This window comes from Algoriphagus oliviformis (assembly GCF_017254915.1).
GTDB lineage: Bacteria > Bacteroidota > Bacteroidia > Cytophagales > Cyclobacteriaceae > Algoriphagus > Algoriphagus oliviformis.
The window spans coordinates 171,208-227,774 of record NZ_JAFKCT010000003.1 but is presented as its reverse complement, the minus strand read 5'-3'; the positions used below and the strand labels follow the sequence as shown (position 1 = coordinate 227,774).

At 53.5% G+C, this 56,567-nt stretch carries 50 protein-coding genes (2 of these 50 only partly in view); 17 read left to right on the top strand and 33 right to left on the bottom strand.

Features of this window, described 5'->3' with window-relative positions:
• The 4 genes from J0A68_RS09160 to J0A68_RS09145 all read right to left on the bottom strand — a co-directional run.
• A protein-coding gene (locus tag J0A68_RS09160) for a 2Fe-2S iron-sulfur cluster-binding protein (RefSeq protein WP_206577907.1) crosses the window boundary here: on the bottom strand, positions 1-284 show its 5' portion. 40 nt of this gene lie to the left of the window's left edge; only the first 284 of its 324 coding nucleotides appear in the window; its start codon is at positions 282-284; its stop codon lies off the left edge, out of view.
• A 15-nt stretch (positions 285-299) separates the two neighbouring features.
• Positions 300-1,316, bottom strand: a complete 1,017-nt coding sequence (locus J0A68_RS09155) for an NAD(P)/FAD-dependent oxidoreductase (protein WP_206577906.1) — start codon at positions 1,314-1,316, stop codon at positions 300-302.
• A 72-nt stretch (positions 1,317-1,388) separates the two neighbouring features.
• On the bottom strand, positions 1,389-1,838 hold the full coding sequence (locus J0A68_RS09150) for a MarR family winged helix-turn-helix transcriptional regulator (protein ID WP_206577905.1): 450 nt from the start codon (positions 1,836-1,838) through the stop codon (positions 1,389-1,391).
• 172 nt (positions 1,839-2,010) lie between these two features.
• Positions 2,011-3,417, bottom strand: a complete 1,407-nt coding sequence (locus tag J0A68_RS09145) for an ATP-binding protein (protein ID WP_206577904.1) — start codon at positions 3,415-3,417, stop codon at positions 2,011-2,013.
• 232 nt (positions 3,418-3,649) lie between these two features.
• On the opposite strand from J0A68_RS09145, the gene J0A68_RS09140 reads away from it, so the two are divergent.
• On the top strand, positions 3,650-3,916 hold the full coding sequence (locus tag J0A68_RS09140; RefSeq protein ID WP_206577903.1) for a hypothetical protein: 267 nt from the start codon (positions 3,650-3,652) through the stop codon (positions 3,914-3,916).
• 119 nt (positions 3,917-4,035) lie between these two features.
• Entirely contained in the window at positions 4,036-5,142 is a 1,107-nt protein-coding gene (locus J0A68_RS09135; RefSeq protein WP_206577902.1) for a Gfo/Idh/MocA family protein, read from the top strand.
• 81 nt (positions 5,143-5,223) lie between these two features.
• Here J0A68_RS09135 and J0A68_RS09130 read toward each other — a convergent pair whose 3' ends face one another.
• Entirely contained in the window at positions 5,224-5,994 is a 771-nt protein-coding gene (locus J0A68_RS09130) for a hypothetical protein (protein ID WP_236021435.1), read from the bottom strand.
• A 361-nt stretch (positions 5,995-6,355) separates the two neighbouring features.
• Between J0A68_RS09130 and J0A68_RS09125 the strand changes: the two genes are divergently transcribed.
• Together J0A68_RS09125 and J0A68_RS09120 are read left to right on the top strand one after the other, a co-directional pair.
• Positions 6,356-7,489 carry a serine hydrolase domain-containing protein gene (locus J0A68_RS09125; RefSeq protein WP_206577901.1) on the top strand — a complete coding sequence of 378 codons (1,134 nt, stop codon included), beginning with the start codon at positions 6,356-6,358 and terminating at the stop codon, positions 7,487-7,489.
• Positions 7,490-7,505: 16 nt separating this feature from the next.
• Positions 7,506-7,958, top strand: coding sequence for a DUF4440 domain-containing protein (locus J0A68_RS09120; protein WP_206577900.1), 453 nt, complete (start codon positions 7,506-7,508; stop codon positions 7,956-7,958).
• Between the two features lie 15 nt (positions 7,959-7,973).
• On the opposite strand, the gene J0A68_RS09115 is transcribed toward J0A68_RS09120, so the two are convergent.
• Positions 7,974-8,192 carry a DUF3820 family protein gene (locus J0A68_RS09115; protein ID WP_206577899.1) on the bottom strand — a complete coding sequence of 73 codons (219 nt, stop codon included), beginning with the start codon at positions 8,190-8,192 and terminating at the stop codon, positions 7,974-7,976.
• 103 nt (positions 8,193-8,295) lie between these two features.
• Between J0A68_RS09115 and J0A68_RS09110 the strand changes: the two genes are divergently transcribed.
• The 5 genes from J0A68_RS09110 to J0A68_RS09090 all read left to right on the top strand — a co-directional run bounded on the left by J0A68_RS09110 (position 8,296) and on the right by J0A68_RS09090 (position 16,608).
• Positions 8,296-9,324, top strand: a complete 1,029-nt coding sequence (locus J0A68_RS09110) for an LLM class flavin-dependent oxidoreductase (protein ID WP_206577898.1) — start codon at positions 8,296-8,298, stop codon at positions 9,322-9,324.
• 372 nt (positions 9,325-9,696) lie between these two features.
• Positions 9,697-10,299, top strand: coding sequence for an RNA polymerase sigma factor (locus J0A68_RS09105; protein WP_206577897.1), 603 nt, complete (start codon positions 9,697-9,699; stop codon positions 10,297-10,299).
• Between the two features lie 93 nt (positions 10,300-10,392).
• Complete coding sequence (locus J0A68_RS09100) at positions 10,393-11,484, top strand: FecR family protein (protein ID WP_206577896.1); 1,092 nt, start codon at positions 10,393-10,395, stop codon at positions 11,482-11,484.
• A gap of 180 nt (positions 11,485-11,664) precedes the next feature.
• Positions 11,665-15,003: a SusC/RagA family TonB-linked outer membrane protein gene (locus J0A68_RS09095; protein WP_206577895.1), complete on the top strand. Its 3,339-nt coding sequence runs from the start codon at positions 11,665-11,667 to the stop codon at positions 15,001-15,003.
• Between the two features lie 18 nt (positions 15,004-15,021).
• The gene (locus tag J0A68_RS09090; RefSeq protein WP_206577894.1) at positions 15,022-16,608 is read left to right on the top strand and encodes a RagB/SusD family nutrient uptake outer membrane protein; all 1,587 of its coding nucleotides are present in this window, start codon (positions 15,022-15,024) and stop codon (positions 16,606-16,608) included.
• A gap of 156 nt (positions 16,609-16,764) precedes the next feature.
• Here J0A68_RS09090 and J0A68_RS09085 read toward each other — a convergent pair whose 3' ends face one another.
• From J0A68_RS09085 to J0A68_RS09040, 10 genes are all read right to left on the bottom strand, one after another.
• On the bottom strand, positions 16,765-18,114 hold the full coding sequence (locus J0A68_RS09085) for a DUF6600 domain-containing protein (RefSeq protein WP_206577893.1): 1,350 nt from the start codon (positions 18,112-18,114) through the stop codon (positions 16,765-16,767).
• Between the two features lie 548 nt (positions 18,115-18,662).
• Complete coding sequence (locus J0A68_RS09080) at positions 18,663-19,334, bottom strand: DUF3823 domain-containing protein (protein ID WP_206577892.1); 672 nt, start codon at positions 19,332-19,334, stop codon at positions 18,663-18,665.
• Positions 19,335-19,347: 13 nt separating this feature from the next.
• Positions 19,348-21,198: a RagB/SusD family nutrient uptake outer membrane protein gene (locus tag J0A68_RS09075; RefSeq protein ID WP_206577891.1), complete on the bottom strand. Its 1,851-nt coding sequence runs from the start codon at positions 21,196-21,198 to the stop codon at positions 19,348-19,350.
• A gap of 11 nt (positions 21,199-21,209) precedes the next feature.
• A complete protein-coding gene (locus tag J0A68_RS09070; RefSeq protein WP_236021433.1) occupies positions 21,210-24,344 on the bottom strand; it encodes a SusC/RagA family TonB-linked outer membrane protein in 3,135 nt (1,044 codons plus the stop codon).
• 773 nt (positions 24,345-25,117) lie between these two features.
• Positions 25,118-26,011, bottom strand: coding sequence for a hypothetical protein (locus J0A68_RS09065; protein ID WP_206577889.1), 894 nt, complete (start codon positions 26,009-26,011; stop codon positions 25,118-25,120).
• A gap of 87 nt (positions 26,012-26,098) precedes the next feature.
• Complete coding sequence (locus tag J0A68_RS09060) at positions 26,099-27,298, bottom strand: cation:proton antiporter (protein ID WP_206577888.1); 1,200 nt, start codon at positions 27,296-27,298, stop codon at positions 26,099-26,101.
• 94 nt (positions 27,299-27,392) lie between these two features.
• Entirely contained in the window at positions 27,393-28,397 is a 1,005-nt protein-coding gene (locus J0A68_RS09055) for a Gfo/Idh/MocA family protein (protein ID WP_206577887.1), read from the bottom strand.
• Between the two features lie 83 nt (positions 28,398-28,480).
• Positions 28,481-28,990: a heme-binding domain-containing protein gene (locus tag J0A68_RS09050; protein ID WP_206577886.1), complete on the bottom strand. Its 510-nt coding sequence runs from the start codon at positions 28,988-28,990 to the stop codon at positions 28,481-28,483.
• Positions 28,991-29,076: 86 nt separating this feature from the next.
• Complete coding sequence (locus J0A68_RS09045) at positions 29,077-29,418, bottom strand: zinc-binding dehydrogenase (protein WP_206577885.1); 342 nt, start codon at positions 29,416-29,418, stop codon at positions 29,077-29,079.
• Entirely contained in the window at positions 29,402-29,974 is a 573-nt protein-coding gene (locus J0A68_RS09040; RefSeq protein ID WP_206577884.1) for an alcohol dehydrogenase catalytic domain-containing protein, read from the bottom strand. The genes J0A68_RS09045 and J0A68_RS09040 overlap by 17 nt, the downstream gene beginning before the upstream one ends.
• A 202-nt stretch (positions 29,975-30,176) precedes the next feature.
• On the opposite strand from J0A68_RS09040, the gene J0A68_RS09035 reads away from it, so the two are divergent.
• Positions 30,177-31,478: a DUF3472 domain-containing protein gene (locus J0A68_RS09035; RefSeq protein WP_236021432.1), complete on the top strand. Its 1,302-nt coding sequence runs from the start codon at positions 30,177-30,179 to the stop codon at positions 31,476-31,478.
• A 97-nt stretch (positions 31,479-31,575) separates the two neighbouring features.
• Here J0A68_RS09035 and J0A68_RS09030 read toward each other — a convergent pair whose 3' ends face one another.
• Complete coding sequence (locus J0A68_RS09030; RefSeq protein WP_206577882.1) at positions 31,576-33,042, bottom strand: Gfo/Idh/MocA family protein; 1,467 nt, start codon at positions 33,040-33,042, stop codon at positions 31,576-31,578.
• 391 nt (positions 33,043-33,433) lie between these two features.
• Here J0A68_RS09030 and J0A68_RS09025 point away from each other — a divergent pair, with 391 nt between their 5' ends.
• The 4 genes from J0A68_RS09025 (at position 33,434) to J0A68_RS09010 (ending at position 36,906) form a co-directional block, all read left to right on the top strand.
• Positions 33,434-34,558 carry a Re/Si-specific NAD(P)(+) transhydrogenase subunit alpha gene (locus J0A68_RS09025; protein ID WP_206577881.1) on the top strand — a complete coding sequence of 375 codons (1,125 nt, stop codon included), beginning with the start codon at positions 33,434-33,436 and terminating at the stop codon, positions 34,556-34,558.
• Positions 34,559-34,569: 11 nt separating this feature from the next.
• Positions 34,570-34,857: an NAD(P) transhydrogenase subunit alpha part 2 gene (locus tag J0A68_RS09020; RefSeq protein WP_206577880.1), complete on the top strand. Its 288-nt coding sequence runs from the start codon at positions 34,570-34,572 to the stop codon at positions 34,855-34,857.
• A complete protein-coding gene (locus tag J0A68_RS09015; protein ID WP_206577879.1) occupies positions 34,854-36,242 on the top strand; it encodes an NAD(P)(+) transhydrogenase (Re/Si-specific) subunit beta in 1,389 nt (462 codons plus the stop codon). Before J0A68_RS09020 ends, J0A68_RS09015 begins: the two co-directional genes overlap by 4 nt.
• Before the next feature lie 226 nt (positions 36,243-36,468).
• Positions 36,469-36,906: a hypothetical protein gene (locus tag J0A68_RS09010; protein ID WP_206577878.1), complete on the top strand. Its 438-nt coding sequence runs from the start codon at positions 36,469-36,471 to the stop codon at positions 36,904-36,906.
• Between the two features lie 58 nt (positions 36,907-36,964).
• Here the strand turns inward: J0A68_RS09010 and rnhB are convergent, their stop codons facing one another.
• Together rnhB and J0A68_RS09000 are read right to left on the bottom strand one after the other, a co-directional pair.
• A complete protein-coding gene (gene rnhB / locus J0A68_RS09005; RefSeq protein ID WP_206577877.1) occupies positions 36,965-37,570 on the bottom strand; it encodes a ribonuclease HII in 606 nt (201 codons plus the stop codon).
• The gene (locus J0A68_RS09000; protein WP_206577876.1) at positions 37,542-40,214 is read right to left on the bottom strand and encodes an MGH1-like glycoside hydrolase domain-containing protein; all 2,673 of its coding nucleotides are present in this window, start codon (positions 40,212-40,214) and stop codon (positions 37,542-37,544) included. Before J0A68_RS09000 ends, rnhB begins: the two co-directional genes overlap by 29 nt.
• Before the next feature lie 870 nt (positions 40,215-41,084).
• Between J0A68_RS09000 and J0A68_RS08995 the strand changes: the two genes are divergently transcribed.
• The gene (locus tag J0A68_RS08995) at positions 41,085-41,453 is read left to right on the top strand and encodes a BlaI/MecI/CopY family transcriptional regulator (RefSeq protein WP_206577875.1); all 369 of its coding nucleotides are present in this window, start codon (positions 41,085-41,087) and stop codon (positions 41,451-41,453) included.
• The gene (locus J0A68_RS08990; protein WP_206577874.1) at positions 41,453-43,735 is read left to right on the top strand and encodes a M56 family metallopeptidase; all 2,283 of its coding nucleotides are present in this window, start codon (positions 41,453-41,455) and stop codon (positions 43,733-43,735) included. The genes J0A68_RS08995 and J0A68_RS08990 overlap by 1 nt, the downstream gene beginning before the upstream one ends.
• A gap of 1 nt (position 43,736) precedes the next feature.
• On the opposite strand, the gene J0A68_RS08985 is transcribed toward J0A68_RS08990, so the two are convergent.
• The 4 genes from J0A68_RS08985 to J0A68_RS08970 all read right to left on the bottom strand — a co-directional run bounded on the left by J0A68_RS08985 (position 43,737) and on the right by J0A68_RS08970 (position 46,826).
• Complete coding sequence (locus J0A68_RS08985; protein ID WP_206577873.1) at positions 43,737-44,873, bottom strand: glycosyltransferase family protein; 1,137 nt, start codon at positions 44,871-44,873, stop codon at positions 43,737-43,739.
• Complete coding sequence (locus J0A68_RS08980) at positions 44,873-45,742, bottom strand: UDP-2,3-diacylglucosamine diphosphatase (protein ID WP_206577872.1); 870 nt, start codon at positions 45,740-45,742, stop codon at positions 44,873-44,875. The genes J0A68_RS08985 and J0A68_RS08980 overlap by 1 nt, the downstream gene beginning before the upstream one ends.
• 438 nt (positions 45,743-46,180) lie before the next feature.
• Complete coding sequence (locus tag J0A68_RS08975) at positions 46,181-46,618, bottom strand: putative toxin-antitoxin system toxin component, PIN family (RefSeq protein WP_206577871.1); 438 nt, start codon at positions 46,616-46,618, stop codon at positions 46,181-46,183.
• Positions 46,602-46,826: a hypothetical protein gene (locus tag J0A68_RS08970; RefSeq protein WP_206577870.1), complete on the bottom strand. Its 225-nt coding sequence runs from the start codon at positions 46,824-46,826 to the stop codon at positions 46,602-46,604. Before J0A68_RS08970 ends, J0A68_RS08975 begins: the two co-directional genes overlap by 17 nt.
• Positions 46,827-47,157: 331 nt before the next feature.
• On the opposite strand from J0A68_RS08970, the gene J0A68_RS08965 reads away from it, so the two are divergent.
• Positions 47,158-49,632: a S9 family peptidase gene (locus J0A68_RS08965; RefSeq protein ID WP_206577869.1), complete on the top strand. Its 2,475-nt coding sequence runs from the start codon at positions 47,158-47,160 to the stop codon at positions 49,630-49,632.
• Between the two features lie 249 nt (positions 49,633-49,881).
• On the opposite strand, the gene J0A68_RS08960 is transcribed toward J0A68_RS08965, so the two are convergent.
• From J0A68_RS08960 to J0A68_RS08915, 10 genes are all read right to left on the bottom strand, one after another.
• The gene (locus J0A68_RS08960; protein WP_206577868.1) at positions 49,882-50,232 is read right to left on the bottom strand and encodes a hypothetical protein; all 351 of its coding nucleotides are present in this window, start codon (positions 50,230-50,232) and stop codon (positions 49,882-49,884) included.
• A gap of 15 nt (positions 50,233-50,247) precedes the next feature.
• Complete coding sequence (locus J0A68_RS08955) at positions 50,248-50,544, bottom strand: type II toxin-antitoxin system RelE/ParE family toxin (protein WP_206577867.1); 297 nt, start codon at positions 50,542-50,544, stop codon at positions 50,248-50,250.
• The gene (locus tag J0A68_RS08950; RefSeq protein WP_206577866.1) at positions 50,526-50,765 is read right to left on the bottom strand and encodes a hypothetical protein; all 240 of its coding nucleotides are present in this window, start codon (positions 50,763-50,765) and stop codon (positions 50,526-50,528) included. Before J0A68_RS08950 ends, J0A68_RS08955 begins: the two co-directional genes overlap by 19 nt.
• A gap of 91 nt (positions 50,766-50,856) precedes the next feature.
• A complete protein-coding gene (locus tag J0A68_RS08945; RefSeq protein WP_206577865.1) occupies positions 50,857-51,621 on the bottom strand; it encodes a DUF2490 domain-containing protein in 765 nt (254 codons plus the stop codon).
• A gap of 132 nt (positions 51,622-51,753) precedes the next feature.
• Positions 51,754-53,286: a glycosyltransferase family 39 protein gene (locus J0A68_RS08940; protein ID WP_206577864.1), complete on the bottom strand. Its 1,533-nt coding sequence runs from the start codon at positions 53,284-53,286 to the stop codon at positions 51,754-51,756.
• 132 nt (positions 53,287-53,418) lie between these two features.
• The gene (locus tag J0A68_RS08935) at positions 53,419-53,859 is read right to left on the bottom strand and encodes a carboxymuconolactone decarboxylase family protein (RefSeq protein ID WP_206577863.1); all 441 of its coding nucleotides are present in this window, start codon (positions 53,857-53,859) and stop codon (positions 53,419-53,421) included.
• A gap of 70 nt (positions 53,860-53,929) precedes the next feature.
• Positions 53,930-54,505 carry a Crp/Fnr family transcriptional regulator gene (locus J0A68_RS08930; RefSeq protein WP_206577862.1) on the bottom strand — a complete coding sequence of 192 codons (576 nt, stop codon included), beginning with the start codon at positions 54,503-54,505 and terminating at the stop codon, positions 53,930-53,932.
• 183 nt (positions 54,506-54,688) lie between these two features.
• Positions 54,689-55,732, bottom strand: a complete 1,044-nt coding sequence (locus J0A68_RS08925; protein WP_206577861.1) for an NAD(P)-dependent alcohol dehydrogenase — start codon at positions 55,730-55,732, stop codon at positions 54,689-54,691.
• Between the two features lie 68 nt (positions 55,733-55,800).
• The gene (locus J0A68_RS08920) at positions 55,801-56,406 is read right to left on the bottom strand and encodes a sugar O-acetyltransferase (protein ID WP_236021431.1); all 606 of its coding nucleotides are present in this window, start codon (positions 56,404-56,406) and stop codon (positions 55,801-55,803) included.
• 114 nt (positions 56,407-56,520) lie between these two features.
• Positions 56,521-56,567, bottom strand: partial view of a helix-turn-helix domain-containing protein gene (locus J0A68_RS08915; RefSeq protein WP_206577860.1) — the 3' portion only. The gene runs 844 nt beyond the window's last position; only the last 47 of its 891 coding nucleotides appear in the window; the start codon falls outside the window, past its right edge; the stop codon is at positions 56,521-56,523.

Sequence of the window (56,567 nt, the reverse complement as noted above, 5' to 3'; positions counted from 1 at the left end):
TCCAGTATTTCGCTGACGCGGATTTGGCAGGAGAGGCGTGAGGTCGGATAGTATTCAGGAAGGTTTTCCAGCTGGTCCAGTTCGGGGTCAGTGGCGTCACCCAGTCCGTCTTTTCCCTCCAGTACCTCGATGTGGCAGGTGCCGCAGAGCGCCATGCCGCCGCAGGTGGCCAGTACCGGGTACTCGGATGCCTTCAGGATTTCCATGAGGTTAAACCCCATGTCTACGGGCGCTTCGACTTCCTGGCGATTGCCGTCGTGATCTTCTACAGTGAATGTTACCATGGCGCAAAGATAGGATTAGAAGGAGTTAACTCCGTTGACGGTGGTGTATTTGAAGCTGAGTTTTTGGTCTGGGTACACGTATTTGAAGGCGGAGTGCATCATGATCGCCGCCTCGTGGAATCCGCAGAGGATCAGCTTCAGCTTACCCGGATAGGTGTTGATGTCACCGATGGCGTAGATGCGCTCGACTCCGGTGGAGTAGTCGCGGGTGTCTACCTCGATGGCGTTTTTGTCGATGGTCAGTCCCCAGTCGGCGATAGGGCCGAGTTTTGGGCTGAGCCCAAATAGCGGGATCAGGTAGTCCGCTTCGATGTTCATGTCCTGCTTGGCTTTGTCCTCAAGGACCACTTTTTCCAGCTTTCCGTTTCCGTTGACCTGCTTCAGGTTGGCGGAGAGGATCAGGTCGATCTTGCCGACGTTTGCCAAGTCAAACACCTTGGAGGCGGAGTCTGGAGCACCGCGGAAGGTCTCGTTGCGGTGTACCAAAGTCACCTTTTTGGCCACTTTGGAAAGGAAAATAGTCCAGTCCAGCGCAGAGTCGCCACCACCTGCGATCACGACGTTCTTGTCTCGGAAGGTTTCCGGGTTTTTCACCATGTAGTGGATTCCTTTGCCTTCGTAGATTTCGAGGTTTTCGATCACGGGTTTTCTGGGCTCGAAGCAACCCAAACCGCCAGCGATCACCACTACCTGCGCATGTACGTGCGTCTTGTCGCTTGTGGTGATGACGTAGCTGCCATCCGTCTGCTTGTCCAAGTGGTCCACACGCTCACCCAAGGTGAAGGTAGGCTGGAAAGGCTTGGCCTGCTCCATCAGGTTGTCCACCAAAACCTGGGCATTCACCTCCGGATATCCTGGGATGTCGTAGATCGGCTTTTGGGGATAGATCTCCGAAAGCTGACCCCCCACCTGTGGCAGGGCATCTATCAGGTGGCAGCGCATCTTGAGCAGTCCAGCTTCGAAGATGGCGAAAAGTCCTACGGGTCCTGCTCCGATGATGCAGATGTCGGTGTGGATGGTGTTTGTATTCATGGCTTTGGGAGTTTAAACTCCGTTAGATTCCAAAATGTTCGTACAAATATAATTAGTATGCTAAATACTTTTTCAAGTTTCGATCACCTGTCCGTCCAGATTTTGGTAGATCGTGTTGAGGATTCGCTTGAATTCGTCAAAATCCCTCTCGTTCAGGTTTTCCCAGGCTTTCTCCCGGATTTCCAGGATTTTGGGGCGTAGCTCATTGACCTTGGCCAGGCCCGATTCGGTGAGGTGGAGCTGGAAGCTTCTCCTGTCCTGGGGATGCGGCACCCGGTCCACGTAGCCCTTTTTGCAGAGCAGATCGATGATCCGGGTGAGGGTGGGGTTGTCCTTGAAGACCAGGCCCGCCAGCTCGGTTTGGCTCAGCAGTTCGTTTTCCGAAAGGTTTTTCAACACAAGCCATTGGTCGACGGTCACGTCAAACTCTCCCGTCTTGAACTGCTGCTGGGCATATTGCTTCACTTTTCTGGCCGTACGGTCAAGAAGAAAGGAGTACCGCGCAAATAGTTCTTGTGTCATACCAATAGTTAGTGTGACAAATATATGCAAAGAAAGGCAATCTCAAAGCTTAAAGCCTACAAAAATTATAGGGAAAGTTGATTTTGGGTTTGCCGTTTCTGCAAGCTGTTGGAAATGAGGCTGGTTTTGGTCTTTTTTTCTTCTCGGAAAATATCCCAAAAACTGAAAAAAATCAGCTCAGGGGAAGCTGTATTTCAAAGGTTGTCTCTCCGGGTCGGGAGTCCAGGCTGATTGCCCCGCCATGCCTCTCCACGATTTGCCGGATCAGATCCAGGCCCATGCCGGTGCCGACTCCTGCGGCTTTGGTGGTGAAGAAAGGCTGGAAAATCCGGGACTGGAGTTCGCTCGGGATGCCGGGGCCATTGTCGGAGATTTTCACGGCTGTATGTGCCTTGCCTTGCAGGATCTCGATTCGTAGGCGGGGGGAGGGACTTTTTTCTATGGCGTCGAGTGCGTTGACGATCAGGTTAGTCCATACCTGGCTGAGCTCGCCGGCGATCCCCTCGACCAGAGCCGGAGAGTCCGGGTGGGAGAGGGCCACCTCGACGCCGGATGCTTTGATGCGGTGCTGGAGCAGCGCCAGCGAGTCTTCTATCCCAGAGAGCAGGTCGAGTTTGGTGCGGACAGGTGCTCTGTCGAAGTGGGAGAAGGTCTTGACTCTCCGGATCAGCCCCGACACCCGCGAGACGGCCCGGTCAATATTGGAAGCCAGTGCCCGCGCCTGCAGGATGCAAGCCAAGACGTCCAGCCAGGAGTCCAGTTTGTCCCGGTCTATTTTTTCGACCCATTGCCTCATTTCCTCTGGATCTATGCTATGATCGGTAAAGGCCTCTGCCGCGTCTTCGCTTGTTTTTGCTCCCCAGTCGGCGAGTTGTCTGCTCCAGGTCTTTTCCGTTTTTTGGATTTCGGAGGCGGTCATGGAGGATGGTCTGGCGGACTGGCTCCAGCGCGCGATCGCTTCCTCCAGCTTTGTTTTCTCTCCTTCGCCCAAGTCAGCCTCGATTACCAATAGTTTGACCAGATTGTCTTTCAACAGGATTCTTCCCAGCTCGGCATTGTCGCGCTGGATGGCGGTGATGGGGTGGTTGAGTTCGTGGGTCAGCCCCGCGGTCAGTTTGCCGAGGGTAGCCATTTTGTCGGCAAGCAGGGAGTTTGGGGAAAAAGTCCGGCTTCGGGTCACCATCAGCTGCACCAAGGCCTCGGTCAGCTGTGGACATTGTGAGGTCAGGCTAGGGAACAGGCTTCGGGGAAAAGCCAGCAGCTTTGCCGCAGAAGAGGCTTGCAGCCTTGGTGGGGTGGAATCTTCTTTGGAAAAGGGAAGGCGTCCCAAAATGTCCCCTTTTCCGTAGTTTTTTAAGCTTTTGTAGTTTCCGGCAGCGGCTTCAGCCTCCTCCAAAGTTCCGTCCAACACGAAAATCAGGTGGTCATTTGGCGAAAACGACTCGGGTAGCGCTTGTCCTATTTCCAGTTTGCCGCTCTGGGAATTTTCAAGCAGCCAATTCAATTCCTCATCTGGTACGTCCCGCAAATCTGGGTTTTCCCGAAGCACCCCAAAATCTCTTTTCACTTCACTACCCATAAAGAATCGTATCGGTTTTAAAATAGTCCCGCACTTAAAAATGCGCTTTTCATCACTCAATAAAAGTCGTTCAAATTAACAAAAAACTCTTTTACAATCTCGCTTTGGTATCACTATAATCTTTCTAAATATGCCAATCGTGAGATAGTTTACCTTCTCTATTAGGTTAGTATTTGGGTTTTGATTTTCGGTGTTGGTTCTTAATTTTACCCCGATCACCCGACCCTAAGAAATGAAGTGGAATACCATAATAGACAAGGCCTTAGAGGTTTTGCGAAGCTCTGACCGCGGCTATGTGCTGATGGACATGTACAACAATATCCTGACGCCCGAAGAAGCCGCATTCAACAAGGTCAGCGTCACCCCTTACAACGCGATGACCTTCATCCAGACGCAGTTTTCGGCCATGGGGCTGGATATTTCTGACAAGCACGTTCGGATCAAGCTGATTGCGCTGCTGGAGGAGTTTGAGAGGCTGCAGAAGGAGCGGGTCAAGTAGCTTGCCCCAAATCAGGTTTTTTCTAGATGATTTGATGGGAAAGATAGACTTAAGCGGTCCCTCGCCAATCCCTTTTTCGAAAAGTCCAAAAATCCGGACATTCTGGTTTAATTTCCAGAATGAAAAAAGCTACCCTGTTTTTGTTTTTACTGATCGGCATGCTGCCGGTCTCGTTTTCCCAAGCACAAGTCTTGAAGATCGGCGTGGCCGGACTGCACCATGGCCATGTGGGCTGGGTGCTGGAGGCCCACAAACGGCCGGATTTGGAGATAGTGGGCATTGCCGAGCCCAATCGGGCCTTGGCCGAGCGCTATGCTCGACAGCATGGCTTGTCCATGGACATCGTCTTTGACACTGTGGAAGAAATGGTCGAAAAGACCAACCCCGAGGCGGTGACCGGCTTTGGGGCGACGTTTCACCATTTGGAGATCGTGAAGGCCTGTGCGCCCAGGGGCATCCACGTGATGGTGGAAAAGCCTTTGGCAGTCAGCCTAGCCCATGCCACCGAGATGGCCGGCCTCGCGAAAAAGCACGGAATACACCTCCTGACCAACTACGAGACCAGCTGGTACGCCAGCAACGAGAAAGCCAAAGCGCTACTCCAATCCGGAAAGGTGGGCGAGGCCCGAAAGATCGTCGTCAGGGACGGACACCGCGGCCCAAAGAAGATTGGCGTGGGCCCGGAATTCCTGGATTGGCTCACCGATCCGGAACTCAACGGAGCCGGGGCGCTGATGGACTTTGGCTGCTATGGGGCAAATCTGAGCACTTGGCTCCTGGAGGGGCAGCGGCCCATCTCCGTCACCGCGGTCACCCAGCAGCTGAATCAGGGAGACAATCCCAAGGTGGACGACGAAGCGACGATCATCTTGGCTTATCCCAATTCCCAGACTATTATTGAAGCCTCCTGGAACTGGCCCATAGGCCGGAAGGATATGGAGGTTTACGGGCTCACGGGGGCGATTTTTGCCGATGACGGTAGCCACCTTAGGGTGAGAATGGCAGAGGGGTACAGTGGGTTTTCGGAGGAAAAAATAGAGCTGCCCGACAGGGCGCAGCCTTTTGACGATCCCTTTTCCGTGTTGATCGCCGTGGTAAGAGGGGAGACAAAGCTCGATCCTTTTGACCCCTACTCGCTGGAAAACAACCTGGTGGTGATGGAGATTCTCCAAGCGGCAAAGGAAAGCGCCGAAAACGGCAAAACTGTCTTTTTGCCAAGCAGATAGAACTGGACGCCCGGTTTTACCCTGGGCTGTAAAGCAAAAAGGGCCGAATTCGTTCGGCCCTTTCTTTTTGGATTGGATTGCTTAGCGCTTGTTGAGGCTGACAGCAGTTTCCAGGTTGCTTTCGATCTTGGCGAGGATGGCCGCATTGCCATCTGGGCTGTTGGGGCCGATCTCGATCCGTCCGTCGCCGTTTGCGTCAAGTGCCGTGCCCATGTTTACTCCGGCAAACAGTTTGTCCAGTTCAAACTGCAGCACCATCTCCGTGTTTTCGCTCACGTCCACTCCCGTGGAGCTTTTTGAGCTGGCACGGATGCTTTTTTCGCTCTCTGTCCAGACCTGCGCCAGCTTGCCGTTGATTTCCCCGGTGATCAGCAGGGATTTTTGGTACATCGGGTCGTTGGCATTTGATTCGGTTGATTTGTAGAGCTTGAAGGCCACCTCGGTGTAGTTTCCTTCCGGTGTGCCTCCCTCTCCGATGACGCCAAATTTGCTCTCGCCGTTAGAAATCAGCACCACAGACTTTTTGGAAGAGGAAGAGCTCTGAAGGCCGGCGTTCACGGCAGACTTCAGCTGCAGGTCTCCCAGACTGATGCCGGCTGTCAAGTCCGCCTCGGCGTAGTATTTCATGTCCACGTCTTGCGTACCGACGGAAAACTGGCTGACCGCAAAGCCGCTTACTTCCACCCGAGCGCTGGAAGACGAAGAGGATCCTGACTCTACCGCTACCGCACTGAGTTTCGCCTGGGTTTGGGGATCGGTAGGCATGCCGTCGTCGTCTTTGGAGCAAGAGGCGATTCCTAGTAGAAGTGGAGCTGCAAGCGCTACCCATAGATTGGATTTGGATTTTACCATCATTGTAGATTAGTGTTTGGTTTCCCCCTCGATTCCAATGAAGGTGCCAATCGGCGCTTGCCAGGCACTGGGGTTTGTTTTTGCGTTCGGATGCCTGTGGAAAAGGAAGGGAAAGGGTAAAAGCCTTTTCCGACGATCACGCTAGCTTTCAGCGGGGTTAGACACTTTTTTGTCAAAAAATCTCCAATGAGGCCTGCCCAAAGCGATAGCCAACCGCTGCGCTAAATGGGAGTGCCGGCTTTTGCTGCTGGTCTGTTGCCCTTCGGGACAAACTGTTGAATGGATGCCCATCAGAGGCTACACTGCTTGTGTTGGGCGAGTTGGGCTGGTATTTAGGACAAAATGCCGTAATTTCCCCAATATGAAGAAAATGCTGCTTACCTCTCTTCTGTGCATTGCCGTGGCCGCAGCGGGCCTCTGTCAGGACAGATTCCAGTCTCGGATAGAAGCCCTGATGGACGCTAGGCCCGTGATGGGGCTTTCCGTAGCGGTGGTGAAGGACGGGGAGCTGGTCTATCAGAAGGCCTTTGGCTGGAAAGAGGAGGGCGTCGAGCAGCTCGAGAGCTCGGATATCTTTCGCATCGCTTCGATCTCCAAGTCCTTTTCGGCGACTTCGGTGATGCAGCTGGTCGAAAGCAAGGCCTTGGGTTTGGATGACGATGTCAGCGGGCTAATGGGCTTCGAAGTGAGAAACCCCAAGTTTCCCGACCGGGTGATCACCCTGCGCATGCTGCTTTCCCATACCTCCAGCATAAGCGACTCCGAGGGATACTTTACCCTCGATGCGATCAATCCATCCAAAAATCCGAATTGGCAAAAGGCCTACAATGACTACGCTCCCGGAGAAGGCTATCAATACTGCAATCTCGCCTACAACATGACCGGGGCCATCATCGAGAAGTATTCGGGAGAACGTTTTGACCAGTATGTGCGCGGGCATGTCTTGGCACCGCTGGGGCTGTATGGAGGCTACAACGTCAACGAGCTCGATGCCATGAGTTTTGCCTCGATCTATGTCTATGATCCTGATTCTGCCAAATTCACCCTTTCTCCCGCCGCCTATGCGCCACGGATCGAGGAGATCGCAAACTACCAGTTTGGATACAGCACGCCTATTTTTTCACCGACCGGTGGCATGAAGATCTCCGCACCTGACCTGGCGAGGTACATGATCATGCACATGAACTATGGGAAGGGAGAAACGGCCAGAATCATCAGTAAAAAGAACGCGCAGACCATGCAGACGCCTATTTCCCCGGAGGAAAGTTACGGCCTAGCGCTTTGGAAAACGGACAAGCTGATCGCCGGACGAGAGCTCGTTGGCCATACGGGCTCGGCCTATGGCCTGTTCAGTGCGATGTTTTTTGACCCGAAGGAAAAATTTGGCGTCGTCGTGATCAGCAACGGCTGCGACCCGACCTATGAAAATGGCTTCAACGCCGTGATCCGCCAGACGGTGAATATCCTGTACGAAGAATTGATCAAACCTAACTAAAACCGGTCCTCCCACTATGCTTAAGCAAGGCCTTCTGTTTCTGTTTTTCGGTATATCCCTCTTTGCCCAAGCCCAGCAGCAAACCGACGAGGAGCAAGTCCAACAGCTGATCCAGGGTTCCTTTGACGTGCTTTTTTCCGGCTTCGAAGCTGATCGGGTAGGGGAGTTTTACACCGAGGATTTCATCCTGCTGGAAGATGGGGAGGTATGGGACATGCCGAAGATTCTGGACTATTTCGTCAAGGCAAGGCAAAATACCAACCCCACGACGCGGGTAAACCGCTTTGAGTTTATCAAGACAAGCATCTCGGGCAATCGGGCCTGGATCGCCTATCACAACTTTGCGACGATCAGCCGAGGGGCCGAGGTGGTCCGGGAAGTGGAGTGGCTGGAGAGCGCCACTGCCGTGAAGACGGCCGAAGGATGGAGGCTGGATATGTTGCATTCCACCAGGCAGGAAAGCAAATGAACTGCGAAAGGAACGCTACCTGTAATTTCTTTTGAGTTCGGCCAGGATTCCCTCCAGTCCGTTGAGTTTGATCTCGTACAGCGTGTGGAGCCACATGCCGAGCTTGCCTTCGGGAAAGCCTTTTCCTTTCATCCAAACCAGGTAGTGCTCAGGCACATCGCAGAGCAGCCAGCCTTTGTACTTGCCAAAGGGCATTTTTTTGGTCACCAGATCGATGAGAATTTGTTGGTCCATGGGGTAAAAGTATGTGTTTTAGGCATTGCCAGCGATGGTGTGGGAAATGAATCTTTTGGGTATCCTTTGGGTTTTGTTTTCAAAAAAAAAGAAAGGAAAATCGATGGAAATCGGAATAGACAGTTTTGCCGCTTTTGTCACGGATCGGGATGGAAACCCCGTTGGAACGGCTGAAAACGCCATGCAGGAGCTCCTGGAGCGGATCAAGCTGGCAGACGAAAAGGGGCTGGACGTGTTCTCTATCGGGGAGCATCACCGCAAGGAATTTCTCGACTCGGCGACTTCAGTCATTTTGGCCGCCGCCGCTGGGATGACCCAAAACATCCGGCTGAGCAGTGCGGTCACCGTGCTGAGCGCGGCGGATCCGGTCCGCGTCTTCCAACAGTTTGCTACGCTGGATCTGGTGTCCAAGGGGCGAGCGGAAATGGTGGTCGGTCGGGGTTCTTTCACGGAGGCCTTCCCGCTTTTCGGGCTTAGGCTGGAAGACTACGATAAGCTTTTTGCCGAAAAGCTGGGGCTGCTGCTCCAAATCAACGAACAGGAGACTGTCACCTGGTCCGGCAAGTTTCGTCCGGCGCTGGACAAGCAGCCCATCTATCCGCGTCCGGTACAGAAGACGTTGCCGATCTGGCTCGGAGTCGGCGGCACACCGGGCTCGTTTGTCCGGGCGGGTTCGCTGGGACTGCCCCTGATGGTCGCCGTGATCGGTGGCGAGACGCATCGCTTCCGGTCCTTGGTGGATCTTTATCGGGAAGCGGGGGACAAGGCCGGTTTTTCCCAAGACCAGCTCAAAGTCGGACTTCACTCCCTTGGCTACGTGGGCCGATCCCATGAGGAGGCCGTGGAGGCGTACTATCCAGGCTATGCGGAGACCTTCACCCGGATCGGCCGAGAGCGGGGATGGCCGCCGGTGACTCGTGGACATTTCGAGGCCCAAAATGCCAAACGGGGCGCTTACCTCATCGGCGAGCCGGAGGAAGTGGCTGAAAAGATCCTTCGCCACAGCGAGTCGCTGGGAGGGATCGACCGCTTTACCTTCCAGATGGACAATGCCGGGCTAAGCCACCAGCAGCTTTCGGACAGCATCGCACTGATCGGGGAGGAAGTGATTCCCATGGTGAAAAAAGGCTAGGTCAAGGATTCTCATAAGTCATCAGGCACAGGCTAGCAAGCTTGTGCCTTTTTTTGGCTATCAAAAAGGTGATGCGTCTGCGGAAAACATGCTCGCTTTTGAAGGCTGTATTCCTGAAATGGAGGGGCTTAGCCTCGACGGAGGGGTGCTCTGTAGCCGATGCGGATCAAAGGAAGGTTTGCCGTTCATATAAAAAATGGCCTCGCAAGATCGCTGCGTTTATGGTCGAGAAAGGCCGTTGGGGGAGTCGAATCGGGGAAAGGTGATTTTAAGTGGCCGCCCGGCGTAGTCGCAGCTATGATAGATGTTTTGAAAATTTTTCGATTATGTTTTGCTTACGGCTGAATCCAATTAACTAACCCAATTATCATAATGAACCCAAAACTCCAAGTCGCCGAGGAGGAGTCTGCCTATTGGCTGCGCTTGAAAGATGGCGATCAGTCTGCACTTCGGTTTTTTTATGAGCTCTATGTCGACGAACTTTTTGGCTTTGGGATGACCCTGACTGGCAGTGAAAGCCAAGTAAAGGACGCTGTTCAGGATGTTTTTTTGGAACTTTGGAGGTATCATTCCAGTGTGAATTCTTCGGTAAACGTGAAGTTTTACCTGTACAAGTGCTTGGCAAACCGTATTTTCAGGGAAGGTCGGGAGAGTAAAAAGAGCGAAGCCGTCCACCAAAAGTACATGGAAGAACATGGCGCAATCGTGGAAAGTGCCGAGTCCAAGCTTGCCAATTTCCAGGTGGAAGCGCACTTGAAAGTGAAGCTGAGCGAGGCAATCGAGGATCTGCCCAAACGGCAAAAGGCGGTGATCGACTGCCTCTACTTTCAGGATTTTTCCTACGAGGAGACCTCCCAAATCATGAACATCAACCTCCGGTCTACCTATACCCTGGCTTGGAAGGCGGTTTCGAACCTCAAGAAGCATCTGCTGAAAGTGGTCAACTTGCTGGTGTTCTGGGTTTTTGTAGGCTAGTGCTCCGACCTGCTGACTTTTTTCTTAAAAAATCTGAAAAAATAAAGGATAACTTTTTGCCCGGATGCTCTCTTAAAGAAGAACACAGCACCTATGAGCAAAGCCGAGTATTCTGTTGAGGACTTTATCCTAGACCCTGAATTCAGGGGATGGATATTGGACAATAGCAAGGAGGGAAAAGCCTATTGGGAGAATTTTTTGAAAGAGCATCCCGAGAAAATCGCCGACATCATGTTGGCGCGCAAGTTTTTGATCCACCTGTCCAAGAAGAAGTCTGGGCTGGCCAGCACGGCAAAAGAGGAGATCTGGACGGCTATCGCCGGCAAAATCGAGTCAGAATCCCAGTCCGAAAGGGAGCCCAAGATTATCAGTTTGGATTCCTGGGCGGCCATCCAGCAGCACAACCAAGAAGCGGCCAAAAAGAAAAGAACCGCCTGGCGCAGAAAGGCCGCGGCAGTCCTCGCTTTGGTGGGGACATTGGGCTATTTCTTGGCCAAGACCCTCACCGCGACCCAGGAGCAGGCCGCTCCGGTGCTGGCGGAGACGGAAGTGCTGCAGGCTCCCCTTGGCGTCAAGTCCACGATCACGCTGGAGGACGGCTCTGTGGTCTTTCTGAACTCGGGGAGCAAGATCAGCTACACCAAAGGTTTTACGGATTCCCTGCGCCTGTTGACCCTGGAAGGGGAGGCGTACTTTGAGGTGGCGCACGATCCTTCGCGGCCTTTTATCGTGAAGACAGGCTCGGTCTCCACCAGAGCCCTGGGCACGGAGTTCAATGTCTTTTCTTTCCCGGGTGAGGATGTTTCCATTTCGTTGGTGAAAGGGGAGGTCTTGGTGAGTCGCGAGGACGCGGACCTAGCGCAGCGCCTGGCTCCTGGAGAAGGTATTCTGACTTCGCTGGAAAGCGGAAAGTGGGAAAAGACGGAGTTTGACGCGGAGAGGGCCCTCGCTTGGATGAACAAGACCTTGATTTTTGACCAAACCCACTTTGGCGCAGCCAGCAAAAAACTGGAAGCCTGGTTTGGGGTGGAGGTCCTTTTTGAAAACAAAGTCCCACAAAGCCTCCATGTGTCGGGCAGGTTTGTGGACGAGAGTCTCGAAAACATCCTGGAAGGGCTCAGCTATTCTTCCCGCTTCAAGTATCGCATCGAAGGCAAAAAAGTATATATCCAATTTAACCCTTAACCCAAAAGCCCATGCAACAAACCCACGAAAAGTAAAAGGCCGAAGGTGATGGATCACCCCGGCCAGTTGCGGTTTTGATCGGTCTTGGCGGATAATCAAAACCCTAGTTCAAACCATTCTCAAATAGTCTAAACATGAAGTAAAGTTATGAAAAAAAGCATACTGTTAAGCTTATTGGCTATGTCCAAAACTATCCTTTACAGCTTTGTGATTCAGTGCTTTTCGATGAGTTTTCTTTTTGCCTATTCTGGCGTAGCCCAGATCAAGGCCATCGATGAAGTACCGGTCAAGATAGAGCTGCAAGACGCCTCCGTGCAGGAAGCGTTTTCGAAGATCGAAGTAGCTACGGGCTACAACTTCGTCTTCAACCATCGTGAACTGCGAGACCTTCCCTCGGTTTCGATCTCCAAGTCCGGCAGTCTGTACGACTTGCTGGTGGATTTTTCCCAGCAGACTGGGCTGAATTTCCGTCAGGTCAACAAAAACATCCACGTGCGCGTGGAGCCCAACGGGGCACCTGAGGCGGTGAGCATCGAGCTCGTGCCGCAAGAGACGGTGACCGGTACCATCGTGGACGAGACGGGAATGTCCCTTCCCGGCGTTTCCATCATCGAAAAAGGCACCTCCAACGGAACCGTGACCGACGTTGACGGGAAGTTTACACTGAACGTGGCTTCTTCGGAGTCTGTCCTGGTTTTTAGCTTTATCGGGATGCAAACGATTGAGATGCCGGTCGGCGAGCGTCGCGTATTTGACCTGACGATGATGACCGATACCCAAGGCCTGGACGAAGTGGTCGTGGTGGGGTATGGTACGGTGAAAAAGTCCGACCTGACCGGTTCGGTAGGCGTGGTGGGCGCAGAGGAGCTCCTGAAAGCTCCCGTGGCCAACGCGCTGCAAGGCCTGAAAGGAAAAGTGGCCGGTGTGAACGTGTTCCTGAACTCAGGTTCGCCATCCTCCAGCCCAAGAGTCCTGATCCGAGGCCTCGGCACGATCAATTCCTCCTCCCAGCCGCTCTATGTGGTGGATGGTGTGGTGATGGAAAACATCGAGTTTCTCAACCCGAACGACATCGAAAGCATGGAAGTGCTCAAAGACGCTTCCTCTACCGCGATCTACGGAGCCCGCGGTGCCAATGGGGTCGTGATGGTCTCCACCAAGCGCGGAGCCAAAACCACCGGCGAGATCGTGTCCTACGACGGCTACGTCAGCATAGGCGTATTGCCCAAGAAAATGGACGTCCTCAATGCGGCGGAGTTTATGGAAGTGTTGGAAAGAGGCTTTGCCAACCACAGCAAATACAGCGACTCTCCGATCCCGCCATTTACCGCCAATGACCCGAACCTATTCGATGCCAACGGCAATCCGCTCTACGATACCGATTGGCAGGAAGAGGCCACCAGAACGGCCATTTCCAACAACCACCAGCTCTCCTTCCAGTCCAAGGCGGACAAGTCCTCTTTCGGAGCCTTCCTCAACTATTCCAATCTGGAAGGGATCATGCTCAACAACTACCTGGAGCGTGTGAATGGTAAGTTCGCCTATGACGCGACGCCGAAAAAATGGCTTTCCGTAGGTCTGAACCTGTTGGCAAACAGTACCAAGGAAAACGTCTTTGAGGAAAGCGGCGGACACCAGATGCCGAGAAGATCCATGATCGAGATGCCTGCGATCTTCCCGGTGAAGTTCCCCGACGGTACTTGGAGCAACACTTCCATGGTGTCCGATCCGTATGGGTTTGAGGCTATCCCCAACCCGGTCCATGTCTTGACCACTCAGGATAGATTGAGAAAAAGAACCAAGCTCTTTGGTAACCTCTATACCACTTTCCACATCCTTCCGGGATTGGATTTGAGGACCCAGTTTGGTTTTGACAAAAACGACTACAACGAGCAGACCTATAGCCCGACCGATCTGATCAACATCAGCTCGCCTAACGGCTATGCGTACTTGGGCACCTCCCGATCGCTGTACTGGCAGCAGGAAAACTATCTGACCTACACCAAGGAGTTTGGAGAGCACTCCATCAATGCCATGGCCGGTCTGAGCTGGCAGAAAAGAACCGACGAGTTCTTCAACGTGAGCGCGACTGGCTTTTCGGATGACACCTTCACTTTCAACCGGATCCAAGCCGCTTCCCAGCCAGGAACGCCAAACTCCGGATACGACGAGTGGAGCATGAACTCCTACTTCCTGAGAGGTAACTACAACTACATGAGCAAGTACCTCGTGACCTTCACCGGTCGTGTGGACGGTTCTTCCAGATTTGGGGACAACAACAAATATGGCGTGTTCCCATCCGTCGGCCTGGGCTACGTGATCTCCAACGAACCGTTCATGCAGGGCATGGGCAATACCATCAGCGAGCTGAAGCTGCGTACCAGCTGGGGTATCACTGGCAACACGGAGATCCCGACCTACCAGTCTTTGGGAACCATCTCCACAGCCACCACTCTGATCAATGGCACTCGTGCTCCGATCAGCTATGTGAACCGTCTTCCAAACCCGGATTTGGAATGGGAAAAGACCCGTCAGTTCGACATCGGGTTTGACCTTTCTGTCCTGGACAGAGCGCTAACCTTCAGCTTCGACTATTACCACAAGCTGACCACGGATTTGCTGCTGGATAGACCCGTTCCTTCCTCTTCCGGATTCTCCGCGGTGAGGGATAATATCGGTTCGGTCTCTAACCGAGGCGTAGAAGTCTTGGTGAAAGCCTTCCCTGTTTCCACCTCCAACCTGAACTGGGATACCAACCTGAACTTCTCCTACAACATCAACGAAATCGAGAAGCTGGGCGAAAACAACGAGGATATCTTCCCTGGTCCAAACTGGGTGTCTGGTAGCCAGACCATCCTGAGAGTGGGCGAGCCGCTGAGCTCCTTCTGGGGTTTTGAGCGATTGGGAACTTGGGGAACCGACGAGGCGGCGGCAGCTGCTGAGGTAGGAGCCATCCCGGGTGAGGCCAAGCGCAGCGCGGATAGAAGAATCATCGGAAACGGGCTGCCCAAGTGGACCGGTTCATTCATCAACAATGTGTTCTACAAAAACTTCGACTTCACGCTGGATATCCAGTTTGTAGCGGATGTGGATATCCTTCAGCAGTTTTTCCACTCCACCGAAGACCGTACCGGTTTGGCTAGCGGCTTGGCGTCCACGCTTTACGATGCCTGGACTGAGGACAACCAAAACACGATGGTTCAGCAGATCAGAAACGGGGTCTATTCAGGCCAAAACTCTGAGGTGGACAGCCACTGGGTGACCGACGGCTCGTACATCCGAGGCAACCTGATTTCCCTGGGCTACACGTTCAACGACGTGATGGCCAAGAGCAAGGGCTTGAGAAACCTGCGGGTATATGGCAATGTGCAAAATGCCTTTTTGATCCACTCCAAGGACTTCAAGGGATACGATCCGGAGGCTTCCTCCTGGGAAGGCAACCAGTGGGGGCAGAACATCTTCTTCTTCCAGTATCCTAGACCGAGGACTTTCACCCTTGGCCTGAGCCTTCAATTCTAACCCAAAAAGAACTAACACATGAAAAAGATAAATTTTCTATTTCTTGGACTGAGCTTGTTGACTGCCTCCTGTGAGGGTTTTTTGGAAGAAAAGCCCGTGGACGAGGTAGCCTCAAACCAATATTTCCAGCGACCTGAGCACGCCCGGGACGCGGTCAATGCGCTTTATAGAAGAGGTGCGATGCAGATGTACGAGACCGGGGTGTACTCGGGAGCTCGGATCATGTTTGGACCTTATGTCTCCGGCTTTGTGGACAATGACTACAAAGGCCAGGAATTCCACGTGCAGCGTGGACAAAACATCGTCTTTGACGGGCTAAACCTGTCTGACTACTTCAATTCCATGTGGTCGGACATCTATGTAGGGATCTCCAGAGCCAACAATGCGATCAAATACATCCCGACCACTCCAGGATTGGGTGAGGCGGATGCCAATCGCTATCTGGCAGAGGCCAGGTATTTCCGCGCTTACAACTACTACTTCCTGGCGCGAATGTTTGGCGATGTGCCTTTGGTGACCGAGCCGTACGAAAGTCTGGAAAACCTCTTCCTCGAGCGTACTCCCGTTGCGCAGGTCTATGACTTGATCCTGGAAGATCTGGAATTCGCCATCAACTCCGGCGCTTTGCCGCAGGCTACCATGGTCGGCAATGCCGGACGAATCACCAGAGGCGTGGCGCAGACGCTTTTGGCAGAGGTCAACCTCACCATGAGCGGTGCCGCGGTGAATGCCAACCGGTATGCCGAGGCAGCCCAAGCTGCGAGAGAGGTCATCAACTCGGGGATTTATTCCCTGGTGCAGCACACCCGCACCGGCAGCGGAGACCTCGCTCCCAACGGCTCTGCCTACAACAAAATCAAGGACAGCGAGCAGATCCCAAGCGAGTTCATTTACTTCTATGAGTTTGACGCGGCGATTGCCAACAACGGCTATCCCGCTCTCAGCTTCCCGGTAAGTATGGCTCCTTTGGTTTCCTACGCGATCACCAACAATGCCTACGGCCCAACCGCCGACCTCTTGAATTCCTACGATGCGGCAAATGACCTGCGGGTTCAGGAAAAGCAGTATTTCCACTCCTCCATCGTGATCGATGGGGAGAACGTGGAGTTCAATACTTCGCCCTACATGTGGATGGATGAGACGGCCATCTTTGGCTCCGCGCAGTCTAGCCGAGAGATTCCGGTCTCCACCTATGCAGATGTGCTCCTGATTGCGGCCGAGGCGATTGCCAAGTCGGAGGGCGTGACCCAGGAGGCGGTGGACTACCTGGCTCAAATCCGGGCGCGGGCGTATTGGAAGCAAGATCCCCAAGTAATCCGAAGCGAGCTTTCCGCACTTTCCGCAGAGCAGTTTGTCGAAGAAGTATGGAAGGAAAGACTTCGCGAGTTGGTGTTTGAGTATCCGATTTGGTTTGACGTGATGCGTACCCGCAAGTTTCCCCAGCCTGCCGAGGATGGATCAGGCGATATCCAGTTTGTGGATGCCGTAGGGGCGGTCAACTTCTTTGGTGCTGCGGTGAAGGAATCCACGATGCTGTTCCCGCTGCCAGAGCAGGAGCTGCAGCGAAATCCTTCGCTGACACAAAACCCCGGTTACGCCAACTAATCAAAAAGAAATGCCTTCCCGGTTTTCCGGATGGCTTTGGATCAATTGGTCGCCCTGCGCTACGCGGGGCGACCTTTTTTTGTCTAGTGCTGGACATAGAAAAAGCCTGACGCTTGCTGCGCCAGGCTTTTCACTTAGATCAATCGGTTACTGTTTTCAGTTGTTTCGTTCCTTGTTGGAGGATCTGCTAGCCGTCGATCCCGAGGTTCTCGCTCCGCTGGAGCTCGAGCTTTTCCTTTCAGGAGAGCTGCTTTTCACCTCCGAACTGGGCCTGCTTGACTGGCTCCTCGCCGGGGCGGAACTTCTGACCTGGGGCGATTGCGCCCTTGCTGGAGCCTGAGTTGGTCTGGATTGTTCCACTGTGCCTCGCGCCGGAGCTTGTTGGGTTTGGGTGGACTCTCTTCGTACTTCAGATGATCTGGAAGGAGCCACTTCACGACTACCGCTGCTTTGGCTGCGAGAAGGGGTGGAGGTTCGGCTTCGATTGGAGGGATTGTCCGGCATAGGCGTGATTACCGGCTTGTTGCTTCCCTCCTTGACACTGGGACTCGCAGAGCGGCTAGGGGTGGAGCTGTTCCGGGTGGCACCGGGGCTCTGGATCGATCTCGGGCTGGATTCCACGGATCTGCCGCCCGAGTTGACGCTTGGTGCGCTGCTTCTGGACGGTGTGGAGGAATTGAGCTCTCTGCTGGATCGGGCGGTTTTGGCCTGCTGTGCGTCCAGTACACGGGAAGGTCTCACGTCAGTGGTTCTTCCTCTGGATTCCTCTACTTCGGGACGGTACAGTGTGACGGAGCCTCTGGATACAGCCGCTCTTCCGGGGGCATTGCCACCCTGCACATTATACACCGGCACGGAGGTCCGGGTCACCCGCTCCAGTTCTCGCCTTTGGGGACCGCCCACGTAGGTGCGGTTATTGTACACTACGGTATTGTTGATGATCGTGGTGTTGTTGTAGATTTTCACTTTCGTCTTGTGAGGGGCGTAGTATCTGTATGCGTAGTGGTGGTGGATGCGGTGGTTGGGTATGAATACCCAGTGGAACGCAGGGATAGCCATGCTCACCTGGATAGACAGGCCGGGACCGAGTGGCGCCCATCCGTAATAGCCTCCGCCGGTTCGCCAGTTGACCCAAGCAGGGCCCCATTCGTATCCGGGGATCCACGCCCAGCTCTGGAAATAGTCGTCGTAGTACCATCGTCCGTAATGGAAGGGGGCCCAGCCCCAGTCATAGTAGGAGACCCAGGTGTTGCCGTATTCGGTCATCACCCAGTGGCCCTCGGTACCGTAAGGATGGAAGTCGCCCCGGACTGCGGGAAGCCAGATGTAGCCATGGCGGGCATCCTTGACCCAGTCGCCATAAGGGGTGAGTTCGTCGTAAAAGACCTGGAAGCCTATCGCCGGGAGTTTTTTTGCTTCGGATTCCGACGGGACAAACATGGCCGCCAAAAGGACGAGTCCCAGCAGGAGAGAGCCGAAGAAGCGAGTGATAAAGTGTGTGTTCATGGTGTTTTGTGGTTTAGTGTAGAGTAATTATCCTGACGGTTGGGGCGTTTGGACTTGGGGTGTGTGTAGTTTTGGTTTAGGTCATACGCTTTTGGTTTTATAGATGACGGAAGGGACTGAAAGGTTGCTTCTCCTTATTCGAAAATCGAGCCAGTTTTTTAAAAATATCCCAAATGAACGCTGGGTAGAATTTGCATTTTTCTAAAAAGTAGAAGTATTTAAAGTTACTTTTATTAAAAAATCACTTAATCAGATGGTTTTAAGTTTAAATCTTGGGTAAGCTGTCCTGTCGATCCTTCAATAAAGTCGGGTGCGTCCCGGGGCTTTTGCCAATTTTTTCGTCTGCCAGCGCAGCGTTTTTTTTGGATAGGCCTCAGTTTTTGTCGCTGGACTCGGGACAGAGTCTTGTTGTTTCGGATAAAATGGAGTGCCCAAGGCACAAAAAAAAGAGCCTGGGACAAAATGCCCCGGCTCTTAGATATTAACCCGTTCTGCTTTCTTAGGATTAATAGGTTTTGCGTTGTCGCTTTTGCCAAGCGAAAGAAAGGTCAGTAGGCCTCGGACTGCGTGTAGATGAGTTCTGGCACGCCCACCGTTTTTGCTCCAATCCTCACGAAAACCTCCTGTCTTCCGGCCAAGGAGGCTGGAATGGGAATCTGCACGGTTACTGGCGTTCCCAGCGTGATGTTTTGGGCGGTGAGGAGGTGTCGGCCTTCGTTTCTCACCGCATCGGTGATGATGGTTCTGCCCATGTAGATCGCGGCAAATTCCAGGGCTCTAGAGGTGTTGACTCCATTGACCGTGAAGGTGACGTTGAGGTTGTTGCCACTACGGCTCACCGAGGAGTTGGTGATGTGGTAGTAGGGGGAGACTTCCACGTCGAGCATCTTGGAGCCCCGCACCTGGACGTCGATCGAATCAGTCTTGTCCAGCCAAGGGCCATTGCCCCGGATCAGGGTCATCTTGTAGTCCCCGTCAAACAGCACTGCAGAGAAGCTGCCGTCCTGATCCACGTACACCGGGATTTTCTGGAAGAGGTCATAGCCGCGCTGCCAGAGCTCCACCTGTACTCCGGTGCTTCTCAGCCCCAAGGTCTCGCCATTGTAGACGATCCTGCCGGATAGCGTGGACTTGGGCGCTTCGAAGTTGTCAAACTCGCAGCTGGCGGCCAGCAGCCCCAACAGGAGAATGAGAATTGGTTTAAACGATATCAATTTCATGGCAATGGCTTTATTAGTGGAATGGGTTTCTTACGATTTTCGGGTTGGCATCGATGATGTTTTGGCCGATCAGGGAGTAGTAGTTCGCCATTTGGAAAAACCTCGGGGCGCGGAATCTTGGCGCGACGGATTTGACGAACACATACTTGCCGTCACGCTCATCGCCAGGCCGTACCACCCGATAGGGATAGAGGCTGTAGATCATGCTTTCCGGATTGTTGGGGTTGCCTGACCACTTTTCATGGGCGATTCTCCATCGCTTGTAGTCCCACACGACATGGTCTTCAAAGGCCAGCTCCACCCGGCGCTCGTGTCGGATGTCGGTGATGTCGAGGTCGGAGAGGCTGTTGGTACCGAAGCCAGCGCGCTCCCGGAGTGCATTGACATAGGTGAGGGCAAGGCCGTTTTGCCCCAGCTCAAAGGCTGCTTCTGCCGCATTGAGGTAGATTTCTCCCAGTCGAAACCTTACCCACCATACTTCGCTTCGGATACCTCGGGTGCTGGATCCGACTGCGTTGTCCACGTATTTTCTCAGATAAAACCCCGTGTTGGACACCTCCTGGATAGATCGGTGCGGACCGGCTGCGGAGGTGAGGACTCCACCGTCGCTGTATTCGGTCGCCAGTCCGTTGGACTCTACCAGGTCGTAGGTCGAGCCATTCCACACGGCCACGCCTGCCTGCATGAAGATCTCCTGCCCGCGGAAAGAAGCCCCAGGGTAGATGATCGTGCCGTACATCCGCGCATCCTTATTGGCGAAGAGGTCAGAGACCTTCTCGTAGTAGAGGTAGTCAGAGCCATCGGCGGTGCGGGTCTTCAGGATGCCAGGCGTCCCGTCCAGGTATTGAAACTCCTCGACCAAGTTGAGCCCCGGCGTAATGGCGGAGCTGCCGAGGTTGTCTTCCCGTGCTGAGCGGGCCACATTGTCGTAGGTAAAGCCGTGCCTTTTGTCGGCTGACAGCAGAAAATCCTGCGCCCAAATGACTTCGGAGTTTCCGTTTTTGCTGATGACTGCCTCGTAAAAGTTTTCTCCCAAGTTGGGATTGGAGCGGTAGAGTGCATAGCCGCCTTCCTTCAGGATAGTCTCGGACGCCGCCAAGGCTTTGGTGAAATAAGCTGCGGCTCTGGCAGCCGGAATGCCTACTTCGCCGCCCGGCAGCGAGATAGGGGCACTCATGGCGGAATTGTATTTGGCCAGCGACCCGGCATACAGTGCCGCTCGGCTGACTACGGCCAAGGCGGTAAACCGATTTGCCCTTGTCTTGCTGCCTGCATTGCCCAGCGTGCCTGCGATGTCTTCCATCTCACTGATGACAAAGTCATAGACCTCTGCCTCGGTATTGCGGGGATATTGGAGGTAGCTGGGATCACCTCCGAAATCGTAGATCAGCTCCTCGGTGATCAGAGGCACTCCACCCATACGCTTCACATGGTCGAAGTAAACCCACGCACGGATGAATCGAAGCTCGCTGATAAACTGTGTCCTTTGCTCGGCCGGGAGGGTGGAGAGCGTGTTGAGCTTGTCGATAGCCAGATTGATGTCGCGGATCAGGCCATAGTCCCAGAGGCCCCAGCGGCCGTAGTCGTAGGTGACTAGGTTGTTGAGCCAGTCGTTGCCCGAGTAGCCAGACCACATGGCTTCGTCGTAGGCGGCGAAGTCCACCCATCCCCCGGTCAGGGAGGTATGGGCAGGCAGCCGGTCATAGTAGTTGGAGAGGACGCCGGTCACTAGCTTGGTGTCGTTCCACACCTGGTCGTCCACCAGGATATTGGGCGGCTCGCGGTCGAGCCATTCCGAGTCGCAGGAGGTACTGAGCACGCCGAGTAGCGTGATGCCAAGGATATATTTTTTGTAGAATTTCATGGTAGTTGGGTTTATAGGGTGACGCTAAAACCGAAGTTGAACATGCGCTGCTGAGGATACACCAGGCCATTGGCGGAGGTGATTTCCGGATCGATGCCGAAGTCGTCCACATTGTCAAATGAGAACAGGTTGGTGCCGTTGAAGTAGACGCGCAGGGACTGGAGGCCGATCTTCTCCAGTGCGGCCGGGCTGAGTCGGTACCCAAGTTCCAGGTTGCGGAGACGCATGTACTTCACGTTGGTAAGCCAAAAGGTATTGTGGCGGTAGAGGTGGTCGGCGCCAAATCGGCGGATAGCCGGATAGTGGCCAGGTATCCACTCACTGTCTGAGTTGTACAGGTCGGCCCGATGCCAACGGTCTTCAAACATGAAGTCTGGCGAAGTCCCGTTGTTTTGGAAGGGGTAGCGCAGCTCCCAGTTTCGGGTGAAAGTCTGCATCGACGCGCCGGCAAAGCCCAAGAAGAGGTCGAAGCCCTTGTAGTTGAAGCTGGAATTGAAGCCAAAGCTCATGTAGGGATTGGCTCCTTCGGAGTAGCCGATCGGGCGCTCGTCCATGCCGTTGATGAGCCCATCGCCGTTGACGTCGTTGTAGATGAAGTCTCCCGGAAGCAGGTTGCGGTTGCCCTGTCCGTCCACATTCACCGGATAGTTGTCGATGTGCTCTTGGCTTTCAAAGCGGCCGATGACCTCATAGCCCCAGTTGATGTTGGCCCAGCGGCCTTCCTGGTCGGTGCGGTATTCGTGCCAGGAGTTGCCAAAGCGTGGTTTGTAGCGCTCGGTGATTTTGAGGCGGGAAACAGTGGCGTTGGCGCTGAGGGAATAGCTGAGATCGCCGACTTTTCCCGTATAGGTGAGTATCCCTTCGATACCTCGATGTGCGTCGGATTCGAGGTTTTCCGCAGGCAAGCCATAGCCGACCTCGAGCGGTAGGAGTACGTCGTAGCGTCCGGCCGGAAGCCCGGTTCTTCTGCGCTCGAAAATATCCCCTTGGAGAAAGAGCTTGTTGTCAAAGAAGTAGGCATCCAGTCCGAAGTTGATGTTGGTGTTGGTAATCCAGGACAGGTTGGTCACCGGAAGCCCCCGCGGATCTACTCCTGGCACAAAGTTGCCGTCCAAAACTGCGCTGCCTCCGGCTGTAGGGATAAAGGTGTAGCCTGCATAGTAGCTGAATGGCGCGACGATGAAGGAATTGTTCGGGTTTCGGTCATTTCCGGTCTGTCCCCAGGATCCCCGCAGCTTCAGCCCAGAAAACAATTTTCCTTTCAGAGGATCCATGAAGGACTCGTCGGAGATTTGCCATCCCGCCGAGATGCCGGGGAAAAAGCCATACCGGTTGCTTTCGTCAAACAGGAAGGACCCGTCATAGCGCCCAAAGGCCTCCAAGAGGTATTTTTCCTTGTAGTTGTAGTTGATCTTGGCCAAATACCCCTCTCGGGCCTCCTGATAGATCTCGTCGATCAGGAGATCTTGGTCTGCGAAAGACATGATGGGGATGTAGTTGTTTGGCGGTACGGTGTGGACGACCATGTAGTGGGAGTTTTGGTCCCATCGCTCGAAGGCCGCCAAGGCGGAAAGGCTGTGGTCGCCCCAGTTTTTTCCATAGTTGAGCTGAAACTGGGTCACACGGTCGACGGTATTCCGTTTTCTGCGCTCCCTCCAAGGATTTTGGTTGCCCCATTCGGGTCGGGTCTCGTATTCCCCCGTGGTCTCGTTGTAGATATAGCCGTCGTAGGTATACTCGAATCCGTCGAAGTCCAGGTTGGTGAAGTTGTAGGAGTAGGTGCCTTTCATCGACAGGCCAAATCCAAATTCATACTGCGCGTAGAAGTTGCTTTTGAAAGCTCTCCATACCTCATCGATGTAGCCGGTCACCTCCTTGGTGTAGGTGGCTGGGTTTACGTTGATGTTGTGCACGTCTCCGTTCACGTAGTTGGGGTTGTCATTGGCGTAGGGACGCTCCGTCGGCCACATGGTGAAGATTGAGAGAAAGGGGTTGAAGTAGTCATCCAGCCCCGGGACACCTACCTGCTCCCGGTTTTCCAGTCTGCCGCTGATCTGCGTGCCCACGGTGAGGCCGTCGGCTAGGGTCATATCGATGTTGGACTGGAAGTTGGTCCGCTGGAAGAGGTAGTCGTCAATCGTCGCGTCCTGGTTCAGGTGCGAGAGGGAAAAGAAGTATTTGGTGTTTTCGGATCCTCCGATGGCGCTCGCGTTGAGAGAGTACTGGGGCACGTTGGGCTTCATGATGAAGTCGTAGTAGTCAAAGCTTTGGTAGCCCTTTTCGGTCCCCTGTTGCCATTTGGCCAACTCATCGGCACTGATGGAGGGTCTGCCGCCCAGGTTTACTTCAGATTCCGCATTGGCGCGCAGGTGCTGATAGGCATTGGCAGGCTGGGGATACCGGGTGAAGTTTTGTAGCCCGTAGTAGCCGGACAGGCTGATCTCCGCCTTCTGGTTGGCACGGCCCTTTTTGGTGGTGACGAGCACCACGCCGTTGGCCGCCCGCATCCCGTAGATGGCCGCGGAGGCATCCTTCAGCACGGTGATGCTTTCGATGTCCGACTGCCCGAGGTTGTTGAATTGGCCGGCATCCGAGGGGATTCCGTCAATTACAAAAAGCGGTTGTCCCATGTTTCGGATCTGGATGGAGGTGCTCGCTCCGGGGCGGGCATCGCCTTGCCGGGCGGTGATGCCCTGCATTTTTCCCACCAGCGCTCCGGAGGTGGTCACGGCAGGAGTGCGGAGAAGCTCCTCCGCCTTTACTTCGCCGATGGCACCGGTGATGGTGCCTTTTTTCTGCACTCCATAGCCTACGACCAGAACTTCCTCCAGATTGGCGAGGTTTTCGGTCAGGGTTATATTGATTGTGCTTTGGTTGCCCACCGTGATCTCCTGCGTGTTGTAGCCGATAAAGGAGAATAAAAGAACGGTTTCGGCTCCCGGTACGGTGATCGAGTAGCGTCCGTCGAGGTCTGTGGCCACTCCGGTGCTGGTGCCTTTGACGATCACCGACACTCCCGGTAGCGGCAATCCTTGGGAATCAAACACGACTCCACTGACCTCTGTCTCACGGCTTTTGGCACCGGCGGAAGCCGTGGCGCCAAAAGTGGAGGCAAATGACTGGGGATCCGCGATCAATAACACCATACAGCTAAAAAAAACAATCTTATATAAAGACTTGTATTTCATGATTTATAATGGTTTTTTGATTGATGTTGAATGATGAAAAACGTACATACCTATCCCGTCCTATGTAAAATAGGTTGGTGCCATAGCGTAGCTACATATAGTGATATGTAGTGCCTGCTGCCTAGAGTCGATGTAGGATAATTTTCAGTTTAGAAAATAGTTTTCCATCTGTCAATCAAATGATTACAGTCTCTAGTTTGCCTGAAGTAAAAGTGGGGGTTAGCTTTCGGTGAAAACGAAATAGAAATTTTTCAAGGGAAGTAAGGGTTTAATTGTTATTGTTAGATGTATTGTGAAGGCTATACAGTGTGTATAAACTGCCTTTCTTATATGCTGCGTCAATACGGTTGGCTATCTAAAAATACCGCAGGGTTTTCTTCTCAATAGCCATGGACTAATTTCTCTACTTAGCTTTTTAAAAACCAACTGTATTATGGCTAATAGTCCCTGTTTTCTATCAAAAAACCTTTGAAATACCTCTGTTTTGTCTAGGATAGTGTCGCTATGACTAAAAGTGTCTTGCAATTTCCCCAGCCTTTACCTGGCGGGCAGGAGCTGTGTCCTACCGTGTCGGCTGAATCCAAGGCCTCCCAGCCCGCTGGCCTAGAAGGGAAAAAAATATCCCCTGCTGCCAGAGGCAAAAAAAGCCGCAGTACCGGAAAGCAAATTGCCGGGGCAAAGGATTGTGGAGGCAAAGCAGCCTAAAAAAAAGAGGCCTTGCGGCCTCAGGTTTAATTACATTTCTCGGACTGGCTGGCGTAGTGCCTTTCATCGTTGACGTAGAGCTCCTCGTTCACAAATTTGAGGTTGGCCACAAAAGGCGCCAGCTTTTCCTTGTCGAAAGTGAGCGTGAGTGTCGCCTTGGAGTTCATCCCGTCCACGGCCCAGCTTCCCTTCATTCCTCCTTTGTAGTCTGGGTTGGAGTCTTTCATCATGCCTTTTTTGGAGATCTGGGCGCTGAAGCTTCCGTCCGCGCAGAGCGTGACTTTGGTCTGTTGCTTGCCGCCGGTGAAGCCTTCGAAGGCGATGAGAAGCTTGCCGGAGAGAAATTCCTGCCAGTCAAAGCCCTCGTAAGGATCGATTTCCCTTGGGGTGGAGAGCGAGGCGGTTTTCAGCATTGCCAGTGCTGCTTGCGCGGTGGATTCGGCGTTGCTTTCCTCGGAGATCGCCAGCACCGTGATGCAGGCCTCACCACATCGGGTGGCGGCAAAGGCACGGTAGTTTTTCGGTGGAAGGTAGTTACCCACCGCCTGGGCGTGGGAGTAGAGCAGGTCGCCTTCCAGGATGGGGTCGATTGCCTGTAGCCTGATCGTTTCGGATACGTTGACACCCGCCTTCCAGGAGTCGGAGAGCTGCTGGAGGTCGATTTTTTCCCTTCCAAAAACAAAGATTTCACCGAAGGTGCCCGAGGATGAATTGAGCAGGAAGACTTCCGTCTCCCGGGGAAGGACGCCGACCCAGCCTTGTGGGATTTTGGCGCTGAGTCCATATCGGGGGGCGTAGATGGAGTCTCCAGCGTTGTACATTTTGCCGGGCTGGACTCGGTTTTTGAGATTTTGGGCAAAAAGCGTTTGGGAAAAGCTCAGCATCCCAAGGAAAAAAGCGAGCGCGAACGTCCTTTTCATAGAGTTCAGATTTTAGGTCGACTTTAAGTTAGCAGAAAGTAGCGTGGGGAAAAACCGCGGCCATGATTGTTTTGGACAGCTTGGAGCTCAATATTTTCTTTTGAAAATGCCCGAAAGCGGCACGGCAGTGATTCCGTGCAGGAAAATGCTCAAAACCACCGTCAGCGTGATGATGCTGACGATCTCCTCATACCCCTCGGTGCCGAGCTGGATGATTGCCATCAGCATGTATAGGACAGAGGCTATCCCCCTCGGGCCAAACCAACCGATGAACCATATCGTCTTGGTGTCCAAGCCGGATCGATAGAGGCTGATCGCAGCGGGAACCATGCGGATCACGGTGAGGCTCAGCAGAGCGTAGGCCAGGGTTTTCCAAGTCCAGAGAGGATAGGAGATGGGTACGAGGATCATGCCCACCAGCAGGAAGATGAAGAGAATCATGATCTGGCTGCCCGCCTCTCCAAACTCCTTCATGCGCTCGCGGAGGTGGTCGGTCTGCGCTCCGAGAAGCATCCCAGCCACGTAGGCGGCAATGAAGCCGTTTCCTCCCAGATGTTCGGCCCCAGCGAAGGCCAAAACCGCGATGGATACCGAGGCCAGCATCTGGTACACCGGAGTGATCATGCCTTTGCGATAGGCCTGCTCCACCAGTTTGCCGCCCAGCCAGCCGATCAGGCCGCCGATGAGTGGGCCATACACAAACTGCTTGGCAACGAAGGCCAGCCAATATTGCCCGTCAAAACCCTCTCCAGCAGAGCCGGAAAGCAGGGCGATGCACACGAGGATGGGCGGAAGGCCGATGCCGTCGTTCAGGCCGCTTTCCACGTTGATCGTCTGTCGGATGCGGCGGGGCACCTGCTCGCCCGTCACCACCGCCTGGCCTAGAGCTGCATCGGTGGGAGATAGGATAAAAGCCATCAGGATCAGCGGGAGGGGCCGGATCTCCGGAAACATCACGATGGCCAATAATGCCCCCAAGGCCATGGTCAGCGGCAGTCCGATAGAGAGCAGGCGAAAGGGCAGTGCTCGATCCTGTCTGAGGCTCGTCAAGTCTATGGTCGAGCCGTCGATGAAGAGCACCAGAAGCAGCGTGAATTCCATCAAAGGCTTCACAAAGCCGGCTTTGGGTCCTTCACTCAGCAGCTCCAGGTCAAAAAAGCTGACCAACAGCCCGATGACCAAAAAGATCATCGGAGCGGTAATGATGGAGTTTTCTGCTTTTCGGGAAAAAAGGCCGTAGCCTAGGATCAAAAGTGCCATGAAGACTACTATCGGGTGATCGTGCATGGGGTCCGGAGTTGATAAAGGTTAAATTTTAAGTTATAAAAAATTGTGGGAAAAATGGGTTTGGCGATTGATTGTTTGGGGAAAAGAAAGGAGTTCAGGAGACGCGCTCCTTGACCAGCTCGCCCAAAACCCAGTTGGCTCTGGCGCCGGAGATGCCTGTGCTGGGACAGAGGCCCCGGCCGAGGAGCTCGTCGACGATGCTGTGGATGAGGGGCTGCTGGATGTGCTTGGGAAGCTCAAACTGCAAGAGTTGTGGCTCCTTGCCGTCTTGGATCAGGGTAAATTCCCCCTTTCCAAAGGTCGCGTAGCGGATCTGTCCCGTGCTGCCCTCGATGACCGTCTCGTCTATCTCCGCCGACTCGGAAGAGGTGAAGCACCAGTTGCCGGTGCCCAAGACGCCGTTTTCGAAGACGAAGCTGCCCGCGACGATATCTTCCACGGTGTAGGCTTTGGCCTGATTGCCCGAAAAGCCCGCCGCGTGGGTCACTTTTCCAAAGAAGAAATCCAGCAGGTCCAGCTGATGGGAGGCCAGGTCGTAGAAGTATCCGCCACCGGCTATCTCAGGATCTACCCGCCAGTTGTTTTCCAGCTTGGTGATGATCTCCGGCTCCAGCACCTGCCGCATGTTGACATGGATGCTGCGGATCTCGCCGATGGCACCGGCTTCCATGAGTTCCTTGATTTTGACAAAATGGGGCAGGGCTCGGCGATAGTAGGCCACAAAGAGCGGTACCTGGGCTTGGTGGCAGACATCGATCATCTGGAGGCATTCCCCGTGGGTGCGGGCCATGGGTTTTTCCACATAGACCGGTTTGCCAGCCGCCGCCGCCATGCGGGTGAGCTCCAGGTGGGCATTGGGAGGGGTGGCGATGTAGATCGCGTTGACCTCGGGGTCGTCGATCAGCTGCTGCGCATCGGTGTACCACTTGCCGACCACGTGGCGGAGGGCATAGTCTTTTACTTTGGCTTCGTCCCGGCGCATCACTGCCACCAGGCGGCTGTTGGGAACGAGGTTCATGGCTGGGGCCGACTTGACTTCGCAGACGTTTCCCACGCCCAAAATGCCCCATCGGACTTCTTTGTCGGAAAAATTTTTCATTTCGGAAAATAGGGAAAGATTTTGGGGTTTGGCCAGTTGAAAAAGAAAAAGCCCCAAGGGTTTTGGGGCTCAAAAACGTTGTGCTATTGGGCTGGAGGAGGAGATCTCCTTTTCATGACCAAGCTGTCAGCCGGATAGTTGGATGCGAGCATGGCCATTTGATCTTTTGCCCATGAGATCAAGGTGGCTTTTTCCGCTTCGCTGAGATTTGCCTCGGGATGAAGGCCTAGGTAGGTATAGGAGGCTAAGGGCATTTCGCCGCTTTCCACCGTTTCCACCACTTCTTCGAATTTGTGGTTTTGTACTGCCAAAGGACGGCTGGTAAATTCGGAGAAATTCAAGTGGCCTTTTCCTTCGGTCACGTGGTGATTTAGCCACAATCCCACCGGTTGGATGTTTGAATACCAGGGGTACTTGGTGGTATTGGAGTGACAGTCATTACAGGCTCCCTGGAGGATGATCGATACCTGTTCGGGAACCTGATAGGCAGTAGTTACATCGTATTCCGTGGGTCCGGATTCGTTTTTGTCGATGGGGATGAGTTGGATAGCGATCAGAAGGATGACTAGTCCGATTGTTATTTTTTTAGCCATAGTTGTTGGGGTTATGAGGTTTGGATCGCCGTTTCGGTAGTTGGTTTAATTTTGGTGTCCAGTAAATGGGAAAGGCCGAGGACTTACTAGAACCTGTCAATCATCAGCATTCCATTTTCCTGAAACCTGTCCATGGAAACGAGTGCCTCTACAGCCTCATCGAGGTGGATTTGTCGCCCGATCAGTTTTTCGGGAGCAAGTTTTCCTTCCAAAATCATCTGCATCATCTCCTGATAGGCAAAAGCCTGCATGCCGTGGCTGCCGATGATTTCCAGTTCTTTGGCTATGACCAAATGCATCGGAACGCTTGGATTGCTTTCGCTTCCAGCCATCAAGCCCACTTGGATGTGCTTGCCTCTTTTTCGCAGGCAGGAGATGGAATGGTAGCAGGTGGCTTTGCTCCCCAGCGCATCAATCGAGGTATGCACACCTCCTCCTGAAATTTCCACAATAGCCTCCGCCACATCCGTGTACAGCCACCCACTGTCCTCCCGAGATCTTTCCCTGGGCGACCACTGCTCTGAAGAAAGTCGCAAACCTACAACCCAAGCTCGCTGCGGTCTCAAAACTCACCGAATCCGGCAGGCGAACCAAGTTGGTGTCGGCACGATATACCGCGACATACTCGGCAAAGGAGCCCCAATGGGTAAATCCGGGTTGGAATTGATCGTCACAAATCTGCTGATTTCCGCTTTGGCAGGTGGGACATATTCCGCAGGCACAGACGAACGGCAGGGTGACCCGGTCTCCGGCTTTCCAGTTTTTCACCCCTTTCCCCACTTCCTGGATGACTCCCGCAAACTCATGTCCCGGTACGTGTGGAAGCCGGATGTCGGAGTCATGTCCCATCCAGCCGTGCCAATCACTTCTGCAGATCCCCGTTGCTTTGACCTCGATGACCACGCCATGGTCGGGTGGAGTCGGGTCAGGAACGGTTTGGATAGATGGTTTTTCCTGAAAAGATTCGATTACCAAAGCTTTCATACGAAGTGTTTTAGGCGAAAAGGGATTTTTGGAAGTGTAGGCGGGTATTTTTCTGGTTGATAAATGCAAGCTAGTGATCCTGGGCTATAAATGGGCCGAGGCTGTTTGCTTTTCCAAACCATGGAAGGTGTTTAATCCAAGATGCCCGTGTGTGCAATTTTTCTGTTTTCTATCTTTCGGCTCAATTTTCATCTCCATGTATATGTTTATCAGATTCACCTGTGCCGTTTTTTTGGCGGTCTTTAGTATCGTAGGCCTGAGCTTTTCGGCAAATGGGCAAGAAGACAATTTCTTTGAAATTCCCTTGGGAGGAAATGCCTACCAAACCGCAGGAGAGGCCGACGAGGTTGTCAACGCAGCCGGGATACAGACTTGGGCGGAAAGGGGAAGCGAGTTTGGTGTTTACTTCCGGGCCGATGCCGCAGCGGAGGTCCTGGTCGATCTGGAAATCTTGCCCCAGGCAGGAGATAGCCGGATTTCCGTACTGCTGAACGGAAGGGCCTTGGAGCTCAGTCTGGCCCAGGGGGACGAGGGGATCTACGAAGTGGGAAAGTTTCCCCTGCGGCCCGGCTACAACGAAGTCCAGCTGCGTGGCCTAGCCAAGACTGGAGCTGACTTTGCCCAGCTCAAAAGCCTTTGGCTGCGCTCGGATAGTCCGCTACGGCTAGACTTCGTGCGGGACAACGTCGACAGCCGCTTCTACTGGGGAAGGCGAGGGCCCTCGGTTCACCTGAGCTATACTTTGCCGGAAAACCAGAATTTCAAATGGTTTTACAACGAACTGACCGTGCCTGTGGGAGAAGATCCTATAGGCTCCTACTTCATGGCCAATGGGTTTAAGGAGGGGTATTTTGGGATTCAGGTCAATTCGGATACGGAACGTAGGGTGTTGTTTTCGGTGTGGAGTCCCTTTGCTACCGACAATCCCAAGGATATCCCTGCCGACCAGCAGATCAAGCTCCTGAAGAAGGGAGAGGGTGTCTATACCGGTGAGTTTGGCAATGAGGGCTCGGGAGGACAAAGCTACCTGCGCTACGATTGGGTGGCGGGAAATACCTACAGGTTTCTGAATTCGGTGGAGCCTGACGGCAAAGGAAACACCGTTTATACCGCTTATTTTTTTGCACCGGAGCGAGGAGAGTGGATGCTGATCGCGAGTTTTCTCCGGCCGCAGACCGACACTTGGTACAAGCGTCCGCATTCTTTTTTGGAAAACTTTATACCCGAGTCCGGCCATCTGGAGCGGCGGGTGTTTTTTGACAAGCAATGGGTGGCGGATGCCGAGGGCAATTGGACGGAGCTGACAGAAGCCAAGTTTACCGGAGACGACATTGCCCGGAGGGGCTATCGCAAAGATCTGGCTGGTGGATCGGACTCTGGGAGGTTCTACTTGAAAAATGGAGGCTTTTTCGATGCCGCCGTCCCGCTGCAAAGCATGCACGAAAGGCCAGGGACAGGGGAACACCCGGAGGTAGATTTGGCTAGGCTGGAAGCTGGGAAGTAAGAAGTCGGGAGGTCAGAAAAAAACCGCGGACTGGGATGTCCGCGGTTTCGTTGTTTTGGCTTTTTGCCTGCTGATCACAGCCTACTGTGGACTGAGATCAGACTTCAAAGCCTTTTCTGTATTCTCTGCCGACGAATTGGTTGGCTTCTTCCAGGTTGGTGATGCGCATGTTTTCCCCATCCCAGAGGAGCTTGCGTCGGCCGAAGAACTCGTCTCTTCCGTTTGCGTCTTGGCGCTTGAGCAGGTAGCTGCGGATCGCCAGGTTGCCCATGAGCACGGTCTCGGTCATTGGTCCGGCATAGTCGAAGGAGGAGGTCAGGCCTTTGTGTTCCGTGGAGCCAAAGCCCGCCTTGCAGGCCTCTACCCACAGTCTCTGATGGCCGTACTCCCGCTCGAAGCCTTCCTCGGTCTGAGGGCCGATTTCCACGGTGCCGTCGTTCAGATAGAGTTTTGGCATCAGCGGCGAGGAGTCGTTGATGTTGGTGGTGATGATGCCTTTGGAGCCTACGATGAAGACACCGTTGGCGGAGCCGGAGCCGCCGATCTCGTGGTCAGCCGGGATGATGTCCGGGTGGGCAGGCTTGATGCCGCCGTCCATCCAGGTCATCTCGATGGGGGATCTGCTTTTTGCGGTAGCGGCAAAATGCAGGGTGATGAACGAAGACGCTGGGCAGCCATCTGGATGGTAGTTGGCATTCCACATCTGGGAATATACCGAGGCCACGGAGCACTCCGCATCGGTAGGATACATGAGGCCCAGGGTACGGAATGGAATATCGATCAGGTGGCATCCCACGTCACCGAGTGCGCCGGTGCCGTAGTTCCACCAGCCTCTCCAGCTGAAGGGGTGTAGCTCCGGGGTATATGGGATCTCAGGGGCAGGGCCGAGCCACAGGTCCCAGCTGAGCGCATCCGGTTTTTTGCTTGGATCTGGAGATGGGAATGGGCCCCCTTGAGGCCACACTGGCCGGTTGGTCCAGATTTGTACCTTGGATACGGGACCGATGCGGTCTTCATCCACCCATTGCTGCACGAGTTTCAGCAGCGGGTTGGAGCCGCCTTGGTTACCCATCTGGGTGACCACTTTTTTCTCACGGGCGAGATGGGTGAGCATCCTGGCTTCACGGATATTATGGGTCATGGGCTTTTGCACGTACACGTGCTTGCCGCGATCCATGGCGTATTTGGCAGCCGGGCCGTGCACGTGGTCCGGCGTGGAGATGGTCAAGGCGTCGATGTCTTTTTCCTTGTCGAGCATCTCGCGATAGTCTGCGTATAGCTTTGCCTTGGGGAATCTTTCGACGGATCTTTTGGCCGAGCCGGAAAAATCCACATCACACAGCGCGACCACATTTTCCCTGCCTCCTACTGAAGCCAGCTCGATGTCGCTTGCGCCCTTGCCCCCGGCACCGATCGCTGCCAAATTGAGCTGGTCAGAAGGGGCCGTGAAACCAGTGCCGCCCAGTACATGCCTGGGGACGATAAAAAATGACGATGCTATCGCCGCATTCTTGATGAAATCTCTCCGGGATTGTCCCGAAGAGGCTTGCTCGGGTTTTTTCATGGGTTATAGTAATTGTGAGGTTTAATAGTAAGACAAAATAGGGATTAAAGTGTCCTTTGGGCAGGGATTTTATAAGAGGACTTGATTTTGGTGATAAAAGACTATTTTCCTCCATAGGTTTTTGCCCGATAGGCAAGGATGGTCGGAGCCGGAGGGGGTGCATTTTTGCGAAAGCTTTGAAAAAAAGCGAAAAAAAGGAGGGAAATTATGAAATCGATTGCGCATATATGGCTACCTGTTTTCGGCCTTTTTGAGTTCGGATTTGCCTAATTTCAGCGCGGAAAATGTTGGTTTGGCACGGTTGGAATTTCTTCCAAGTCAAACCTTTCCTTTACTTTGAATAATATTTGTCGAAAATAAATTTTGTCCTAGCCCAGAACAACCCTATAAAATGATAGTCGGAGTCATCAAAGAGACCAAGGAATTTGAGAAAAGAGTAGCGCTCAGTCCGGATGTGGTAAAGCTGCTCATCAAGAAAGGGTTTGAGGTGGTCATCGAGTCGGGAGCCGGATCGGGTTCCTATTTTTCGGATCAGGACTATGTGGATGCGGGAGCCAAAGTGCCCGGCACAGCGGAGGTTTTTGCCGCAGATATCCTCCTCAAGGTAAACCTGTTTACCCTGGAGGAGGTCGCCCAGATGAAGAGCGGCGGAGCCTGCATCTCCTACATGTACGCCTACCAGCACCCCGAGGTCTTGGAGGCCATGAATGCCAAGTCCATCTCCTCCTTTTCCATGGATGCGGTGCCGAGGATTTCCCGGGCCCAAAAGATGGATGCCCTCTCCTCCCAAGCCAACCTTGCCGGCTACAAGTCGGTGATCCTCGGAGCCAACCATCTCGGAAAGATCTTTCCCCTGATGATGACTGCCTCGGGCACGATCACTCCTGCGAAGGTTTTGATCTTCGGAGCCGGTGTGGCGGGCCTCCAGGCCATCGCGACCGCCAAGCGCCTCGGTGCCATCGTCGAATGTACCGATGTGCGGCCCGAGACCAAGGAGCAGGTGGAGTCGCTGGGGGGACGCTTCCTCACTGTGGAAGGTGCCGAAGGCGTAAAGATCGAAGGCGGCTACGCCAAAGAGGTGTCTGCCGAATTCCTTGAAAAGCAGCAACAGCTCATCCGCGACAAGATCAAGGACGCTGACCTGGTCATCACCACCGCACTCGTGATGGGCAAAAAGTCCCCGATCCTGGTGACCGAAGAGATGGTGAAAAGCATGAAAAACGGTTCCGTGATCGTCGATATGGCGGTGGAGTCCGGTGGCAACTGCGCCATTTCGGAGAAAAACAAGACCGTGGTCAAACATGGGGTCACCCTCATCGGTGAGTCCAACCTGCCCTCACTTTTGCCGGTCAATGCCAGCCAGCTCTACGCCACCAACATCTCCACCCTGCTGCTCCATCTGGCCAGCAAGGACGGCTTTGCCCTCGATCTGGAGGAGGAAATCACCAAGGGTGTCCTGATCACCCACCAGGGACAGACCGTCCACGAATTCACCAAAAGTATTCTCAATAAATAGACCCCAATACCATGACCGTATCAGCTTTGCTCATACTGATCTATGTTCTTGTCCTGGCCAGTTACCTGGGATTTGAGCTGATCTCCAAAGTACCGCCTACGCTTCACACGCCCCTCATGTCGGGTTCCAACGCCATCTCCGGCATCACCATCGTCGGGGCGCTGATCGCCTGCAACGAAATGGGCTATACCTCCGTGGCCAAGCTGCTGGGGATGTTTGCACTGATCCTGGCCACGATCAACGTGGTCGGGGGCTATGCCGTGACTGATCGTATGCTTAAAATGTTCAAGAAAAAATGAGTACCGCCATCCAAATAGCCTACCTGATTGCCTCCATCCTCTTCATCACGGGCATCAAGCTGCTGAGCAAAACCAAAGACGCCAGAAGGGGAAACATGCTCTCTGCCATCGGGATGCTGATCGCCATCATCGCAACCCTGTTGACCATCAATGTGCTCTCGCTCGTCGAGATCGCGGTCTGCATGCTGATCGGAGGGGCCATTGGCCTCTTCTACGCCACCAAGGTGGCCATGACCAAAATCCCGGAGATGGTGGCGCTTTTCAACGGTTTTGGAGGTTTGGCTTCCTTTGCCGTGGCGCTTTCCGACTATTTTCTGAAGAGCAATACTTCCCTAGAGTCCCTCGATGCGGTCAACCTGACCAGTATCATCCTCTCGGTCCTGATTGGGGGCGTGACCTTTACAGGTTCCCTCATCGCCTACCTCAAGCTCGACGGCAAAGTCTCGGGACAGCCGATTACGTTCAGCGGTCAGCACTTGCTCAATCTGGTGCTACTGATCGCTTTTGTCGCCACGTCCGTATTGGTGTTCCTCAATCCAGGCAACTTGGTCTTCATCGGCGCTTTGATCGGTATTTCCCTATTGCTGGGCGTGCTGACGGTGATTCCTATCGGTGGAGCCGACATGCCGGTAGTCATTTCCCTACTCAACTCCTACTCGGGGATGGCGGCCTGCGCCACGGGTTTTATCCTAAACAACAACGTACTGATCGTGGCCGGCTCGCTGGTAGGAGCCTCCGGGATCATCCTCACGCAGATCATGTGCAAGGCCATGAACCGCTCCCTGACCAATGTCTTGCTGGGTGGCTTTGGACAGACCGTCACCGCTGCGGCGGGTGATGGTCCAGCCATCGTGGTGAAGGAGATCGGCGTGGAGGAGACAGCGATGCTCTTTGACTCGGCTTCGTCTGTACTGGTCGTGCCGGGCTACGGCATGGCGGTGGCTCAGGCGCAGCATGTGATCCGCGAGCTGATGGAGCAGTGCGAAAAGCGAAACATCGACTTCCGGTTTGCCATCCACCCGGTGGCGGGACGTATGCCAGGACACATGAACGTGCTCCTCGCCGAGGCCAATATCAGCTACGACAAACTGATCGAAATGGAGTCCATCAACGATGACTTTCCCAATACCGACCTGGTCTTCGTGGTAGGTGCCAATGACGTGGTAAACCCCGCCGCGCGCACCAATCCGCAAAGCCCGATCTACGGCATGCCTATCCTCAATGCCGATAAGGCCCGCACCGTGATCGTCTCCAAGCGAAGCATGGGCAAAGGCTACGCAGGCATCGAAAACGAGCTCTTCGGCTACCCCAACTGTCTCATGCTCTTTGGCGACGCCAAGCAGACCATCACCAAGGTGGTGGGAGAGATGAAGGAGATGAGTTGATCTTCGTCGAAAGCAGACTTGAAAGAGGCTTTTCCAAAAAAAGGAAAGCCTCTTTCTTTTTGGCGACAGTTCGTTTACAAGGTTTGGCCGATGAGGGCGTAAAGCATGGCAATTCGCACCGGAGAGAGTAAGTTTAGCATGTCCAAGATTGGGAGAGGCTGATTCCCAGCACATGTTCGGAAGGAATGGCTTTCAATCTGGCAAAATTATTGTGATCTAGGCTGCTATGCATCTATCCCTTCTCACTTCTGTACTGCTGACCTTCGGCCTTTTTTTTGGCCAAGTCGAATACAAGCAGCTGATCGGCAGCTGGCAGCTGACCCATTTTGACGGCATGGAAAAAATCGTCCATTCTCCCCAATACCAAAATGCAAACAGCATGGAGCGGGCAAGTATGGATGCCCGTATCAAGTACAGACTGGAAAATACCGTTTACCAGTTTGAGGCCGGGGATGTGCTGAAGTTTACAGACTTCGAAAACCAGACGGTCGTCCAGAAAGAAGCGAAAATCGAACTGATGGACGGCAACATGCTACTGATCCATGAGGAAAAGGGAGACAGGCTCGCCAAGATTTTGGAGTTTACCGACCAGAAAATGGTGCTCCAGCCTATCAGCAAAAGCTCAGTTTCCGGCAAACTGATCTTCGAAAGGATCAAGAAATAAACGAAACGAAACACCCTTAAAATAAACGAAAGCCTCTGGAGCATCTCCGGAGGCTTTTTCATTTCAGTCCCAATTCCAGCTGTCTAGGCAGCAATTGGAAGCTTTTTCGATGCCAAACCGTGCTCCCAAAGCGCTCGATTCCTTCCCGATGGGCTTGCGTGGGATAGCCGGCATTCCGCTCCCAGGCAAAGTGCGGGAAGTCCAGCGCCAGCTTTTCCATCAGTTCGTCCCGGTAGACCTTGGCCAGGATGGAGGCTGCGGCTATGCTGGCAAATTTCCCGTCCCCTTTTACCACGCAGGTGAAAGGGAGTGTCAGGTCCGATTTCCACCGGTTGCCGTCGATGAGCAGATGCTCAGGGGGCACGGAAAGCGCGAGCACGGCCCGCTTCATCGCCAAAAAGGAGGCGTGGAGGATATTGATGCGGTCGATCTCCTCCACACTGGCTTCGGCAATGGCCCAGGCCAGGGCTTTGCCCTTGATCTCTGCGACGAGTTCTTCCCTGTTGGATTTGCTGAGTTTTTTGGAGTCGTTGATCCAAGGGTTGGAATAGTCCGCCGGAAGGATGACCGCCGCAGCCGCCACCGGTCCCGCCAGGCATCCCCGGCCCACCTCGTCACATCCGGCCTCGATGCGGTCAGCTTCTAAATAGGGGAGTAGTGACATTGTGGTTGACTTCGTCGGTTTTGTAGAATTTGTGGATCATCTCTGCCACCAGCCCCGTCCAGCCTGTCTGGTGGGACGCACCCAGGCCCTTGCCACTGTCTCCGTGGAAATACTCGTAGAAAAGGATATGGTCCCGGAAATGGGGGTCTTCTTGGAATTTTTTGTTTTTGCCAAAGGCGGGCCTGTGGCCGTTTTCGTCCTTCATGAAGATCTTCATGCAGCGGAGGGAAAGTTCCTTGGCGATGATGTCCATCGTGGCGTAGTTGCCCGAGCCGGATGGATACTCGATGGAAAAGTCCCCGCCGTAATAGAAGTCAAACTTCTTCAGGGACTCGATGATCAGGAAGTTGATCGGAAACCAGATCGGACCCCGCCAGTTGGAGTTGCCGCCAAACATGCGCGTGTCGGATTCGCCCGGCGTGTATTTGATGGACAGGGTGTCCCCGTTGATCTTGATGGCGTAGGGGTTCTTTTCGTAGTATTTGGAGAGCGAGCGGATGCCGTATTCGCTCAGAAACTCATCCGAGTCGAGCATGCGCTGCAGCACGCTTTTCATGCGATGTCCGCGCAACAGTGAAAAGAGTCGGCGCTTGTCGTAGCCTGGCTGGATCCAGCTGGATACCAGGGCGGCCAGTTTGGGCTTTTCCCTAAGAAAGAAGTCCAGTCGCTTTTTGAATTCCGGCAGGTTGTCAAAGAGGTCTTCGCGGATCGGCTCCACGGCAAAAAGTGGAATCAGTCCCACAATGGATCTTACCTTCAGTTTTTTGGGCTCCTTGCCCTTGTAGTGGAAGATGTCATAGAAGAAATTGTCCTCGTCGTCCCACAGGGAGATATGCTCTGAGGAGATATTGCTCATGGCGCCAGCGATGTAGAGGAAGTGCTCCAAAAACTTCGTGGCGCTGAATTGGTAGACTGGGTTAAACTCACACAGATCGAGGGCTATCCTCAGCAGGTTGAGGGAAAACATGGCCATCCAGGAGGTGCCGTCGGCCTGCTCTAGCGTTCCTTGGTAGTATTGGGCGTGGTTTCGGTCAAAAAGGGAAATATTGTCCAGCCCGAGGAAGCCTCCCTCGAAGATGTTGTTTCCCTCGGAGTCCTTGCGATTGACCCACCAGGTGAAGTTGAGCATGAGCTTGTGCATGGCCCGCTCGAGAAACTCCTGATCGCCCTTGCCTCCGTTGGCCCTCTTGTCGATCTGATACACCCGCTGCACGGCGTAGGCATGTACGGGGGGGTTGACGTCCGAAAAGTTCCACTCGTAGGCCGGGATCTGCCCGTTGGGATGCATGTACCACTCGTTTAGCAAGAGCAGGAGCTGGCACTTGGCAAACTCCGGGTCTATCCGTGCGATCGGGATGCAGTGAAAAGCCAAATCCCAAGCCGCGTACCAAGGGTATTCCCACTTGTCGGGCATGGAGATGATGTCGTAGTTCTGGAGGTGGCGCCAGTTGTGGTTTCTGCCCTTTTTCCTTTCATGGGGTGGCGTGTACCTACCGGGATCGCCCTCCAGCCAGCGCTCCACATCGTAATAGTAAAACTGCTTTGACCACATCATGCCTGCAAAGGCCTGCCGCTGTACGGACTTCAGGTCGTCGTCGGTGACGCGCTTTTGGATGTGCGCGTAGAATTCATCCGCTTCCTTCAGGCATGTTTCCACGGTTTCCTTACACGAGTCCAGGGGATTTTCCTGGATCTGGTGCTGCATCCTGAGTTTGATGGATTTTTTTCCTCCGGCTGGCACTTCGATCTCATAGATCGCGGCGGCCTTGGTGCCGAAGTTGGCGGGGTTTAGCTTGCTGCGGTCACCGGAGACCACATAGTCGTTGATCGCGTCTTTGGTGTATTTGCGCTCGTTGGGAATCCCGTAGAGCCGCTCACGGTTGGTCTCGTTGTCGCAGAAAACGAGTTCCTTGTTGGAGCAAAAGGTAAAGATGTAGTTTCCGGACTTGGGATTGAAGGCCTTGATCGTATGGTCGTCCAGCTTCGAGATCTTGGGCATGAAAGGCTCGTGGCCCGTAAACCAGGTCTTGCGAAACCAGACCGTAGGCATCAGGGTGAGCTTGGCGGCTTCTGGTCCGCGGTTGTACACGGTGACGATGGAGGTGATGTCCTCGGTGTCGTTTTTGGCGTACTCGATGAAGATGTCGAAGTACCGGTCCTCGTCAAATATTCCCGTGTCGATCAGCTCGTACTCATCGTTGAGCTTGCCGGCTTTTTTGTTTTCCTCTATGAGTTTTTGGTAGGGAAATTCAGCCTGGGGATACTTGTAGAGCATCTTCATGTAGCTGTGGGTAGGCGTGGAGTCCAGGTAGTAGTAGATTTCCTTGACGTCTTCCCCGTGGTTTCCCTGATTGCCCGTCAGGCCAAACAGGCGCTCTTTGATCATGGGGTCTTTCCCATTCCAAAAAGCCCAGGACAGACACAGCTTCTGCTTGTAGTCGGAGATTCCCGCTATACCTTCTTCTCCCCAGCGGTAGGCCTTGCTTCGGGCTTCATCGTGGGTGACGTTTTCCCAGGCGGCGCCATCGGAGCTGTAGTCCTCCCTGACCGTTCCCCATTGGCGCTCGGTCAGATAAGGGCCCCATTTCTTCCAATGTTTTTTGTGCTCCTTATCCTCCTTTAATCGAATATATTCAGCTGACATGTAGGTCGTATAGGTTAGGCAAGTCTCGAAATTAGAATTTTCTCGCTATTAACTCTAAAGAAAAACCGAAGGTTTTTCATTCTACATTTGTAGAAAAGAAAAATGATTCTACATTTGTAGAGGAAGCGGGAAGTCGGGAAGTCGGGAGGTAGGAAGTTGGGAAGTTGGGAGGTGGGATGTAGTCCCTTTTCCAAAAGCCGGGCTGGAATCTTTGCCGTTGGCGCTTTGCGCTACTATCACCGCGGAGTCGGGGAGCGCACGGAGGCTATCGCGAAGCTTTCTTCTCTGCGAGATCTTGGTGTACTCTGCATCTCAGCGGTGAAAAGGAAGCGAAACGCTTTGTCTTTGAAGGTGGGAAGAAAGGGATGCTTCGACAAGCTCAGCACAGGAGTGGGAAGTTGACCTGCATCTCCAGAACCTGGACTTGAATCTTTTCCGTCGGCGCTTCGCTACTATTAACGCAGAGTCGGGGAGCGTACGGAGGCTATCGCGAAGCTTTCTTCTCTGCGAGATCTTAGCGTACTCTGCGTCTCGGCGATGAAAAGGAAGCGAAGCGCTTTGTCTTTGAAGGTGGGAAGAAAGGGATGCTTCGACAAGCTCAGCACAGGAGTGGGAAGTTGTCCTGCATCATCAGAAGCTGGACTTGAATCTTTTCCGTCGGCGCTTCGCTACTGTCACCGCAGAGTCGCGGAGCGTACGGAGGCGGTCGCGAAGCTATCTCCTCTGCGAGATTTTTGCGCCCTCGGCGTCTCAGCGGTGAAGCAAAAGCGAAGCGCTTTGTCACAGATGCGCGAATGGACATGGACTTAAATACGATTACCGACTTCTTACCAAAATTGAAAGCAATACCACTTTAACAAAAAATACACCATGAAACTATCGCGGGCCGAAGAAGAACTGATGAACCATCTCTGGGCGCTCAAAAAGGCCTTTATGAAGGATCTGCTGGAGGCCTATCCCGATCCCAAGCCCGCAGCTACGACTGTTTCCACGTTGCTGAAGCGCATGCAGGAAAAGGACTTTGTGGGCTACAGCACCCTGGGCAACCTCCGCGAGTACTTCCCGAAAGTGAGCAAGGAGAGCTACTTTTCCTCCCACATCAAGGGTCTGATCAAAAACTTCTTCGATGATTCCCCCGGCCAGTTTGCGTCCTTTTTTGCCAAAAAAGTAGACCTCAGCGAGGCTGAACTCCAAGAACTCAAGTCCCTGATCGACGCTCAACTCAAACAAAAAAGCTGATGGACTACCTGCTCAAATCCATAGTTTGCCTGCTGGCGCTCCTGCTGATTCACCGCCTGCTGCTGCAGCGCGAGGTGCTTCACCGCTTTAACCGGTATTACCTCTTGGCGGCGGTATTGGGCTCTTTTTTGATTCCGCTATTCACCATCGAGGTGGAGGTGGAGAGGCCTGCACCGATTCCCTTGGAAGCGGAGCGGGTGGCCGAAAGCAGAGACTTTGGCTACGAGGAGTTTTCTGCCTTGGGGGAAAGCTTGCCCACGGTGGAGGTGATCGAGGTAGCCACGGCCGAGGAGCCGGTTTCCGGTTTTTCTTTCCCTTGGAAAAAAGCCGCCTGGATCGCTTATTTCTTGGTTTCCGCCGTGTTTTTGTACCGCTTCGCAGCGAATCTGATCTCCCTGATTCGCCAAATCCGCCGCAATCCCCATCTGGCCTACCGAGACGAAACCCTGGTTTTGCACCCCCAAAGCCAATCCCCGTTTTCCTTCTTGAGATACATCTTCGTTTCCAGACACAGCTTTGAGCGGGAGGGGATTTCCGATGCGGTGTTTGCGCATGAGCGATGCCATGTGCGGGAGCGGCACAGCTGGGACGTATTGCTGGTGGAGGTGCTGCTGGTGCCGTTTTGGTTTCATCCGGGACTTTACCTCGCGCGCCATGCCATCCGGCTCAACCATGAATTTATCGCAGACCAAGCCGCGCTGGGCACGACTCCGGTCCGGGAATACCAGCGACTTTTGCTCGGCATCCTATCGGCCAATTCCGCTCCGGCTATGGTCAGCAGCCTGAATTTTTCCCTCACCAAAAAACGCATGCAGATGATGAACAAGAAACCCAACAGCCCGCTCAAGTGGCTGAAACTTCTCGCGCTGGTTCCGCTGGTCGGAGCCCTGGTGTACTTCTTCGGTGAAAAGGTGGAAGTCCAACCCGAAGAGGCCGTCGTGACTGAAGTCCAAGTTCCAAATCCTACCCCAGAAGCTATTGTCGAAGAGGAGGAAGTGAACCTTCGTCTGTTGTCGGATGATGAGTTGGAGGTGGATGGTCAAATCATTTATGTAGATCAGTTGGGTCAGCTTCTTGAGGATAAGGGAAAAGATTATGCATTGGTACGCTTTTCCGCAAATCCCGGTCTGAAAATGGGAGTTGTGGAGGATGTCCAGCAGATTCTAAGAGAGCGGGAGCTAAGAAAGGTGGTTTTCGAAGAGTGGGAAGCGGAATCCCAGAATCCGAACTGGGAGGAAGATAAGGAGGCTTATTTTCAAAATGCCTATATTCTAGTGGAAGACGAAAACATGGAATATACTCCCAAGGCTTATCAGCAGTTGTCGGTAGATGAAAGGAATAGACTCCTTGGCCCTGTGCCGACTTTTCCAAGGAAACCCCCTCATCCCATGATTTTTGAGGAATGGAAAAACAAAGAAAAGTATAAGGTTTTGTTGGATCGGGAGGTGATTCCAAATGAAGAGCTGGAAAACTTACTGCTGACTGATATCGCTATTTTTTTTACGGCAAGGAAACTTGAAAACGCTACGTCGGATAGCTCCATACCATCTTTTCATGTTCATTTGTTTACAAATGAGTACTATAAAAAAGAACTTGGCCCTGGTTCAGAACGCCAAAAACCTTTGACCGATCAAGACACCATCACTCTGACTCAAAGAAAAGTGACTTGGCACAAGGATATCCAGAAATATCCCGACCCAACCACCGCTTATCTCCAGAAAAACGCCCGCTACGAAAAACTGCGAACGTCCGGTACGATTTATATCCACAAAAGTCCCGAAGAGAAGGCGCTATTGGATGAACTCTATCAAGGGCTAAGGGACGAATATTCCAAAGCCACGGAAAACAGGAAAAAGAATCTGAAAGAGCCGATTGCTCCTGATTCAAATACCCGGAGATTTGGAACGCCGGACGGCAGCGCATCCGAAACGGCAGAGTTGAAAACCGTAGGAAATGGCACTAGCGACGGTATGGCCTATTCGTTTGCCTTTTCTCCCCAGCTCCAAAGCAAATCGCTCAAGGAATACCTGAGTCTCTACGGGCAATACCAAACCCGAGCTTATGAAAACCGGACTTTCTCACAGCCTAGCCAAGAGGAAATCCTTGCGCAGCAGATGCTGTTCAGGGATTTGGAGGCAAAGTACAGCAGGCTGTCCTTCGAGGACAGAAGAAAGGTAACGCGTGCGACATTCCCCTATGCGAAGCTGAAGGAAGACGGGAAGGAAGTCTTTGTGAAAATCGAAGACCTGAGCCCCGAGCAAAGAAAAGAATTGGGCTGCTAGCCTAGCCCAGCGCCGGAACCGGCTCGTCGGAAAGGGGCTTGGAAATCTTCGAGTTTCGCCTTTCACTTTCCCAAACCAAGTCGCGCAGCAGCTCCCGCCAGCTCGCTACCCAGTCACGATAGACCAAGGATGCTTCGGCATCCTTTTTTTGTGCCCCGGCCAGCTTGGCAAAGTCAAAGCGCTCAGAGGCGATGCCCGCCCCGGAGGCTTGTCCGTCCAGTGCATTGCAGGCCTGCTCGTACTGCCCGGCGACGGGGATCATCAGGACGGGTTTCCCCAGATACATGGCCTCGCACACCGATTCAAATCCAGCCGTGCAGGCCAGACCCTTGCAAGCAGCCATGTCCTGGAGAAATGTCCTGTCATTGACCTGGTGGAAACTCAGGTTGGGCAGCGGATATTCGCTCTCCGCCGCGTCTTTTTTGTCCCAATAGGCCTTGATTTTCAGCTCGGGATTCTGCTGCGCAAAGTGCATGGCCTCGGCTGCGTAGCCGGCGTTGACCATGTAGGCGAGATAGAAGTCTCCTTCGCTTGGCGTCAAAGCGTGCACTTCTTTTCTCAATAGTGGGGGCACCACACGGATTTCCGCAGGTGAATTTTTCTTTGGCAAAAAGGAAAGTGCCAGCCGCTCTTTGGCTCCCAAGCCGGTGAAAAAGGTGTTGAGCTGGAAGAGTGCCTTGTCCACCGGGCGTCCCGGCGCAAAATGGAAGTCGGGATGGGTGATGAGGTATTGGTGCCCGATGACCCAAAATTCGGCTTTCGGTCGGAATAGGAAGTTGTAGAGCCCGCCGAGCAGGTCGTAAAAGTTCAGGATGACGTCCGGTTTGGCGTCGCAGACGATGCGGTCGATTTGCCGTAGGCTTTTCCAGAACGTGCCCAGCTTTCCGCTGTTTTTTCGGAGGGTTTTGCCGATCAGGATCTTTTTGTTGGCTCCGTCGCACTCGAAGTTGGGGCTTTCCACCTCATGGATGCTTGCGTTGATTTCCCGTCTGAAAAACTCAGGGATTTTTCTTCGGGGGCTTTTTCCCACCACCACGGAGGCCAGCTCATGTCCCTGACGGCGCAGGAGACTGGATAGGGCGATGGCCTGGGTCATATGGCCTCTTCCCTCACCCTGTATGACAAAAAGGAACTTCATCAGAGTCGGATGCTGGGTGGGGTGATGTCCTCGTCGTTTCGGGTCTCAAAGGATACCTGCCGCATGGGGACGACATTTCCTCCCGGATGCGGAAAGAGAGTGGGGTTGGGCTGGGGGTGCATTCCTTTGAAGTCGATCTCCCGATAGAAGATCAGCTGCCAGTTGCCCTCGTGGTCCTCGGCCAGGGCGCTCATGGTCTCCACCCAGTCGCCGGAGTTGAGGTAGTGGACGCCGTCGATCATGCGGTTTTCCGCCTTGTGGATGTGTCCGCAGATGATCCCGTCGCAGCCTTTTGCTTTCGCCATCTTGGCTAGTTCGGTCTCGTAGTCGTCGATGTAGGAGACGGCCTTTTTGACTTTTCCCTTGATGTACTGCGAAAGGGAGAAGTAAGGCAGTCCGGCCTTGTAGCGGTGGTAGTTGACCACCCGGTTGAGCCAAAGGAGGAAGGTGTAGCCCACGTCCCCGAGGTAGGCGATCCATCGGAGGTTGGTGGTGATGCTGTCAAAGACATCCCCGTGGGTGATGAAGTACTTTTTGCCAAAGGACTCGTAGCACATGTCCGTGAGGATGTGCAGCCGGCCGATCTGTAGAGGCAGGATCTGCTCGAGAAAGTCGTCGTGGTTGCCGCGGAGGTAGTAGACGTTGGTGTGGCTCTGCTCGATCATCTTCAGGATGCGGTTGAAGAAGCGGGTGTGTTTGCGCTTCCAGCTGCCGGATTTCTTGAGCTGCCAGCCGTCGATGATGTCGCCGTTGAGGATGAGGTTTTCGCAACGGTACTGCTTGAGAAAGCGGGAAATCTCTTTGGCTTTCGAGCCTTTGGTTCCCAGGTGGACGTCCGAGATGACGATCGTTTTGAAGTGGGTTTTCACACGATGGGTTTTGCTCGAAAGCTAGTCCTGCGGTGTAAAACCATCATGTTTAGGTTGTTAAGTATTTGTTTTGAATTCGGAATTTTCTTTGGGGTAGATGAATGGAAGGTTAAGGGAACGTGAAAAAGGGGGGTGTGTAAGTAGCTAGATGCAAGTAGCAAGACGCGTTCAAAATTGTGAATCTGCCTTCCTGAATCAAGTTTGTTTATTGGCTTTCATGATTATCCGCAATCTTGGCAGTAAGCGAATTTACTTCTTCAATCGGGCTGGATACTTCGACTTCGCTCAGTACAGGCGACCAATGACCGAAGACCGAAGTAGGGCAAAACCTCAATTTTGGCGTTCTTTCGGATTGCCATGGCTGCCTACTGGCATAAAAGAGGATAGTCATATATGGGAAAGAGAAAAAGGTGGATTGATTGCGTGCGATCCTCTCCTTTAGTTGGAATAGGTGCCGTCCACCAGTCGGAGAAAGTTGCTGGGATTGACGATTTCCGTGGCGTCAAAAGTTCCTATATCAAGGAGGTCGGAGTCTCCGGTGACTAAAAACGAAGCCTTTGAGCAAAAGGCCAAATCCAAGAACTGATTGTCTTTTTTGTCCCGACAAAGCTCGAAGTGCCGTTGGGGGGTGAAAAATCTGGAAACTCCCAGGATTCTTTCCAGAAACTCAAGTCGCTGTCCGGGAGACAGGTATTTCTCAAACTTTTTTCTTTTCAATACCTCGTTGAGCTCTCTCAGGGTCGTTTTTGAAAAGCAGTGGAGGCCAAGTTGAACCGCCTTTTGAAGCGCCAATGACGGTACCGAGTTTCGGATCAAAGCGCCGCTGATCAGCGTATTGGTGTCGAAAATGAACAGGAAATCAGCGGAGGATGTCATCGAGGGTTTCCTGGGTCAACCCCTTGTTTAGCATTTCCTTCTGCAGATCTGATAAGTAGACTTTGAACTCCTCCTTGGTGGAGGAAATGTCGATTAGCTTGGAAAGCTGTTCTTCCAGCAATTTTGTGATTTTTTGCTTTAGCTCGTCCGGAGTACCCTCCCACGCCTTTGCCAGTTCGGGACTTACTTGAATGCTGATTTCTTCCATGTGACAAAACTTTTATGAAAATAACGAAAATCCCTGACTTGAAGGTGCCCTGCCTCTGGTGTGGATTTGAAAGAAAACGGGCTAAGCCCTGCCGCCGTGGCCTGTGTCCTCCCAGACCAGCATACCTTTTGCCTTGGTCTGTATCCTCACAGACCAATGTGGCCTCTTTTCGAAATTTGGTTAAAAAATGAACCCGTTGACTTCCGGCTCCAGTCCGTTTGCAGATCGTAGTTCTCAAATCGAAAATCCAAGAGGTCATTTCTTTACAAGCGGTACCGATCCTTCCTTTCCCCTGTTTTAGCTTCGCAATTCAGAAAAAAAAACAACCCAGATGAGGAAAACTATACTTGCGGTTGGGATGGTCTTGGCGTCGCTGTCAGGCTTTGCCCAAGAGAAGAGCCACCCCGGAAACTATGAGCTGGCGGCTCGCTTTTCGCCCGAAAAAATGAAGAAAATGGTCTTCTCCACCAGCGTGGATGCGCACTGGATGAAGAAGTCCGACCGCTTTTGGTACGAATACGAGACCTCTGACGGCAAGAGCTGGTATGTGGTCGACCCGCTGCGAAAGACCAAAACGCAGCTTTTCGACAAGGACAAACTCGCCGCCGAGATCACCAAGGCGGTGAAAGACCCCTTTGACGGACAGCACCTCAAGCTCGACGACCTCAAGCTGCTGGCGGATGAAAACACCATCCGATTCAAGGTGAAGAGCACCGCGGACGTGCTGAAGTCGGACTGGGCCGAGATCAAGGAGAAAAACAAAAACGCCAAAGACTCCATGGAGAAGAAGGTGCACACCTTCCTCTACAATATCTCCACGCAGCAGCTCACCGAGATCGAGACCGAAAAAGACCCGAAACGACTGGCTTGGGCCAACATCGCGCCAGATTCCTCCAAGGTCGTGTACATGAAGGACTACAACCTCTACTGGATGGACAAGGCCAACTTCCTCAAGGCGGCGAAGGATGAAAAGGACTCCACCATCGTCGAAAACCAGTTGACCGAAGACGGGGAAAAGGACTACAGCTATGGCTTTGGCGGACGTGGGGACGACAACGTGGAGGAGGAGAAAAAGCAAAAAGACCGTAAGAGGGTAGGGGCGCTTTGGAGTGCGGACAGCCGGCAATTTATCCTCACCCGTACGGACGAGCGGGCGGTCAAAGACCTCTGGGTGATCCACAATACCAAGGATCCGCGCCCTACTCTGGAGACCTACAAGTACGCCATGCCTGGGGAGAAGGAGCAGCCTAAGACCGAGTTGCTGCACTTTTCCTTCGAAACCATGGCCCTGAAAAACCTGCCGATTGCGACCTTCAAGGACCAAACTATCAGCCTCTGGTCTACCACTCCGGCGACCAACACGAGGGATGACGATTTTCGCCCTGCCACTTGGCTTGGCGATTTGGACGGGTTTTATTTTGCCCTCACCTCAAGAGACCTGAAGAAAGTGGACGTGCTGCGATGGAACCTAGCCTCGGGAGAGAAGGAAGTCCTGATCGAGGAGCGCAGCAATACCTACATCGAGTTTGAGAAGCTGGAGCTTGCGGGAAGCGACCTGATCTGGTGGTCGGAGCGTGACGGCTGGGCTCACTTTTACCTCTATGGAAAAGACGGGGCGCTGAAGCGTCAGCTGACTTCCGGTCCCTATCACGCTGCCGGAGCGGCCCGTGTGGATGCGAAAGCCAGAAAGCTCTTCTTCACCGCCAATGGTCGGGAAAAAGGTGAAGATCCCTACTACGAGCACCTCTACAGCGTGAGCCTCGACGGCGGCGCGGTCACTTTGCTCAACAAGGGGGATTTCAACCATGACATCAGCATCAACGACAACGCGACCTTCTTTGTAGACAACTTTTCGAGGGTAAATACCACGCCAGTTGCGGTGCTTTATGACAAGGTCGGTGCAAAGGTGATGGACCTGGAGACGGCCGATCTCAGCCAGCTTTTTGCCGCAGGCTACCAGTTTCCCGAGCCATTCAAGTTCAAGGCCGACGACGGGATCACCGATCTCTATGGCGTGATGTACAAGCCTTTTGACTTTGACTCGACGCGCAAATACCCGATCATCGAGTACGTTTACCCTGGCCCACAGACCGAGGCGGTGAACAAGGCCTTTGGCAGAAGCCTGGACCGTACCGATAGATTGGCGCAGTTTGGTTTTGTCGTGGTTACTTTGGGCAACCGAGGCGGTCACCCTGCCCGATCCAAGTGGTACCACAACTATGGCTATGGCGACCTTCGTGACTATGGCTTGGCGGATAAAAAGGCCGCGATCGAGCAGCTGGCCGACCGGCACGACTTCATCGACCGCAGCAAAGTCGGGATTCACGGCCACTCCGGAGGCGGATTCATGTCCACAGCGGCGATGCTCGTGTATCCCGATGTGTTCAAGGTGGCGGTTTCCTCTGCGGGCAACCATGAAAACAACATCTACAACCGCTGGTGGTCTGAGAAGCACCATGGCGTGATGGAGCAGGTGTCTGCGAAGGGCGACACGACCTTTGTCTATCAGATCGAGAAAAATCCAGACCTGGCCAAAAACCTAAAGGGCCATCTCATGCTCTCGACTGGAGACGTGGACAACAACGTACACCCTGCCGGCACTATCCGCATGGCCAATGCCCTGATCAAAGCCGGAAAACGCTTTGAACTGGTGATGCTGCCGGGCCAGCGACATGGCTATGGAGATATGACGGAATACTTCTTCTGGAAAATGGGAGATTACTTTGTGCGGCACCTTCTCGGTGACAACGCGCCTCCTCCGGTCGATATGGTCGAGATGCAGCGGGATAAGCCGCTGAGCAAGTAGGCAGTGGCAGTGGGCTGAACCTTTGAGGTTTGTAGAACCTCGAAGGTTTCATCGCTCGAAAGTAGGCAGTCTCAGTGGGCAGTGTCAGGCTGATCACTGGAGCGACGAGAGTCGCGTATATCGAAGCCTTTTTTTGGAGTTAGTTTGCCGATTTTCCTTTCAAGAATCCAACTTGGTACAAGGTACTTTGGACTTTGTGCCAAAAAAGAAAACTCCCGGTTCCTCTGCGGAACCGGGAGTTTTCTTTTTTCAGTAGTCCTTTTTCAAAATCGTGTAATTGACCGAGTCGTCAAAATCCCTGATGGGCATGCGGGTCTCGGGGTCGGGAAGGTGCAGCAGCGGCATTCTCGAAGTGAAGGGAGTTGGCGCGGGGATATGTATCTCTCGCTCTATTCGGGGGCCTTGAAAGGCAAGAAGCTTTCCGGCATCTGCCAGTGTGACCTTCGGGCTGAACTTCTGGATCTGCTCTGGCTGGGCAAACTTGGAGAAGGGAAGCGTGAAAGGTTTTTCATAGCTGAAATCAGGGGCCGGCCTCTCCTGCCCATAGGCTGCCCAGCTGGTTCCAATAAAAAGGGCGAATAAGCTCAAAAACTGCTTCATGACACGATTGGTTTGTTAGATCTTTAACTTCGTCGGGTTTCTTCGGTTGTCCCAAATGGCCAGGATGACGATTTCATCCTCCATTTCTTCATAGAATATTAGATAGTCTCGGACGATTTTTGAACGGATTCCGTCAATATTCGTTGGCTTTCCGATTGTAGGGTTTGCTTGGATCAGCAAAACCCCTTCTTTGAATAATTGGTGCAATTTGGCGGAATAGGCGGAGGATTTGTTCCTGTTTCTCCAGTACGTCAGGATGTCTATCCGGTCGTTTTCTGCCTGTGCAGTCCAGACTACCCGTTTCTTAGCCAAGTTTCAGTCTCTTGGTTGATGTCTTCGTTGCTTTTTGTTTTTCCCATCTCGTAGTCTTTTTTGCCTTGCGAGATTACTTGGGCTTGTTCATTGGACAGCGTTAGTAGGTCGGATTCTACCAGATCCAAGGACAGTAGTCGGTTGATTTCCTCAAGGATCTCTGGATTGTTGATCTCTTGGATCTTCGCGATTAGTTTTCTCTTGACTTCTTTGGTTTCCATGGTTTCGACAGCTTAAGCCAAAATAACGTTTTTTTCCTTTGCTTGTTGCTGGGCTGCCCGTAGTTGCAAGCTTTAGAAGGAAGGTTTAGGGCTATTGGCGATCTTTCTTTCCCAAGTCCACATTATACCGCAGCTGCAGCCAATAGATCCTGCTATGGAGAAAAACCTCCGGTGCCGGCGTGCTTGCAAATTGGGAGTTGTAGGTCAAGGCAATGCTCAGGTCTTTGTTCCACTGGAGGCTGGGGCTGAGGATGAGCCGGTTTTGGTCAAACACGTTGTGCGTGATCTGCTGACCGGCGTTGATGAAGACCTCGTCGCCGACGTTGAGGACGAGTCTTCTGTCCGGATTTTTAGCCGACAGGCGCAGCAGAGGGATTCCTACCATGACCGAGTAGCGGAAGCGGAAATTGAAGTCCGCCGTGGAGACACCCACCGCCAGGTCGTCGAAGAAGCGCTCCTCGATCCGTAGGCGCTGGCTGAGATTTAGCCTGCCAAGCTGGTCTTTGAGCTGTAGCTCCTGATAGGGGCGGTACTCGCGGCGGATGACTTTTTCTCCCGCATATCCGCCGAGATGGGCAAAGCCTGCCGACGCACGGAGCCGTGGAGTCAGGGCGTAGCCCGCCCCAGCGCGGACGATGTAGGCCAGTTTGTCGTCCACTCCGTCCCGCCAGCGAAATCCCCCGTCCAGGAGCAGCATCCATTTTTCGGACACCTTGGCTTCGTGGTAGGACTGCAGCCATACCTGCTCCGATCGGACGACTTCCTTCTGTGCGATAGCCTTGTTTTGGCAAAGGAGAAAGAAGAGGGTCGATAGCAGGGAAAAGCTGACCTGGGAGGAGCGGGAAATAGGGAGCAAAATCAGGTTGGGTGGTTTGAGTAGAAGGTGGAATCGTGCCAATGCGTACGGTCATTGCGCCGGATAAAGGTAAGGAGCTTTCTTTTAGTAGGGACTTGGATGGGATTTTTCTGTTGCTGTCAAAAGGGACATTTACCGCGCTCCTTCCCATACCTTTTTCTCCTCGGCTACTTCTTGCCGCAGGATGGTGTTGATGTCGGCTTTTGCCCCGCGAAGGAAATGAACCCTGGTGCCAAGTTCCCTGGCTAGGGGATGCGATATTTTGCCGATCTCTCGATATTCTTCGAAGAAGCCCAGCTCCCGCTCCGTGATCTGCTCATCCGCTTCCCATACCAGGATCAGGTTGTCCACTTTTTCCTCCAGCTCAAACCAGTACAGGTAATCCGCATTCATCGTCAGCGCCCGGAGCTCCGGGATCTTGGAGTAGTGGTTGATCGCCCCGGCTTGGCCGTAGTTGTCGCAGATGATCATCGTGCGGCCTTGCTCGGGCATCATGCGATAGGCGGAATCTACCAGATGCGCCAGTTCGCTCCAGCCCAGCATGTCTGCGAAATCCTGCGGAATAGGATGCTCTCGGCCGTCTTCCCAGCGACTCAGGCCGAGGAGGGAGTAGGCCGGCGGGTTTTCGAGGATTCTATTCGGAGAGTAGTAGGGATGGATGAGGGGCAGCGCGGGCAAAAACAGGAGGGGAGGGATTGCCAAAGCCAGGGGCTTCAGCTTTTTTCTCCAGCCACTTTCCAGCCAGCCGCTGATCAAGACCGCTCCAAACCCGAGCAAAACGGGATAGAGTCCGATGGCATAGTAGGCCTTGGCCTGGAAGTAGGTGAAGATGGCCAGCGTCAGTACAAATGTCCAGAAGACAAATCGAAAGTCCTGGAACCTCCGGGCGAAAAGCAATCCCGCCAGTCCCGGCAGCCAGATGAAAAGCGCTGGATAGAAAAACAGCAGCTGCTCCATCAGGAAGCCGATTCTGCTCACGTTGACCAACTGATACCGGCTGAGCAGGCGCATGTGGGTCATCACCGGAAAGCCGTTTTGGTACTGCCAGATGAGGTTTGGGAGGACAAGCAAAATCGCCATCAGCAGGGCGAAGTAGAGGTGCTTGTTTTGGAAAATGGACCGTTTGGAAGTAAGCAGAAGTGCCGGGAAAAGGCCCATGGCGAGAAAGACGATGTTGTACTTGTTCAGAAAGCCAAAGGCAAAGCTCAGCGCCAGGAAGTACAGCCACTTGGGCTTTTCCGTCAGGAAAAAGCAGGTCAGCGTGTAGAACACCAGCGTCCAGCAAAGGATGTCCAGGGAATTGGGCTGGAAGAGGATGTTGAGCCGGATGAGTGCGGAGGAAAGCAGGGCAATAGCCGCCAGAGACTGTGTGTAGAGATTGCCTCCAAGTCTTCTGACCAGATCCCAAACCACCCCAATCGTGGCTGCCCCGATCAGCGCAGGAAAAAAGCGTACCCAATGCTCCCCATTGCCCAGCCAGCGGATCAAGACCGAGATCCAGGAGGTCACCGGCGGCACGGAGAGGTAGCCCCAGGCCAGGTGGTCGGCCTGATCCAGGTGCAGAAACTCATCCCGATGCAGGTCAAAATCCGGATGCACGACGGCATATTGCAGCGCAAACTTGAGCAGGATGAACAGGCAGAGGAGTGCAGTCTCTTTCTTCATTTTCGGTGGATGCATGGAAAAGGAAAGATACCGAAATCGACGGACTGTCTGCTCTGTTTTCCGGGGTCGGAAAGCAAAAAGCCCGATTTCCCGAGAAGGAAATCAGGCCGTAAAGCTAGTACGCAAGAGCAACTAGGCCGGTATGGGCTTCAGCGTGCTGACCGAAAGGCGATTCCAGGCGTTGATCGCGATGATGGCCATGATCGCCTGGGCCAGGTAGTTTTCGCCCAGCACCTGGACGGCTTGGGTGTAGGTCTCCGAGCTCAGTCCGCTTTCGGCGATCAGGGTCACTTCTTCGGTTACCTTGAGCAGGATTTTTTCTTCCGGAGTGAAAAGCTCGGTCTCCTCCCAGGCATTCAGCAGCAGTATCCGCTGGAGGCTTTCCCCCTGCGCCAGTGCGTCCTTGGTGTGCATATCGATGCAAAAGGCGCATTTGTTGATCTGGGAAGCACGGATCTTGATCAGCTCCTTGTGCGTGTGGGTCAGCTGGGATTGCTGGAGGTACTTTTCGATGGGGAAAAGAGATTGGTAGCCTTTGGGCTCTACCTGGTCGATTTGCAGTCTAGTTTCCATGGTCTTTGGTGTTTTTGATTTGTGATGCACCAAAGGTATTTGTGCCATTTCCCAAAAAACTTGAACTGGATTAAGATCGTCTTTTTGCCCTGAGTTTGCTGAGGTATTCTGGAGTCAGGCCCAGATAGGTGGCTAGAACGTACTGGGGTACGCGGCTGACAAAGTGCGGAAACTGCTCCGAAAAGCTATAGAAGATCTCTTCCTTGGAGTAGTTGAAGAGGAATTTGATGCGGGTGATGGCTGCTCCGTAGCCGATCTCGTACATCTGCCGAAAATAGGACTCCATCTCCGGATGCTCGGACAGCAGGGCGCTGTAGCTCGTCCTGGTGATGCTCCACACCTCGGAGTCCTCGACCGCCTGAATGGTGTTTTCCGTGGCCTTTTGCCGGTAGAAAGCCTGGAAGTCGCTGATCCACCAGTTTTCCAGCGCAAACTGGATGGACTTTTCCACACCATGTTGGTCGGTGAAATAGGCGTGAACACAACCCCCGGCCACAAAGAAGAGCCGGTCGCAGATGCGGTTTGCGGGCAGCAAAATGTCCTTTTTCTGGACTTGCAGTCGCTCAAAAAACTCCGGGATTCGGATTTGCGCTTCCGGGTCTAGCGTGATGAACTTTCCAATGTGATCGACGAGAGCCTGGGCCATGACTGGGATTTTCTCGGAAGTTAAAGTGTCCCGCTCCATTGGCCAACAGGCCAAGTCCCAAATCGAACGATGCGGCATGACTTTTTTGCCCCCATTTCCAAACGGGCCGAGATTCCCCAAATGCAGTGGGAGTCGGCGTGGTAAAAAAAAACTGCCCGAGACCTTCGCCCCGGGCAGTTTGGCTTATGCTTTCAGATCGATCACGAAGCGGTATTTCACATCGCCTTTTTCGAGTCTTTCAAAGGCCTCGTTGATCTCCGAGGGCTTGATCAGCTCGATGTCGGCCGCGATGCCGTGGCTGGCGCAAAAGTCAATCACTTCCTGCGTCTCCGCAATTCCTCCGATATTGGAGCCGGAGAAGCTTTTGCGGCCGTTGACCACGTTGAATGCGCCGACCTCCAGGGGTTCGTTGGGAAGCCCGACGAGGACGAGGCTGCCGTCTACTTTGAGCGCGTTGAGGTACACATTGACATCATGCTTGGCCGAGACCGTGTCGAGGATCATGTCAAAGCCTCTTTGGCCTTTCATAGCGGCCTTGTCAGTAGAAAGCACCGCATGGTCTGCGCCTAGGCTTTTCGCATCGTCCATTTTGGATGGAGAAGTGGTGAAGACCGTCACCTCCGCGCCCATGGCTTTGGCGATCTTGATGGCCATGTGGCCGAGTCCCCCGATGCCGATGATACCGACCTTTTTGCCCGGCCCGGCATTCCAGTGTTTCAGGGGAGAGTAGACGGTGATTCCCGCGCAGAGCACCGGAGCGGAAGCTGCCAAGTCCACGCTGTCGGGCATCTTGAGGACGTAGTCGGCGTTGGCGACGATACGCTCCGAAAAGCCTCCGAAGGTCATCCCGCTGGAGATTTTGTCCGGTGAATTGAAAACCACCGTCCAGCCTGTCTCGCAAAACTGCTCCTCGCCCTCATGGCAGTGGGCGCAGGTACCGCAGCTGTCCACGATGCAGCCGATGGCGGCCAAGTCACCGACTTTGAATTTGCTGACCTCGGGGCCGATTTGGGTGATTTTGCCCACGATCTCGTGACCGGGAACCAAGGGATAGGTAGATCCTCCCCAGTCGTTTTTCACCGCATGCAGGTCCGAGTGGCAGATGCCGCAGTAGAGGATGTCGATCTCCACGTCATTGCCGAGGAGGGCTCTGCGCTGGATGTCCATGGGGGCGATGCCGGAGGTAGCCGTCGCGGCTCCAAAAGCAAGGGTTTTTGTGGTGTTCATGTTTATCGGTTTAGCTGACATATTTCATAATAGGGTGTGGATGGGCTAGAAGAAGCAAGCCATTCGGGTCAGGACTGACTGCGAGGGACCTCCTTGAGTACTCTGGCTGGGACTCCGCCGACTACGGTGTTGTCGGGGACGTCCTTGGAGACCACGGCTCCCGCTGCGACCACGGAGTTTTCGCCCACGGTCACTCCGGGTAAAATCGTGGCTCCCGCTCCTATCCAGGCATTTTTCTTTAACACAATGGGTTTGCAGATCAGGCCTTTTCTTAGCTGTGGATCGAGCGGGTGATTCTCGGTGACCAACTTGACCTGCGGGCCGATCATTACGCCGTCTTCGATGGTGATCCCACCGAGGTCCAGAAAGGAGCATCCGTGGTTGATAAAGACGTTTTTGCCGATGCGGGTGAAAACGCCCAAGTTGGTGGTGAATGGCGGGAAGATCGTGGTAGAATCGTCTATGTGTTGGCCAGTGATCTGTCCCAAAATCCCCCTTGCCTCATCCACATTTCCAGAAGAATTCATTTTGGCCACGAGCTCCAAAGTCTGGATGACTCTGGGCATCAATAGGGTGAGAGCCGGGTCGTCTTTGGGTACGAAGGTCCCAGAGCCCAGTTTGATCCGGGCGGCTTCGACTTCGTTTTCAGGCTTTTGCTTTGGTTGATCCTCCATGGTGTTGTCAATTGATCACCTTACAAAATTATTCCACCAGCTGCCTCTTTTCTAACAAAAATCAAATTCAGAATTATGGAAATCAAACATTCTCGTTTGAAGCCTTGTCCCGAGTTACTCTTGAAGTCTGCCGATACCTGCCCGAAGTGTCTTGGGATTGG

What these genes read in the sequence shown, in the direction of transcription:
- J0A68_RS09120 (WP_206577900.1), top strand. Translation starts at nt 7,506, where the DNA reads ATGCTTAAGCAAGGCCTTCTGTTTCTGTTTTTCGGTATATCCCTCTTT.
- J0A68_RS08990 (WP_206577874.1), top strand. Translation starts at nt 41,453, where the DNA reads ATGGACTACCTGCTCAAATCCATAGTTTGCCTGCTGGCGCTCCTGCTG.
- J0A68_RS08965 (WP_206577869.1), top strand. Translation starts at nt 47,158, where the DNA reads ATGAGGAAAACTATACTTGCGGTTGGGATGGTCTTGGCGTCGCTGTCA.
- J0A68_RS09065 (WP_206577889.1), bottom strand. Translation starts at nt 26,011, where the DNA reads ATGAAAAGGACGTTCGCGCTCGCTTTTTTCCTTGGGATGCTGAGCTTT.
- J0A68_RS09050 (WP_206577886.1), bottom strand. Translation starts at nt 28,990, where the DNA reads ATGGCTAAAAAAATAACAATCGGACTAGTCATCCTTCTGATCGCTATC.
- J0A68_RS09010 (WP_206577878.1), top strand. Translation starts at nt 36,469, where the DNA reads ATGCATCTATCCCTTCTCACTTCTGTACTGCTGACCTTCGGCCTTTTT.
- J0A68_RS08970 (WP_206577870.1), bottom strand. Translation starts at nt 46,826, where the DNA reads ATGGAAGAAATCAGCATTCAAGTAAGTCCCGAACTGGCAAAGGCGTGG.
- J0A68_RS08935 (WP_206577863.1), bottom strand. Translation starts at nt 53,859, where the DNA reads ATGGAAACTAGACTGCAAATCGACCAGGTAGAGCCCAAAGGCTACCAA.
- J0A68_RS09040 (WP_206577884.1), bottom strand. Translation starts at nt 29,974, where the DNA reads ATGAAAGCTTTGGTAATCGAATCTTTTCAGGAAAAACCATCTATCCAA.
- J0A68_RS09145 (WP_206577904.1), bottom strand. Translation starts at nt 3,417, where the DNA reads ATGGGTAGTGAAGTGAAAAGAGATTTTGGGGTGCTTCGGGAAAACCCA.
- J0A68_RS09080 (WP_206577892.1), bottom strand. Translation starts at nt 19,334, where the DNA reads ATGAAATTGATATCGTTTAAACCAATTCTCATTCTCCTGTTGGGGCTG.
- J0A68_RS09140 (WP_206577903.1), top strand. Translation starts at nt 3,650, where the DNA reads ATGAAGTGGAATACCATAATAGACAAGGCCTTAGAGGTTTTGCGAAGC.
- J0A68_RS09000 (WP_206577876.1), bottom strand. Translation starts at nt 40,214, where the DNA reads ATGTCAGCTGAATATATTCGATTAAAGGAGGATAAGGAGCACAAAAAA.
- J0A68_RS09095 (WP_206577895.1), top strand. Translation starts at nt 11,665, where the DNA reads ATGTCCAAAACTATCCTTTACAGCTTTGTGATTCAGTGCTTTTCGATG.
- J0A68_RS09020 (WP_206577880.1), top strand. Translation starts at nt 34,570, where the DNA reads ATGACCGTATCAGCTTTGCTCATACTGATCTATGTTCTTGTCCTGGCC.
- J0A68_RS09090 (WP_206577894.1), top strand. Translation starts at nt 15,022, where the DNA reads ATGAAAAAGATAAATTTTCTATTTCTTGGACTGAGCTTGTTGACTGCC.
- J0A68_RS08950 (WP_206577866.1), bottom strand. Translation starts at nt 50,765, where the DNA reads ATGGAAACCAAAGAAGTCAAGAGAAAACTAATCGCGAAGATCCAAGAG.
- J0A68_RS09135 (WP_206577902.1), top strand. Translation starts at nt 4,036, where the DNA reads ATGAAAAAAGCTACCCTGTTTTTGTTTTTACTGATCGGCATGCTGCCG.
- J0A68_RS09075 (WP_206577891.1), bottom strand. Translation starts at nt 21,198, where the DNA reads ATGAAATTCTACAAAAAATATATCCTTGGCATCACGCTACTCGGCGTG.
- J0A68_RS08930 (WP_206577862.1), bottom strand. Translation starts at nt 54,505, where the DNA reads ATGGCCCAGGCTCTCGTCGATCACATTGGAAAGTTCATCACGCTAGAC.
- rnhB (WP_206577877.1), bottom strand. Translation starts at nt 37,570, where the DNA reads ATGTCACTACTCCCCTATTTAGAAGCTGACCGCATCGAGGCCGGATGT.
- J0A68_RS09085 (WP_206577893.1), bottom strand. Translation starts at nt 18,114, where the DNA reads ATGAACACACACTTTATCACTCGCTTCTTCGGCTCTCTCCTGCTGGGA.
- J0A68_RS08940 (WP_206577864.1), bottom strand. Translation starts at nt 53,286, where the DNA reads ATGAAGAAAGAGACTGCACTCCTCTGCCTGTTCATCCTGCTCAAGTTT.
- J0A68_RS09030 (WP_206577882.1), bottom strand. Translation starts at nt 33,042, where the DNA reads ATGAAAAAACCCGAGCAAGCCTCTTCGGGACAATCCCGGAGAGATTTC.
- J0A68_RS09155 (WP_206577906.1), bottom strand. Translation starts at nt 1,316, where the DNA reads ATGAATACAAACACCATCCACACCGACATCTGCATCATCGGAGCAGGA.
- J0A68_RS08920 (WP_236021431.1), bottom strand. Translation starts at nt 56,406, where the DNA reads ATGGAGGATCAACCAAAGCAAAAGCCTGAAAACGAAGTCGAAGCCGCC.
- J0A68_RS09150 (WP_206577905.1), bottom strand. Translation starts at nt 1,838, where the DNA reads ATGACACAAGAACTATTTGCGCGGTACTCCTTTCTTCTTGACCGTACG.
- J0A68_RS09125 (WP_206577901.1), top strand. Translation starts at nt 6,356, where the DNA reads ATGAAGAAAATGCTGCTTACCTCTCTTCTGTGCATTGCCGTGGCCGCA.
- J0A68_RS08925 (WP_206577861.1), bottom strand. Translation starts at nt 55,732, where the DNA reads ATGAACACCACAAAAACCCTTGCTTTTGGAGCCGCGACGGCTACCTCC.
- J0A68_RS09035 (WP_236021432.1), top strand. Translation starts at nt 30,177, where the DNA reads ATGTTTATCAGATTCACCTGTGCCGTTTTTTTGGCGGTCTTTAGTATC.
- J0A68_RS09115 (WP_206577899.1), bottom strand. Translation starts at nt 8,192, where the DNA reads ATGGACCAACAAATTCTCATCGATCTGGTGACCAAAAAAATGCCCTTT.
- J0A68_RS09105 (WP_206577897.1), top strand. Translation starts at nt 9,697, where the DNA reads ATGAACCCAAAACTCCAAGTCGCCGAGGAGGAGTCTGCCTATTGGCTG.
- J0A68_RS09110 (WP_206577898.1), top strand. Translation starts at nt 8,296, where the DNA reads ATGGAAATCGGAATAGACAGTTTTGCCGCTTTTGTCACGGATCGGGAT.
- J0A68_RS08985 (WP_206577873.1), bottom strand. Translation starts at nt 44,873, where the DNA reads ATGAAGTTCCTTTTTGTCATACAGGGTGAGGGAAGAGGCCATATGACC.
- J0A68_RS09060 (WP_206577888.1), bottom strand. Translation starts at nt 27,298, where the DNA reads ATGCACGATCACCCGATAGTAGTCTTCATGGCACTTTTGATCCTAGGC.
- J0A68_RS08975 (WP_206577871.1), bottom strand. Translation starts at nt 46,618, where the DNA reads ATGACATCCTCCGCTGATTTCCTGTTCATTTTCGACACCAATACGCTG.
- J0A68_RS09025 (WP_206577881.1), top strand. Translation starts at nt 33,434, where the DNA reads ATGATAGTCGGAGTCATCAAAGAGACCAAGGAATTTGAGAAAAGAGTA.
- J0A68_RS08960 (WP_206577868.1), bottom strand. Translation starts at nt 50,232, where the DNA reads ATGAAGCAGTTTTTGAGCTTATTCGCCCTTTTTATTGGAACCAGCTGG.
- J0A68_RS09100 (WP_206577896.1), top strand. Translation starts at nt 10,393, where the DNA reads ATGAGCAAAGCCGAGTATTCTGTTGAGGACTTTATCCTAGACCCTGAA.
- J0A68_RS09130 (WP_236021435.1), bottom strand. Translation starts at nt 5,994, where the DNA reads ATGGTAAAATCCAAATCCAATCTATGGGTAGCGCTTGCAGCTCCACTT.
- J0A68_RS09055 (WP_206577887.1), bottom strand. Translation starts at nt 28,397, where the DNA reads ATGAAAAATTTTTCCGACAAAGAAGTCCGATGGGGCATTTTGGGCGTG.
- J0A68_RS09015 (WP_206577879.1), top strand. Translation starts at nt 34,854, where the DNA reads ATGAGTACCGCCATCCAAATAGCCTACCTGATTGCCTCCATCCTCTTC.
- J0A68_RS08995 (WP_206577875.1), top strand. Translation starts at nt 41,085, where the DNA reads ATGAAACTATCGCGGGCCGAAGAAGAACTGATGAACCATCTCTGGGCG.
- J0A68_RS09070 (WP_236021433.1), bottom strand. Translation starts at nt 24,344, where the DNA reads ATGGTGTTATTGATCGCGGATCCCCAGTCATTTGCCTCCACTTTTGGC.